Origin of the sequence: Streptomyces sp. NPDC046860 (assembly GCF_040645115.1) — a bacterium.
Classification (GTDB): domain Bacteria; phylum Actinomycetota; class Actinomycetes; order Streptomycetales; family Streptomycetaceae; genus Streptomyces.
In genome coordinates, this window is sequence record NZ_JBEYXQ010000008.1 from 230,687 (window position 1) to 288,357 (window position 57,671).

General features: G+C 69.4%; 40 protein-coding genes (2 of these 40 running past the window's edge). 27 read left to right on the top strand and 13 right to left on the bottom strand.

What is annotated here, in order from left to right; genetic code table 11:
* On the top strand, window positions 1-26 hold the final stretch of the coding sequence (locus tag ABZ898_RS14765; protein WP_361657583.1) for a hypothetical protein. It extends 1,429 nt beyond the left edge of the window; 26 of the gene's 1,455 nt are visible here — the last part of the coding sequence; the start codon falls outside the window, past its left edge; its stop codon occupies window positions 24-26.
* 204 nt (window positions 27-230) lie between these two features.
* The gene (locus ABZ898_RS14770; RefSeq protein WP_361657585.1) at window positions 231-605 is read left to right on the top strand and encodes a hypothetical protein; all 375 of its coding nucleotides are present in this window, start codon (window positions 231-233) and stop codon (window positions 603-605) included.
* Between the two features lie 214 nt (window positions 606-819).
* Here the strand turns inward: ABZ898_RS14770 and ABZ898_RS14775 are convergent, their stop codons facing one another.
* The 4 genes from ABZ898_RS14775 to ABZ898_RS14790 are packed head-to-tail and all read right to left on the bottom strand — an operon-like array spanning window position 820 to window position 10,129.
* A complete protein-coding gene (locus tag ABZ898_RS14775; protein ID WP_361657588.1) occupies window positions 820-3,684 on the bottom strand; it encodes a DUF3962 domain-containing protein in 2,865 nt (954 codons plus the stop codon).
* Window positions 3,685-3,730: 46 nt separating this feature from the next.
* Window positions 3,731-7,303 carry a signal recognition particle gene (locus ABZ898_RS14780; protein WP_361657590.1) on the bottom strand — a complete coding sequence of 1,191 codons (3,573 nt, stop codon included), beginning with the start codon at window positions 7,301-7,303 and terminating at the stop codon, window positions 3,731-3,733.
* Complete coding sequence (locus ABZ898_RS14785) at window positions 7,296-8,459, bottom strand: hypothetical protein (RefSeq protein ID WP_361657593.1); 1,164 nt, start codon at window positions 8,457-8,459, stop codon at window positions 7,296-7,298. Before ABZ898_RS14785 ends, ABZ898_RS14780 begins: the two co-directional genes overlap by 8 nt.
* A gap of 11 nt (window positions 8,460-8,470) precedes the next feature.
* The gene (locus ABZ898_RS14790; protein WP_361657595.1) at window positions 8,471-10,129 is read right to left on the bottom strand and encodes a PD-(D/E)XK nuclease family protein; all 1,659 of its coding nucleotides are present in this window, start codon (window positions 10,127-10,129) and stop codon (window positions 8,471-8,473) included.
* A 108-nt stretch (window positions 10,130-10,237) separates the two neighbouring features.
* On the opposite strand from ABZ898_RS14790, the gene ABZ898_RS14795 reads away from it, so the two are divergent.
* The 5 genes from ABZ898_RS14795 (at window position 10,238) to ABZ898_RS14815 (ending at window position 17,144) form a co-directional block, all read left to right on the top strand.
* Entirely contained in the window at window positions 10,238-11,560 is a 1,323-nt protein-coding gene (locus ABZ898_RS14795) for a serine/threonine-protein kinase (protein ID WP_361657598.1), read from the top strand.
* 136 nt (window positions 11,561-11,696) lie between these two features.
* Window positions 11,697-13,802 (top strand): N-6 DNA methylase, encoded by a 2,106-nt coding sequence (locus tag ABZ898_RS14800; RefSeq protein WP_361657600.1) that lies wholly within the window; start codon window positions 11,697-11,699, stop codon window positions 13,800-13,802.
* 909 nt (window positions 13,803-14,711) lie between these two features.
* A complete protein-coding gene (locus tag ABZ898_RS14805; RefSeq protein ID WP_361657603.1) occupies window positions 14,712-15,416 on the top strand; it encodes a hypothetical protein in 705 nt (234 codons plus the stop codon).
* 124 nt (window positions 15,417-15,540) lie between these two features.
* Window positions 15,541-15,843 carry a helix-turn-helix domain-containing protein gene (locus tag ABZ898_RS14810; RefSeq protein ID WP_361657605.1) on the top strand — a complete coding sequence of 101 codons (303 nt, stop codon included), beginning with the start codon at window positions 15,541-15,543 and terminating at the stop codon, window positions 15,841-15,843.
* Between the two features lie 80 nt (window positions 15,844-15,923).
* A complete protein-coding gene (locus tag ABZ898_RS14815) occupies window positions 15,924-17,144 on the top strand; it encodes a tyrosine-type recombinase/integrase (protein ID WP_361657742.1) in 1,221 nt (406 codons plus the stop codon).
* Window positions 17,145-17,287: 143 nt separating this feature from the next.
* On the opposite strand, the gene ABZ898_RS14820 is transcribed toward ABZ898_RS14815, so the two are convergent.
* Entirely contained in the window at window positions 17,288-18,817 is a 1,530-nt protein-coding gene (locus ABZ898_RS14820) for a UDP-N-acetylglucosamine 1-carboxyvinyltransferase (RefSeq protein WP_361657608.1), read from the bottom strand.
* A 64-nt stretch (window positions 18,818-18,881) separates the two neighbouring features.
* Window positions 18,882-19,079 (bottom strand): DUF4236 domain-containing protein, encoded by a 198-nt coding sequence (locus tag ABZ898_RS14825; protein ID WP_361657611.1) that lies wholly within the window; start codon window positions 19,077-19,079, stop codon window positions 18,882-18,884.
* Window positions 19,080-19,305: 226 nt separating this feature from the next.
* Between ABZ898_RS14825 and ABZ898_RS14830 the strand changes: the two genes are divergently transcribed.
* The 6 genes from ABZ898_RS14830 (at window position 19,306) to ABZ898_RS14855 (ending at window position 27,047) form a co-directional block, all read left to right on the top strand.
* Window positions 19,306-19,719, top strand: coding sequence for a hypothetical protein (locus ABZ898_RS14830; RefSeq protein ID WP_361657745.1), 414 nt, complete (start codon window positions 19,306-19,308; stop codon window positions 19,717-19,719).
* The gene (locus ABZ898_RS14835; protein WP_361657614.1) at window positions 19,716-20,366 is read left to right on the top strand and encodes a hypothetical protein; all 651 of its coding nucleotides are present in this window, start codon (window positions 19,716-19,718) and stop codon (window positions 20,364-20,366) included. Before ABZ898_RS14830 ends, ABZ898_RS14835 begins: the two co-directional genes overlap by 4 nt.
* Entirely contained in the window at window positions 20,366-25,084 is a 4,719-nt protein-coding gene (locus tag ABZ898_RS14840; protein ID WP_361657616.1) for a putative T7SS-secreted protein, read from the top strand. The genes ABZ898_RS14835 and ABZ898_RS14840 overlap by 1 nt, the downstream gene beginning before the upstream one ends.
* A complete protein-coding gene (locus tag ABZ898_RS14845) occupies window positions 25,077-25,379 on the top strand; it encodes a hypothetical protein (RefSeq protein ID WP_361657619.1) in 303 nt (100 codons plus the stop codon). Before ABZ898_RS14840 ends, ABZ898_RS14845 begins: the two co-directional genes overlap by 8 nt.
* A gap of 253 nt (window positions 25,380-25,632) precedes the next feature.
* Window positions 25,633-26,247, top strand: coding sequence for a hypothetical protein (locus ABZ898_RS14850; RefSeq protein WP_361657621.1), 615 nt, complete (start codon window positions 25,633-25,635; stop codon window positions 26,245-26,247).
* A gap of 239 nt (window positions 26,248-26,486) precedes the next feature.
* A complete protein-coding gene (locus ABZ898_RS14855; RefSeq protein WP_361657624.1) occupies window positions 26,487-27,047 on the top strand; it encodes a hypothetical protein in 561 nt (186 codons plus the stop codon).
* 201 nt (window positions 27,048-27,248) lie between these two features.
* Here ABZ898_RS14855 and ABZ898_RS14860 read toward each other — a convergent pair whose 3' ends face one another.
* Window positions 27,249-27,533 carry a hypothetical protein gene (locus ABZ898_RS14860; RefSeq protein ID WP_361657627.1) on the bottom strand — a complete coding sequence of 95 codons (285 nt, stop codon included), beginning with the start codon at window positions 27,531-27,533 and terminating at the stop codon, window positions 27,249-27,251.
* Window positions 27,534-27,789: 256 nt separating this feature from the next.
* On the opposite strand from ABZ898_RS14860, the gene acnA reads away from it, so the two are divergent.
* The 3 genes from acnA (at window position 27,790) to ABZ898_RS14875 (ending at window position 34,682) form a co-directional block, all read left to right on the top strand.
* Window positions 27,790-30,507, top strand: coding sequence for an aconitate hydratase AcnA (gene acnA, locus ABZ898_RS14865; protein WP_361657630.1), 2,718 nt, complete (start codon window positions 27,790-27,792; stop codon window positions 30,505-30,507).
* A gap of 386 nt (window positions 30,508-30,893) precedes the next feature.
* Complete coding sequence (locus tag ABZ898_RS14870; protein WP_361657633.1) at window positions 30,894-34,166, top strand: GH92 family glycosyl hydrolase; 3,273 nt, start codon at window positions 30,894-30,896, stop codon at window positions 34,164-34,166.
* Between the two features lie 90 nt (window positions 34,167-34,256).
* Complete coding sequence (locus ABZ898_RS14875) at window positions 34,257-34,682, top strand: DUF6003 family protein (RefSeq protein WP_361657636.1); 426 nt, start codon at window positions 34,257-34,259, stop codon at window positions 34,680-34,682.
* Between the two features lie 6 nt (window positions 34,683-34,688).
* Here ABZ898_RS14875 and ABZ898_RS14880 read toward each other — a convergent pair whose 3' ends face one another.
* From ABZ898_RS14880 to ABZ898_RS14895, 4 genes are all read right to left on the bottom strand, one after another.
* Window positions 34,689-35,453 carry a phosphatase PAP2 family protein gene (locus ABZ898_RS14880; RefSeq protein WP_361657639.1) on the bottom strand — a complete coding sequence of 255 codons (765 nt, stop codon included), beginning with the start codon at window positions 35,451-35,453 and terminating at the stop codon, window positions 34,689-34,691.
* Window positions 35,453-36,406 (bottom strand): YihY/virulence factor BrkB family protein, encoded by a 954-nt coding sequence (locus ABZ898_RS14885; protein ID WP_361657642.1) that lies wholly within the window; start codon window positions 36,404-36,406, stop codon window positions 35,453-35,455. The genes ABZ898_RS14880 and ABZ898_RS14885 overlap by 1 nt, the downstream gene beginning before the upstream one ends.
* 1 nt (window position 36,407) lies before the next feature.
* Window positions 36,408-38,018, bottom strand: coding sequence for a diacylglycerol kinase family protein (locus ABZ898_RS14890; RefSeq protein WP_361657748.1), 1,611 nt, complete (start codon window positions 38,016-38,018; stop codon window positions 36,408-36,410).
* 223 nt (window positions 38,019-38,241) lie between these two features.
* Window positions 38,242-42,045 (bottom strand): GH92 family glycosyl hydrolase, encoded by a 3,804-nt coding sequence (locus ABZ898_RS14895; RefSeq protein ID WP_361657645.1) that lies wholly within the window; start codon window positions 42,043-42,045, stop codon window positions 38,242-38,244.
* Between the two features lie 341 nt (window positions 42,046-42,386).
* Between ABZ898_RS14895 and ngcE the strand changes: the two genes are divergently transcribed.
* From ngcE to ABZ898_RS14940, 9 genes are all read left to right on the top strand, one after another.
* Window positions 42,387-43,832: an N-acetylglucosamine/diacetylchitobiose ABC transporter substrate-binding protein gene (ngcE, locus tag ABZ898_RS14900; protein WP_361657648.1), complete on the top strand. Its 1,446-nt coding sequence runs from the start codon at window positions 42,387-42,389 to the stop codon at window positions 43,830-43,832.
* A gap of 70 nt (window positions 43,833-43,902) precedes the next feature.
* Complete coding sequence (locus ABZ898_RS14905; protein WP_361657651.1) at window positions 43,903-44,829, top strand: sugar ABC transporter permease; 927 nt, start codon at window positions 43,903-43,905, stop codon at window positions 44,827-44,829.
* Between the two features lie 5 nt (window positions 44,830-44,834).
* Window positions 44,835-45,758, top strand: a complete 924-nt coding sequence (locus tag ABZ898_RS14910) for a carbohydrate ABC transporter permease (RefSeq protein ID WP_361657654.1) — start codon at window positions 44,835-44,837, stop codon at window positions 45,756-45,758.
* 361 nt (window positions 45,759-46,119) lie between these two features.
* Window positions 46,120-47,331, top strand: a complete 1,212-nt coding sequence (locus ABZ898_RS14915; protein WP_361657657.1) for an ROK family transcriptional regulator — start codon at window positions 46,120-46,122, stop codon at window positions 47,329-47,331.
* Between the two features lie 133 nt (window positions 47,332-47,464).
* A complete protein-coding gene (locus ABZ898_RS14920) occupies window positions 47,465-48,568 on the top strand; it encodes a sugar ABC transporter substrate-binding protein (RefSeq protein WP_361657751.1) in 1,104 nt (367 codons plus the stop codon).
* 175 nt (window positions 48,569-48,743) lie between these two features.
* Complete coding sequence (locus tag ABZ898_RS14925; RefSeq protein WP_361657660.1) at window positions 48,744-49,535, top strand: ATP-binding cassette domain-containing protein; 792 nt, start codon at window positions 48,744-48,746, stop codon at window positions 49,533-49,535.
* On the top strand, window positions 49,532-50,848 hold the full coding sequence (locus tag ABZ898_RS14930) for a sugar ABC transporter permease (RefSeq protein ID WP_361657662.1): 1,317 nt from the start codon (window positions 49,532-49,534) through the stop codon (window positions 50,846-50,848). The genes ABZ898_RS14925 and ABZ898_RS14930 overlap by 4 nt, the downstream gene beginning before the upstream one ends.
* A 210-nt stretch (window positions 50,849-51,058) precedes the next feature.
* Complete coding sequence (dxs, locus tag ABZ898_RS14935) at window positions 51,059-52,987, top strand: 1-deoxy-D-xylulose-5-phosphate synthase (protein WP_361657665.1); 1,929 nt, start codon at window positions 51,059-51,061, stop codon at window positions 52,985-52,987.
* 148 nt (window positions 52,988-53,135) lie between these two features.
* Window positions 53,136-54,644 (top strand): amino acid permease, encoded by a 1,509-nt coding sequence (locus ABZ898_RS14940; RefSeq protein ID WP_361657668.1) that lies wholly within the window; start codon window positions 53,136-53,138, stop codon window positions 54,642-54,644.
* A gap of 27 nt (window positions 54,645-54,671) precedes the next feature.
* Here the strand turns inward: ABZ898_RS14940 and ABZ898_RS14945 are convergent, their stop codons facing one another.
* Window positions 54,672-55,064, bottom strand: coding sequence for an NTP pyrophosphohydrolase (locus ABZ898_RS14945; RefSeq protein WP_361657671.1), 393 nt, complete (start codon window positions 55,062-55,064; stop codon window positions 54,672-54,674).
* A 72-nt stretch (window positions 55,065-55,136) separates the two neighbouring features.
* On the opposite strand from ABZ898_RS14945, the gene ABZ898_RS14950 reads away from it, so the two are divergent.
* Window positions 55,137-56,018 (top strand): hypothetical protein, encoded by an 882-nt coding sequence (locus ABZ898_RS14950; protein WP_361657674.1) that lies wholly within the window; start codon window positions 55,137-55,139, stop codon window positions 56,016-56,018.
* A 30-nt stretch (window positions 56,019-56,048) separates the two neighbouring features.
* On the opposite strand, the gene ABZ898_RS14955 is transcribed toward ABZ898_RS14950, so the two are convergent.
* Window positions 56,049-57,119, bottom strand: a complete 1,071-nt coding sequence (locus ABZ898_RS14955) for an LCP family protein (RefSeq protein ID WP_361657677.1) — start codon at window positions 57,117-57,119, stop codon at window positions 56,049-56,051.
* A gap of 469 nt (window positions 57,120-57,588) precedes the next feature.
* Here ABZ898_RS14955 and ABZ898_RS14960 point away from each other — a divergent pair, with 469 nt between their 5' ends.
* Window positions 57,589-57,671 carry the 5' portion of a stealth family protein gene (locus ABZ898_RS14960; protein WP_361657754.1) on the top strand. The gene runs 1,615 nt beyond the window's last position, so only the first 83 of its 1,698 coding nucleotides appear in the window; it begins with the start codon at window positions 57,589-57,591; the stop codon falls past the right edge of the window.

The window sequence follows — 57,671 nt, forward strand, 5'->3', positions numbered from 1 at the left end:
CGGGGACAGAGTCACCCGCCGACTGACACGCGGCGGGCCACAGTGGGCATACCGATGCGCCCGACCCCTCGCCCACCGTCCGACAGGAGGACCGACATTCGACCTTCGGCGAAATGCGGTGCGGTCCACCCGCGCTGCCGGGCCGTACTGCGTCCTTACCGGGCGACATGCCAAGCAATTAATTCCGCCGAGCTGTCCGCACGGCGCTAAGATCGCGCCCGTCCCGGAACATGGAGGACCGTGGTTCTGCTGAGGAACTCTTCGCCCTGCTTGCCACCTCCGAGTTCCCCGTGCACCCCACGAGTGAGTCAGTCGGCGAAGCGGAGCCGCGGTGGACGCTCGTGCGAGATCCGTTCGGCCAGTGCCTAGCCGCTCGTGCCATCGCATTCGACTCTGGCGCGGATACCGCCTTCACCACCCAGGTGCTGAAGGCGGTGCGGGCCACCGGATTCGTCGAGGGCGCCGCCTACGTGGCCGCGCTGCTGAAAAACAGACGCCCAGACGCTTCGCGAGAATTGGCCACGGCAGTGCGCACTGCACTCGGCAAGGAGAAGGAACCCCCGGTCAGGCAATGTATGGAGCAGATCCTTCGTGCCCTGGGCTGACGTCCGCCCTGGCCAGCCCTACCGCCGCCCCACACTCGCATCGCTGCTGGAGGTCCTGCGACCCGCGCCCATCGGTATGTCGGCGGACGGTGTGCCGATCCGACCGTGGGGCGGCAGGCAAGATCAAGACCTCAGCCGCCGGGCGGCCGGAGTCGAGTTCCGCGAGGTGACGACGCCGGACTGCCACGCATGCCCTGCGGGATGAGCCTGCAAGTCACTGACTCGGTGGAGAACCTTCCTCTCCGGAGGACTCGTCGGAGTCGCCGTCGTGTGGCAGGACGTATTGTGCGGTCTTTGCCGCCATGTGGAGCGGGAGTGGAAGCCCTAGGGTCACGTTGTAGTCAGGCGCGCGGCGCAACTGGTGGGTGATGGCGGCCCAAAGCCCCGGCGCGCTGGATTTCTCTGGCACGGCGACAACCGCGATCTCCAGTGCTGACGGGTTCCATGCGTTGGTGCCCGTGTCGATGACAGGCTCCGGCTCTTTGTCTTCTTCATCCTCCGAGCGCTTCTTCCTCAGCGGGATCCGGGTGGCAATCTTCGAGGCGGTCTTCACCGCGTGCTTGGCTGTGTGGGGCTTTTCGCCGGTGCTGTAGTACACGCGGTGGTCGTCGTCAACGCCCGGGTGGGCCCACAGGCCGCTCGCGAAGCCGTGATCGGCGGTGTCGTCGTCCGGGGCGAACCACTGAGGGGTTTCGTCGGATGCATGGTCGCGTACCCGAACATGGCACAGATTCTCGCCGTACAGGGTGATGTGCTGGGCCGGGTTGGGGCCGAACTGGAGGGCGTCGGGACGCAGCCGGCCGTTGGTCAGCCATGGCCAGTGCAGACGGGAGTTCTGTGCGTGCGAGAGCAGCAGGACGTGGCGGTCGCGCAGGCTATAGAGCATCGCCCGGATGAACTGGGCCGTCTCGGCCCGTTGATCGTCCAGATCGGGAACCCAGGTCGTGGTGCGCTTCGTCTCCCCATCCTCGGCCTCCGGCCTCGGCGCGTCCTCCTGCCCGGTCGCTCCTGTGACTTCGCCGTCCTCACCATCTTGGTCTTCCTCGTCGAACTCATACTCGCCCGGGATCTCGGCGTGGCGGGCAAGAGAGAGCAGGAGTTCCGGGTACGGAATCCAGTCCCCACGGTCGGTGTCCCACCCCGTCACCGAGCTGTCGGCTGCGCTCATTCTTACGGCGACAGGTGCGGTGCGGCGTTTGCGGGTGGGCCCGTCGGCGCGGCGCTTGACCATCCACAGTGCGACGTACTCCAGGGCCGTGGGCAGTTCGTCCACACTGTGCTCCGGTGCCGTGCAGACGCCCAGTTGCCGAAGGACGTCGTTCCAAGCCTGTAGGGCTCGGTGGGCGATGCTCTTCTTGGTGGCGGTGTTCCAGCGCGAGCTCGGCAAGGTGATGAACTTTGTCAACCGTCCTGCATCGGCATACCCGAGGCGTACGGCGAACTTTGGGTCCACGATGTCAGGCCGGAAGGACTTCGGGTGGCCGATCTCGACCACGACGGCCTGGACTTCGGGCCGTTCGTCGCGCTCGCACAGTTCGGCGACCTCTCGTCGGCGGGCACTGATCGCTGTGGTGAGTGTCTTCCGTTTCGGCTGGCCGTCGGGGAAATCGAGTCGGGCGGCGACGACACCGGCGTCTTCCAGGTACAGGCGTACCGTCAGCTCTGGTGTCGTCCAGGTACGTACGGCCTTGTCCGTTCCGCCCGACCCGTCCAGGCCCAACAAGACTGCCAGTTGCTCGATCAGGGCGTCACGGGTGTGGTCGTTCTGCCAGCGAGCTTCGACGAGCAGGGGCCGACCGTCGAGTACTCGTGCCAGGGCGGCGCGTCGTTCGTTGCGGCCTTCCCGCTCCAACTCCGCTTTCTGGAAGGCGCGTTCCTCCTTCGTCTTGGCTGTCGGAGACTTGGGCAGATTGCGTGGGAGGACTGGATAGCGGCTGCGGGTGAAGTCGCCGAGCTGGGTGAGGTGAGGCAGCAACGCCTCGGCTGCCCATTCGGTCAGGGGGGAGCGGTCGCGCGGCATGAGACCGGTGCCGACGCCATGGCCGCCCATCGACGTGGCATGCACGACGCCGATCTGAATGCCGTCCTTCCCGGGGATCCAGGCGTCGGGGTTCTCCTGCACTGCCGCCGCGTTTGGGAGTTCGCGAGAGAACCCGAGGCTGCTGAGCATGCCTTGGGGGCCTCCGCGCGTCCACTGGGGCAGGGACGTGTTGCGGTCGATGTCCAATCGGCACACCGAGAGCCGTCCGGTTCCTGTCGACTGCCCTAGCCAGGGCGTTTGCGCGAGCAGGTACGCCGACACCGTCCGCCGATAGGGCACGGGCACGGGCCCACCGGTGCGCCAGCGGCGAACCCCGGTGCGGATATGGAGACGGAAGTCGCCGGCGAAGGGCACGGTCTGAACGGTGAGCGTGATGATGAACGAGAACTTCCACCGCATTCCATCGTCGTCCTGGTGGTCACGCGGCGGCCAGGAGACGAGCTCGGCGCCGCGTTCGGCGGCGGCGATTTTGAACGTCATCTCGACGCCCTCGAAGCGGTAGGGATCCAGCTTCGCGATGCTCTGTGCGAGGGCGTCGGGCAGGAGCTGGTGGATCAGCGGGTCCGGCTCGAAGGTGCCGCCGGGCGAGGTTGTGCCCGCGAAGAGGTCGACGGTGTGTGGCTGCCAGGTCAGCCCGGCCATGTCCAGTGAGGCGCTGAGCTTGATGGCCCGTTCGGTGATGTCCGGGTACTCCTTACGGGTGCGCGGGGAGTGCAGGTCACGGATCCAGGCGTGGATGAGTTGCCGCATGACGGGGAGCGGAAGCGGCGTTTCTGCGTACAGCCATGGGGCGTTGTCGTCGAGTGTGGCGCCGCGCGCGACACACAGCAGGTCGGGTGCCACGGCGCGGATGACCTCGTTGAGCCTGCGGATAGGTACCTGGTTGATCCTTTTCGGTTCGCGTTTGCCGATCCGGTAGAAGTCCAGTACCTCGGCCCGCCATGAGGCGGGGAAGGCGAGTCCGTGGGTCTGGCGGATGAACTCCGTGCCGCGGGCGGGTTCGAACGCGGTGAATCTGACGGTGGGGTAGGAGGGCATGTGTGGGGTCCCTTCGTGTACAGGGGTGAGGGAACGGCTGTGCGGTTCAGTCGGACGGGTCCGGGGCGGAGGGGACGATGCCGGCGAGCGCGGTGTGCAGGGGTTCGTACAGGGCTTTGACGAGGGCCCGGTCCAGAGCAGTGATCGGTACAGTGCCGGGGGTCGTCTCGTCGGCCGGGGGCGGAGCGAGGTAGGGGTCCAGGACGTGCCGCATGGCGAGCAGGAGACTCGTCCGCCAGGTGTCTGGCACCGCCTTGCCTGAGGCGGCCCGGGTGGCGAATGGAGCGTCGACGAAGACGACGCGTGCGGGGACGCCTCCGCGCACGAGACGGCCGATGACCTGCCAGATGACTACCAATTGATCCCAGGTGAAGGAGATCTTCTCGTCCTCGTTCAGCCGGCTCCAGGCCAGAGGGTGGTTGAGGAGGTGTCGCCACCGTGCGCGGGCGAGGGTGCGGAACTGGGCGCCGGCCTTGTCCAGGCTCGGTTGTGCGCGGACGAACTCATCGAAACTGCCGTCGCGTTGCATGCGTGCCGCCCAGTCGTTGACGGCCTGTACGGCGAGGCCGATGTCGTCGGGGCGGGGGTGTGGGCGGGCCAGGAAGAACACCGAGCCGATCGCGGCGACTCCCCGGTCGAGGATGTTGTGGCCCCGTTCGACGGCGAGCAGGGGAGCCACCAGGATCTCCATGCCGGTCGAGGCGAAATTGGCTACGTCGCCGCGGCGCAGGGCTACGACCGTGCCGCCGTCGGGGCCCATGGCCGGACTGGAGTAGAACGGGGGCTCCTCGTCCGCGTCGTCGGCGACCAGGCGGCACACCTTTCCGGCCCACCGGGGGATGCGGTTGAGGATGTCCGCCGCGCGACGTGCCTCGTCGTAGGAGCCCGTCAGTACGAGGAGCCGTTCGCGCCTTTCGTCGTTCACGGCGGAGAGTTCCTGTTCGAACACGCTGGGTTTGCCGTCGGTGCCGCGACGGGCCAGCCGGTCCAGCATGTGTTCGAGGACGAGAGGGCGCAGGTGGGGTTTGGTGCCGGACAGCTTGAGGGGACGGCCGTCGGTACCGGTCAGGAAGTGGGTGGTGAATACGGTCTCGTTGATGGCCGCGCGTTCGGCCAGCGGGGGCTTGAGGAGGGCTCCGACCTCGGTGAGCACGTGGTAGCGGGTGGAGCGGCCGGCCCAGCTGGTGCCCGACATGAGCAGCACGTTCGGTCCGGGAAGACCGTCCGCGATGGTCAACTCCGGCAGTTGGAGGAGGAGTTCGCGGCCATTTCCGGCGCAGCGAAAGAAGCGCAGTTCGCCGCTGCGTAGCTGTCCCAGGCTTGCGTCCTCGGACAGGAACTGGAAGCCGAGGATGTTGCCCATGGGTGATTCGGGGACCAACGGCCGGTAGTCCTCGGGCGGGCGGCGGGACAGCACGTTGCTCGATGCCCCGAAGTTCAAGGCGGCCTCGACCCCTGGCCACAGCTCCGTCAGCAGGTCGAGCCGGGTGTGCAGGGCGGACAGCAGGAGGGTGAATTCGAAGCGCAGCACTTGCTCTTTCACGCTGTCGGGGCTTTCCAGCACGGCGTCCCCTGCAAGCGAGAGCAGTTCTCGCTCGACCAGGCGGCGGGCGTTGCGGGGGCGGATGGCGTGCAGAAGCTGACGGGTAAGTCGCACCAGCGAGTCGACCTGAGGGTCGCGTTGTTCGCGGTCGCCGAGCGGGTCGTCGCGGAACGTGTCAAGGATCGCCACGACGGCGTCGCGTCGCGCGTCGCCTGAGGAGTGTGGTGTGACCGGCTGACGGGTTTCGGGAGGTTGCGTCTCCTCGTCTCCGTCGGCGGCCTGCCCGATGTCCTCGTCCCATTCGGGGGCGGGCCGGTCGGGGGTGTCGGCCGGATCGGTGTCGGCGTCGGAGGGCTTGCCGAACCAGTCCGAGATGAGTTTGAACTGGAGGGTCCATGAGCTGAAGTAGTCGGCCTCGACCCAGTCGCGCAGGCTCCGGTGGCCCAGCAGCATGTGGTAGATGCGGTCGGCGGCGACTGTGACGGTGTGCAGGGCCGCCGTCCATTCCATGACGGTGGAGTTGGACAGTTGGATGCGTCCGCCGCGCGCCAGTTCGTCGATCTTGTGCTGGTGGATCTCGTCGAGCCAGGAGTTGGGTGTGCGCCCGGTGAGCACGGCGGCGGGGGCGAACATGGTGTCCAGCTGCATCTGCACGCGGTCGGCCTCGTCGATGACGACCAAGTCGCTTCGCTGGCAGGCAAGTTCGAGGAAGCGGATGCGCTCCTCGTTTTGGTGGGCGGGCACGGCGCTGTGGACCAGGGCGGCGGGGGTGGCGACCCAGATGTCCGCGGCGACGAGTTCGCGGGCACCGTGATGACGTGGGCATCGGTGCCATAGAGGGCAGCCGTGGCGTTTGCGCAGGTTCGGGGCTGGCGTGTCCTGCGATCCGTCAGTGGCCAGTGCGGTGAGCGGGCGTTGGGGTGGCCGCCGTTTGGGCGGGAAGAGCTGGGTGCAGGGAGCGGCCCGGTAGGCGAGTGGCTCCGCTGTCTCGACTCCGCGCAGGGCGTCGAGGGGGCAGGCTGTGCTGAGGTAGTCGAGGCTCAGCGCGTCGTGGGTGAGCAGGGAGGTGCCGCCGTCCTGTGCGGCGAGGCGGCGGTGGGTGCGCTGCAGATGCTGCTCGCGTGTGGTTACCCCAAGGACGGGGGCCGCCTTGAGGCCGAGCGCGGTGAACAGGGACACGAGGTGCAGGGCCTCGGCGACATCGCCCACCACCAAGGTGACGCGTTTGTCGTGGGTGGCCGCCCAGACTGCGAGGATGTCCCGCAGGGTGCTCTTTCCGGCACCGACCATTCCCAGCAGATGCAGCATCCGGTCGATTCGCAGCATCTTGTGCTCCGGTGCGAAGTCGCCCGACTCGGGCTTTCGAACGAACAGTTCGACCCTTTCCAGCCTGCGCCGCCAGTCGCCGCCGTCGGGGTCGTCGGGGCCGCGCAGCTGGTCCTCCATCCACGTGGCGGTTGCGAGGAGTTCCTCCCAGGGGGCCTCCAGTGGCTTGCCGTCCGGTGCGGCCGATGATCCGAGGGCGTGGGGCGTCGTTTCCTCGGCGGGCAGTTCTTTGGGTAGCTCCACCGAGGTCCAGGTGCGGCTTTCCAGAAAGCGCCATGCGCCGGGCTCGGCCAGTGGCAGCGACCGGGTCTGGTAAGGCGGGGCCTCGGCCAGGGCTTGGGTGTAGATGGCCCACCGGTGGTGGGCGATGGATACGCTCCGCCGCCGGGGGGCGTCGTCCTTGCCGGCGAGGTGGAAGCCGCGCAGCTCGGGTGGGAGCGTCAGATAGGTGTCGAGGGACTGAGTCCACACGCGGCGCCGGCGCAGCGGCCACAGCAGGTGGCGGCCGATGCGCAGCATGCGTTGCAGTGCGGGCGTTTGGGCGTGTCCGAGTGCGGCAGCGAAGGGGTATCCGCCGAAGAGGGTCCAGCCGGCCTGTGCGGGATGCCCGGGCAGCAGCTGTTCCACCAGGCAGAGTCCGAGCTCGACTTCGCACAACCGGGCTGCCGCGAGTTCCGGCTGCGGATCGTCGGCGAAGTACGGAAGAAGGCTCGCGATGAGATCGTCGCGCCACTGCTTTTGGTCACGCATCGGCGTCCTCCGCCTGGTCGTCGGCGAACGGCCCGCCTGGGCCGTCGGCCAGGGTGGTTCGGATCCGTGCCATGAACTGCCGGTGGCTGAGCACGGTCATCGACTTGCGTACATCGGCCCTCAGGTACTTGCGGACCACGGACACGTAGTTGCGGCGCATGGCGATCCGGTGGTCGGGGACGACGAGAAACGCCTCGTCGTAGGGCGGATCTTTGAGCAGCGGCTTGGCATTGCGGCCGAGCAGCGCGGGGTTGGCCCAGTCCTTGACATCGATGGCCCATACCCGGCCGTCAGGCAGCGGGATTCGCAGGTCGTATGCGTCGTAGTTCGGCCACAGCTCAGGGGTGAGGCGAAGACGCAACAAGCTCCGCTCCAGGCGCAGTTCGGCGACGCCGGGAGAGGTGACGAACAGGCGCAAAGGCCGGGTCAGTAGCAGCACGCCGCCGCCCTCGAGCTCGTCGTACGCGGGGCCCACGGGGGCGTCCCCCTGGTGCCGGCAGCGCGCGTTCTCGCACCACCAGCCGCCCTCCCGCATGGGGGCGAGCAGGGTGTGGCAGCGCCGGCACGAGGTGAACCGGCCCCCGCGGGCCCAGCCGATGGGGGCCTGCAGGTAGATCTGCTGGAGCAGTCCGTCGAGTGGAGTGAAGGCCGGCTCCAGCGCGATCTCGGTGGCCTTGTCCCTGGTGAGCACGGGATGTTCGATGAGCAGGCGCCGGAAGGCCACATAGCTGGCCGGTGCGTTGGCGCTGCGGCAGCGGTCCATCGCCAGGCCGATCAAGGCCCGGTCGATCTGCTCGGTCGCCGAGTCGGGCCGGTCAACGGCCCACTCGTAGCACAGGTCCGTGGGCACGTAGGCGCTCTCGTCGATGAGGCGGTCATCCGGGCCCGCCAGACCGTCGGGGAGGTCCAGCGGCCACTCGGTCACCGGCCGCTGGCGACACCACACGAGCAGGTCGCTGACGCTCAGGGGCGGGTCGGCGCCGCGCAGCAGGCAGGCCAGCACGGTGCGGTCCAGGGCGCGTTGCGCCTCGGCCGGGTAGGGGAGGGTGAAGGTACCGAGGTCGGACAGGGCATCCAGTTCGAGGACGGCGGAGGCCACGGTGCGCAGCAGAGTCAGACCCTGGTGCGGGACAAGCGCGGAGCTATCGGGGGGCACGGTGGTCCGTTTCACTGGAGGGACGACGAAACAGAGGAGGAGGGCGCGGCGGGGCACCAACGGGACACCTCGCAGCGGGCGCAATGGGTTCCCGGGTTCGGGGCGGATGTGCGGTCCGCATGCCACGGGGCGGCGAGGTCATGGAGCACCTGCCGAGCTGTGGCAACACGGTCGGCCTGACGGGGGGAGACAAGTTCCAGGTCCGGTCCGGTGGGCCGCAGGATCTCCACCTCGACGCGGGAGCGGCGCACGTCACCGCCGAGCGCACCGTCGGCCAGCAACACCAGGGCCAGGGCCGCCTGGGGATACAGCTCCAGGATGTCCTTGTCCCCACGCGGGGTGCGGTACTTGGTGCTCTTGACCTCACGCCACACCACCGAACCGCCACTGCGGTACAGGAGGTCCGGCTTGGCCACGAGCACGACATCGGCCTGCGTGTCGTGGAAGGTGAGGAGTCTTTCCGCGACCAGCGCCGCATCCGGATCGGCGTGGCGCAGCGGGCACACGGCGGCATGACGGGCGATCAGGCGGGCACCGAGTTCGGCATCGTCCCCCGTCAGGTGCCAGTCGCCGACCGCCCAGTCGGACCGGTCGGCGGGGGTGTCGTCCGGTGTGCAGGGGCGTTGTGGGGTTCGCGCGTGCAGATGCTGCAGCCAGGCGTGCACTGCGTGCCCGCGCACCACGTGATGGTCGTGCTCGATGTCCTTGTCGTAGGGCAGATGGATGCGCCGCAGATGTTCCTGCGCGGGGCAGTTCGCATAGCGGCGCAAATCGGTGACGGACAGGGTGCGGCGAGGCCGCGCCCCGTCCGCGATCTGCAAGATGCCCGGCGTGCGCACCAGGTCAGGGCAGGAAGCGGCGAGCTTGCATGTCGCGCATCCGGGGCCCGGGCGCCTGTCCACGGCATCGACCGTGGCGCGCAGGCGGGGCGCGGCGAGCTTGTGATAGGCGGCTTCAGCTTCCTGGGGTGTCCCGTCGAACAGCGGTGGACGGACCGAGCCGTCCAGGCAGCCGATCTCCACGACCCGTACCCGCTTCGGGGTGACGGCGCTGTGCACGTCGTGCGCGTCACTCCATCGGGTGGGTTCTGGTGCACGGCCGCCGTGGGCAGCGATGTATGCCGCCATTGCGACCTCCGCCGGATCCCGCTCAGCCGGCCCACGTCGCCCGGGCTGTACCGATCCGAACCGGAGCAGGCGCAGCTCGCACACCGCACGGTCACGGCTGGCGTAGCAGCGCCCCCAGACCTTCATCTCGTACACGGTGGGGGTGCCTTGACCCCTGGCTGCTGTCCTCGACTGCTTGACCCAGTACTGCGGATCGGGCAGCAGCTCCGCTCTTGGGTCTAGGGATTTGACCGCGTCCAGGTACTGGGCGGCGGCATGCTCGGCATAGCGCTCGAGCCCGGGGTGCGAGGGGCGCACTCGGGCCGGATCGTCCCGGGGGTGGCCGAACTCTACGGTGTCGAGCCGGCGCATTACGGCGGCGAGGGCGAACGATTCGTAGTCCGCCGGCTTGTAGGGGGTGCGGTGCGTGGGGCGAAGGCGTGGCCGGGCCTTGACGGCCCGCAGCGTGGGGCAGTCCTCGTCCCCCTCCTTCGTGCCTCCGGTGAACACTCTGATCAGGCCCGGGTCACCCGTGGTTCCTGCGGGCAGCGGCCACTCAGTCACGCGCACTCCTCACACCCGTCTCTGTGAACAACATTCACCGGAGGCTACATGCTGCTACGGTTCACGCACGGATGATCCGTCAAATTCATTGCAGAGAACGGACCTCAGGTGGGTTCACAGAATGAAATCATCGCCAGGCGGTACCGCCTCGTGCGTCGGCTTGGTGGCGGTGCGATGGGCGAGGTGAGCCTGGCGTACGATCTGAGCCTTGACCGGCAGGTCGCCGTCAAGCAACTCCACGCGCAGAACGTTGAACGAGAAGAGGGGCGTTACGCGGATCGCCTGGAGCGTGAGGCCAAGGCGACCACCGGGCTCAGCCGCTGCCGGCACTTCCCCCAGGTGTACGACTTCGGATACCACGCCGACGAGCCCTATCTCGTCATGGAGTACATCGAGGGGCCCACCCTGGCGGAGCTGGCGGCCAACCATCACCCCTTGTCCTTCTCTACGATCACGGCGATCCTGGCTCAACTCGCCACTGCACTGGCCTGTTTGCACGACGCCGAATTCGTCCACCGCGACCTCAAGCCGACCAACGTCATGATCGCGGCAGGCGGCGTCATCAAGGTGGTGGACCTCGGCATCGTCGCCGTCTCCGACCCCCACGCGACGAGACTGACGGCCACCGGCCAGGTGCCGGGCACCGCGGCGTACATGGCCCCAGAGCAGGCTGCCGACGGTCTCGCCGAGCCCCGCAGTGACCTCTACTCCACGGGCTGCCTCGTATTCGAACTCGTCACGGGAGAACTCCTCTTCAACGCACCGACCGCTCACGCGATGGCGCGCGCCCACATTGACCAGGCGCCCCGCAAGACCCGGGACGTGCGCCCCGAAACCCCGCTATGGCTGGCCCACATCATCGACCGATTGCTGCACAAGGACCCGGAACTGCGCTTCTCCGACGCGCGAACCCTGTATGGGGCTTGCTACCCGTACGTGGACGACCTCAGGGGAACGGGTAGCCCCCAGCTCGGCCGCTTCGATCCGGCCCTGCTTTGGCGTGCCCCGTGCTCACCACCGCCCTCGCCGCAACCGTCAACGCCGCCTCCGCGGCGCTCTCCCGGTACCCGGATGGATGCACTGGCCCGCAGCCGGACGCGGCGAACCGACCTGAGGCGGGACGACCTGACCCAGATCCGCGCCGATGCTGCCGCACAGGCGGCCAACGGCGATCTGAGAGGCGCCGTCCAGCTCATCGAGGAGTGCCTGGCGTCGGCCGTCGGCCACTTCGGTCGCATCGAGAAGGGTGTGGTCCGCTTGGGCATCGACCACGCCGGCCTGCTATGCGAGCAGGGGTTGTCGAAGCAGGCGCACGCTGCCTATGTCAGCGTGCGCCCTGACGCCGTCATCGCGTTCGGAGCAGAGAGTCCAGAAGTGCGCGAGATCGACGAAGGCATCGAGGGGTGCGAGGAGGAGGGAACGTGGGATTGATCCGTGCCTTGATGTACTGCACGCGGTTCCAAGCGCGGCGCCTTTATCGACGCGTGAAGAACATACACGCACGGTAGAACGAAGGTACGCTTCACGCTCTGTCTGCAGAGACAGGGTAGGACGCAGGGAGCAAGGCGTGACAGAGGAACCGACCACCGTGACGGCCACGGGCATCGCCAGGATCGCAGGTGTCGGCCGGGCCGCAGTGAGTAACTGGCGCCGACGCCACCAGGATTTCCCTCGGCCGATCGCCGGCACAGCCGCGAGTCCCGCCTTCGACCTGGACGAGGTCGAGCTATGGCTCGACCGGCAAGGCAAGCTCCGCACCATCGGCCCGCTCGACCGACTCCAGCAGCGTCTGGAAGCGCTCGGGACGGCCGGGCAGTCCGCTGAGGCCCTCGTCCTGGTCGGCCTGACACTCCTGACGGCGCCTGCCGCAGTGCCCACCCCTCGCCAACTTGCCGACGCCGTACGTCTGCTGACTTCACCCCGTCACGCCGACGTGCTCTTGACGGACCTCCCGGTCGTATGGTCACCAACGCACCGAGAGATCCTCGAGGTCTCGTGCTCGTTGAGCGACCAAGAGGACTGTGTCGGAATTCTGGAGCACCTTCACGCGCAATACGTGACAGCCCGAGGCGCGGCCGGCCTCACCGATACGCCCGTGCCCGTCGTCAGCCTGATGCTGGATCTCGTCGGCCCCGCCGCCTCCGTCCTCGACGTCGCCTGCGGCACCGGCACATTCTTGCGCACCGCCCTCGACAGGGTGAACGCGGCAGGTGGCGCGCCGCAGCTTCTGGGGCTGGACGCCCGCCCCGAACACGTGCGCATCGCGCTGCTGCGCCTGCTGGTCTTGCGGCAGCAGGCCAAGGCCGCTTCGGGCACCGGCGAAGAACTGTGCCTGCGCGTCGGCGATCCGCTCCTTGAGGGCGCCTTCTCCGTCGACCACGTTGATGCCGTAGTCGGCAGTCCTCCTCACAGTCCCCGCGACTGGGGCCACGACCGCCTCGCCTTCGACCCCCGGTGGGCCTATGGAGGTATGCCCCCGCGTACCGAACCCGAACTTGCCTGGGTACAACATGTGTTGGCTCAGCTGAAGCCCGGTGGGAGGGCCGCCTTGCTCCTGCCGCCCGCAGTGGCTGCGCGTCCCGCGGGACGCCGCATCCGCAGCGAATTGGTCCGGCGCGGCGCCCTGCAGGCAGTCGTCGGGCTCCCCCCGACGGCGACCGTCGGTAGCGGCAACGGCGTGCATGTCTGGCTTCTCCAAAGCCCCGACGAGGACAGCGCCCCACCTACAGGTGTGCTGTTCGTCAACGGCGACGACGTGCCCCTGGAGGCGAACGTGCGCCCGAAGGACCGTCTCGAGGCGCTGCGCCGCCACATCGCTCCGTTGTGGGACCGCTACCGTAAGGGACACGGGCCCTTGGCCACGGATGCAGACTTCGCCCGGGATGTGCCGCTGGCCGAACTGCTCGACGAGGACGTTGACTTCACTCCCCGGCATCACGTGCCGAACCCGGATTCCATTCCGTGCCCGCCCGACGAACTGCTCGAGATGCCAGCGGTCGTGAGGGCTCAACTCAATGCGCTCCGGGATACGTTGCCAGAATTTTCCCCCACCCAGGCGCCTACGTCGTCTGGCGTTCCCACTGCGACGCTGGGCGAACTCTCCCGGACCGGGGCGCTGAGCCTGCACCGCCATGCGGCCCGCGCCGCACACCGCGATGCCCCCGACCCTGATCGGCACGAACCAGCGCTGACGAGCCAGGACGTCATCGCCGGCCGACCCGCCAGCGGTTCAGTTCCCGTCGGCCCCGACGACGACCCGGCGGCCCGGGTACGGGCCCACGACATCCTCATCCCAGCAATCACCCAAACCTTGGTCGCCCGGGTCGCGACGGATGAGCAGATCGGAGCCCGGCTCGGGCCGGGCGTGCACGCCGTGCGCGTGGATCTGGACTACCTCGACCCGTGGTTCGCGGCTGGCGCCCTCACACGCTCCGAGAACGCCACGAAGGCAGCCCGAACGTCCACCGGAACAAGCGGAGCCCTCCGCATCGATGTGAAACGGCTGCGCCTGCCCGTGCTGGCAATCGAGGAACAACGACGCCGGAGCGAAGCCCTGCGTCGTCTTACCGAGTGGGATGCGGCCCTGTCGCGGCTTGCGGAGGCAGGACATGAAGCCGTTCGGGCCCTGACTAGCGCCCTGGTTGACGGGGCGCTCGACCCGTTGGACAAATGAATCGGACGCAGAAGCCGTGCAGAACGGATCCGGGAAGCCGTTCCTCGCCTCACCGGCGGGCACGTCCGCACGGCATCGGCCCTGATCCAGCCAGGGCTCGAGTCCGGCGTTCTTGATCCGGGGCACTGGCAGACCACGATGGCGAGCGAGGGATTCGAGCGCTGACAAGGGGCGGGGATCGGCAAAACGCCGACGATCTCCGCTCGTGCCGGCAGATGTACGCGCAGTTTGGCAGAGTGCCCCTCGCGGGTCTGCTTGTCGCCTTCGCTCCAGCGTGCATGCCTGTTCGATGTCGTTTCCTGGCATGTTCGATGCATCCACGGGGGCTAGGAGAGGCGGCGGGCCTGCCAGGTGGCTCCCTGCGCGAGGAGGCGCACCCCACTCTCGACTGCAGCGTCGAGAATTCGTTGGCGGGCGGCGAGTTTGATGGAACGAGTCGTGAGTCTTGCCGGCATTCAGCCGAGGAACGGCTGGGTAGTGGTACGAACGACGCGCTGGCGACCGCGTCGGCTGGCTTACGGATGATCGGCGAGTGTTGCAAGCGACTTGTGCCGGAAAATCCGAACTGGAAGCACCAGGTGCTTAGAAGGCGCCTGCTCTGTTCCGGTACTGCTGCTCGTCCAGATCGAGGGCTTGATGGCTGGGCGGGAGCGATATCGGGGTCAGCATGGTGATTCGCTCACGGCAGACGAATTGAGCCCGCGAGGGGCTGGAATTGCGTGGCGAAGCAAGTGAACCTGGAGCAGCTCACGGACGATCGTCTGCGTGGTCGGCGGAATGTAGCACGGGATCGCCGGTTACCGAAACCGGCGATTCTCCAGACTATTGGAGAGGTTCGGTCGCCGTGCGACTCACAAGCGGTGCGGACTGCCGTGCCTACCCCCACACCTCACCCCAAGGAGTTCACCCATGGCCGCAGTTGTTGGCGCCAAAACGTTTCTTCTGACCGATCGGCAGTGCTTTTCGATCCTGGACTGGGCCGCCGGACAGCCGCAGAACGGCCTCGTACTACGGGCCTTCCTGGCGTCCATCGCTCTCGCGGCGCTGCAGCCGAAGGAGGCCCTGGTGCTGCGCGTCCGAGACGTGGAACTCGCGGACGACGGCACCGGTTGGCTGCTGATCCACCCTCAGGGACAAGAGCGCCGCGAGACGGATTCGGAGCGTGCGGGCGCCGAACGGCGCGTTCCTGCTTGCCGGGAGTTGGTGGCACTCCTGAAGGCGGAGATCGCTCGGCGAGATCTCCGCCCCGATGACGCGATATTCGTTCTCGACGACGGACGACCGCTGACCGCCCCGGTCTACCAGAAGATCTGGAGGCAGGCGCGGGCGGCGGTTCTGGAAGCGTATGAGGCCGACTCGTTGCTCGGCAGGAACATCTCTGCTCTGCGTGACGCGTGCATCGCGGCGTGGCTGAAGAACGGTGACCAGACCGCGGCGCACATCCTCGCGGTGGCCGAGTGCGCCGGAATGAGCGCTCCTCGCCTCGCCGAACGCTTCGCCCACTGCCTTCGCAAGCCGACACGGGATGAAATTCCCTGGGACCGGCTCGAAGCCGTTCTCGCCCTTCCTGACCTGCTGAGTGAGCCGGCCCGGACAGCCGTGCACCGTCCGTAGCGCTGGCCCCGCGTTGCGGATTGTCCGCGATTCCCTCCCTGCCGCATGACACGGCAACGGGTGGGCGGAACTGGATTTCCGCCCATCCGGGCGCACCCCTCTCCAACCTCACAGAGAACCACCGATGCCTGCACGATCTTTGCTTCCTGCCCCCGCTTCCTCGGGCGCCGTATCCGCCGCCTTCCTGACCGTGAAGGATGCCGCCGACTATCTCGGCCTCTCACCGCACACGCTCTACGTCTGGCGCCACCGCCGCCAAGGACCCCCGAGCTTCCGCATGGGCTCCCGCGGCCGCGTCATGTACCGGCTCGAAGCGCTCGACGCCTGGGTCCGTGAACAGGAGCAGGCCGACTCCCGCTCCAACCCGGCCCTCAACCCGCTCAACACCCCTCCGCAGGAACGGTCCAGCCGCTACCTCAGCGCCTGAAGCCCCAAGCGCCGTAGAGCGCCGCCTTCATCCCCACCACCAAGGAGTTCCACCTGGCCGGCTACATAGAAGACCGATGGCTGAAGAAACGCCCCAACCCGAAGACCGGCAAACGTGACCGCACCGCAATGTACGGTAAGTGCACCCGCTACCGCGTCAAGGGCATCCCCGGTGTCAAGGACCGTTCCTTCGACGCCCTCCAGGACGCCAAGACCTGGCTCGCCCAGGCTCAGACCGACGCCCGCCGTGGCGAGTTCGTCGATCCGCGTGACGGGGCCATCTTTCTCAAGGACTACATCGCGACGCATTGGTGGCCCACCCAGAGCGGTGACCCGTCCACGATCGAGCGGATCGAGCAGAGGGTGCGCCGGCACATCGTTCCCCATCTGGGGGCTCAGCCGCTCAACGCCATCGGCACGGAAGTCCTGCGCCACTGGAAGAAGCGACTGGAGAAGGACCTCGGTCCGACCTCGATCCGCCTTGTCTGGGCGACGCTCTCCAGCATCCTCCAGGCCGCCGTCGAGGACCGTCGCCTCGGACGCAACCCGTGCCGCTCCAGCACGGTCGGCCCTCCGGCCGCCAACCCCGGCAGAGTCGAGGCGTGGCCGCCCGAACGGGTGCTGGCGGTACGGGAGGTCCTGCCCGACCGCTACCGGCTCCTCCTCGTGATCGGAGCAGGTCTCGGGCTCCGGCAAGGGGAGACGCTCGGGCTCTCAGTGGACGACATCGACTTCGAGAAGGAAGTCGTTCACGTCCGGCGGCAGGTCAAGATGGTGCGGGCGAAGCTCTGTTTCGCGCTCCCCAAGGGCCGCAAGGTCCGGGACGTGCCGCTGCCGTCCAGCGTGGCCAAGGCGATCCGGCAGCACACGGAGCAGTTCGCGCCGGTGCCGGTCACGCTGCCCTGGGACGACCCGCGCCCTGCCGAGACGCCGGTGGAGGCCAAGCACCGGCGGCCGAGGACCTACGACCTCCTGGTGACGGGACGCGAGCGGAAGGCGATCAACCGGAACTACTTCAACTCCTACGTGTGGAAGCCCGCGCTGGCCACGGCGGGCGTGATCGCTCCGCTGGAGGAGGGCAGCACAGACGGCGCTCGCGTGTGGGAGCCGTCCCGGGAGCACGGCTTCCACGCCCTGCGTCACTTCTTCGCCTCCGAGGAACTGGAGGCTGGCGAATCGGTCGTCTCCCTGGCACGCTGGCTGGGGCACTCCGATCCCGGGTTCACGCTGCGGAAGTACTCTCACTTCCTGCCCCGAGCGGGCGCACGAGGCAGTGCCGCCATCGACGCGATTTTCGCGTAGCCGTGGCCGGTCGGCAGGGCCCGTGGAGCGTGGCTCGTTGCCCACCGCGGGCCCAAAGTCCCAGAGAAGTCCCAGAGATGCCGCCGCACCCCTCCCTGACCCGCTAAGTCGCAGGTCAGACGGGGTGCGGCGGCATCCTCGTATCAAATGTCCCGGAAGATCTCGATCTGCGCCCCGATCGAGTTCAGCCGCTCGGCCAGGTCCTCGTACCCCCGGTTGATGACGTACACGTTGCGCAGCACCGACGTGCCCTCGGCGGCCATCATCGCCAGCAGGACGACCACCGCCGGGCGGAGGGCGGGCGGGCACATCATCTCGGCGGCGCGCCAGCGGGTGGGGCCCTCGACCAGGACGCGGTGCGGGTCGAGGAGCTGGAGGCGGCCGCCGAGGCGGTTGAGGTCGGTGAGGTAGATGGCCCGGTTGTCGTAGACCCAGTCGTGGATCAGGGTCTGGCCCTGGGCCACGGCGGCGATCGCCGCGAAGAACGGGACGTTGTCGATGTTCAGGCCGGGGAACGGCATGGGGTGGATCTTGTCGATCGGCGCCTCCAGCTTGGAGGGGCGGACCGTGAGGTCGACCAGGCGGGTACGGCCGTTGTCGGCGAAGTACTCGCGGCTGCGGTCGTGGTCGAGGCCCATCTCCTCCAGGACCGCCAGCTCGATCTCCAGGAACTCGATCGGCACCCGGCGCACCGTCAGCTCCGACTCCGTCACCACGGCCGCCGCGACCAGGCTCATCGCCTCGACCGGGTCCTCGGAGGGGGAGTAGTCGACATCGATGTCGATGTTCGGGACGCCGTGCACGGTGAGCGTGGTGGTGCCGATGCCCTCGACCCGTACGCCCAGGGCCTCCAGGAAGAAGCAGAGGTCCTGGACCATGTAGTTGGAGGAGGCGTTGCGGATGACCGTCACGCCGTCGTGGCGGGCCGCGGCCAGCAGCGCGTTCTCCGTCACGGTGTCGCCGCGCTCGGTCAGTACGATCGGGCGGTCCGGGTGGACGGTGCGGTCCACCACGGCGTGGTACTGGCCCTCGGTCGCCGCGATGTCCAGGCCGAACCGGCGCAGCGCGATCATGTGCGGCTCGATGGTGCGGGTGCCGAGGTCGCAGCCGCCCGCGTACGGCAGCATGAAGCGGTCCGTGCGGTGCAGCAGCGGGCCGAGGAACATGATGATCGAGCGGGTGCGGACGGCCGCCTCCGCGTCGATCGCGTCCATCTCCAGCTCGGCCGGCGGGACCAGCTCCAGGTCCACGCCGTCGTTGATCCAGCGGGTGCGCACGCCGATGGAGTTCAGGACCTCCAGCAGGCGGTACACCTCCTCGATCCGGGCGACCCGCCGCAGCACCGTACGGCCCTTGTTCAGCAGGGACGCGCACAGCAGGGCCACGCACGCGTTCTTGCTCGTCTTGACGTCGATGGCCCCCGACAGACGGCGGCCGCCGACGACCCGCAGGTGCATCGGACCCGCGTAGCCCAGCGACACGATCTCGCTGTCCAGGGCCTCACCGATCCGGGCGATCATCTCAAGGCTGATGTTCTGGTTGCCGCGCTCGATGCGGTTGACGGCGCTCTGGCTGGTGCCGAGCGCGTCCGCGAGCTGCGTCTGTGTCCAGCCACGGTGCTGCCGGGCGTCGCGGATGAGCTTGCCGATGCGTACGAGGTAGTCGTCTGACATGAGGTCGAGGTTATCTCAGATATGAGATGCCGCCTCTTGGGGGGTCCGTTCGGGTGACGGAGGGTCAGCCGCGCTTGGTCGTGGTCTTGCGCCAGCCGAACGGGCCGGGCAGGTCCATCGAGGTCGTACGGCGTCCGGTGCTGCTGTGGGTGTGGCGGGGTCCGTGCTTGCCGCCGCCGGTCGTGATGGACCACGAGTGGCGGTTGATGTTCAGCCGCACGCCGGGAAGGATGCGGAAGCTCTTGCGGAACGTCAGGCCCATGGCTGTCTCCTCCGATTGTTCGGCGCTCCTGAGTGGCGCTCAACCCGGATACCCCCATTCGGGGAACTGATGACCGGTTGCCCGCCCGGTGGCGTCCGCCGCCGGCGCCGGACGCGCCCGTCGTCACCTGTGGCAAGGATGTGACGGGTGCGAACTTGTTTTCGACCATTCCCGTCGTGATGATGGCTGGATGTCTGAGGACGGGGACCGGATATCGGACGCGGGCATGTCGCCCGCCGAGGCGGAGGCGGCGAGCCGGAGGAGAGAGTTCGCCAAGCTGCTCGGTGAGTTCCGCCGCACCCCGGTGCTCGTGCCGCTCGGCGAGGACCCGCAGGGTGGACAGGCCCTGCTGACCGCCGACTTGGGCGGCATCCGCTTCATCCTCGCCTTCTCCGACGAGCAGGCCCTCGCCCGGTACGCCGTCGCGCGCGGGGAGTCGGCACGGGAGTGGACGTACCGGACGATTCTGGGCGCCCGGCTGCTGGACGCCGCCGTGCCCGCGGCGGGCGTTCCCTGCGGGGTGGCACTGGACTGCGCGGACGGCTCGGACGGGATGGTGTTCCCGCCGGTGGCGGGGATCGTGCCGGACGGCGCGGCGGTGGACCTGGACGACGAGACGCGGCACGGGGGTGCGGTATGAGCGGCGGGGGCGGGATGGATCTCCAGGCGCAGGGCCTGGAGGAGATAGCCAAGGGCCTGACGGAGGCGCTGGGCGAGCTGGGCGAACTGGGCATGGTCGGCCAGGCCGGCGCCGGACGCGGTTTCTCCGGCATCGCCCTCTCGGGACTGGAGCTGGGCCACGAGGGTCTGACGGGCGAGCTGAAGACGTTCTGCGAGCGCTGGGAGTGGGGGGTGCGCGCCCTCGTCGCGGAGGGCAACGCGTTCGCCCAGAAGACGAACCTGTCGGCGGGCACGTACTACGAGACCGAGCAGTACCTCAAGGGCAGCGTGAAGGTCGTGGCGAACTCGGCCGTCGGCAACCCGTACGCGTCCGAGGAGGACGTGGAGAAGATGGGCTGGGGCGAGATAGTCGAGTCCGGCCGGACGGTGGACTACTCGCAGGAGTCCTTCGAGCAGGCGTGGGAGAACAGCAAGCAGGGCTGGAAGGACGCCGGCCGGGACGCGATGACCTCGAACATGGTCGGCGCGATCCCCGTCACCCCGGAGAACATGCGCCGCGCGGCGGGCGTGTCCGACGGGGAGTACGACCAGTTCCTGGACGACACCTTCGGCCCGTCCCCGGAAGCCCGCGCGAAGGCGGCCGGACAGCCGGGCGGTGAGGGCTGATGGGCCTGGGGGACCTCACCAACTCGCTGCTGGGCGGCGCCGAGGACCTCTACGACAAGGGCAAGAAGAAGGTCGGCGAACTCGTCGACGAGGGCACGGACAAGCTCGGTGGCGCGATGGACCGCGTCGGCCTGCACGACTGGGCCGACAACGTGGAGGACTGGGGCGACGACATCGCCTCCGACCTGGGCGCGACCCCGGGCGAACAGCAACTCGGCCAGACCGAGCAGGCCGACGAACTCGTCCACGGCAAGCCGGAGAAGATCCGCGAGAGCGCGAAGCACCTCAAGGACTTCCACGGTGCCTTCGACAAGGTCGGATCGGGCCTGAAGAAGATCGACTCGGCGGGCTGGAAGGGCGAGGGCGGCGACGCCTTCCGGGAGAAGTTCGGCGTCCACCCGGCCAAGTGGGCCCACGCGGCCGAGGCGTGCGGTGCGGCGGCCGGCGCGCTGGAGCGGTACGCCGACACGGTCACCTGGGCGCAGAAGCAGGCGGCGGAGGCCGTCGAGCTGTACAAGAAGGGCACGAAGGCGTTCGAGGACGCGGCCGGCGACTACCAGAAGAAGGCCGACGCCTACAACGCCAAGGCCCGCGCGGGCGAGGACCCCGGCGTCAGACCGGTGCAGGACATGGACGCGGGCAAGGGCGACGTCAAGGCCGCCGTGGCCAAGCTGAAGGAGGCCCGCAAGCAGCGCAACACCGCCGCCGCGGAGGCCCAGGGCAAGGTCAGGGCGGCCATGGCGCACGCCCCGGCCGAGCCCCCGCCGCTGGAGCGCCTCGGCCACGACTTCACCGACGGCTTCCAGGCCGCCAACACCGAGCTGACCCACGTCGTCGGCGGCGCCCTGAAGGGCACGGCCGGTCTGGTCAACTTCGCCCGCGGCCTCAACCCCACCGACCCGTACAACCTGACCCACCCCGCCGCCTACCTCCAGAACGTCAGCATGACGCTGTCGGGCCTGGTCTCCACGGCCACCCATCCCGAACGCACGGTGCAGGCCGTGGTGGACGGCCTGCAGAAGGACCCGTCCGAGTTCGTGGGGCGGCTGATCCCGGAGCTGGTCGGCACGAAGGGGGCGGGGCTGGCGCGCGGCGGGCTGCGGCTCGCCATGAAGGAGGGCGCGGAGGAGGCCGCGAGCCAGGGCATCCGCCGTACCGCCCGGAACGTGGTCGAGAAGGACGCCGACGACGTGGCCCGGCGGCCCGGGGAGAAGGTCTGCGAGAAGGACCCCGTCGACGTCGCCACCGGCCGCATGGTGCTGCCGCAGACCGACGTGGCCCTGCCGGGAGTCCTCCCGCTGCTGGTCAAGCGGCAGTTCGAGTCGTCGTACCGGCTCGGCGGCTGGTTCGGTCCGTCCTGGTCGTCCACGCTGGACCAGCGGCTGGAGATCGACACCCAGGGCGTGGTGTTCGTCGGCGAGGACGGCCTGGTGCTGGCCTACCCGCGCCCCGCGCCCGGCGTACCGACCCTGCCCTCGCACGGCCCGCGCTGGCCGCTGGACCGGGTGGAGGACGGCTACACCCTCACCGACCCCGAGTCGGGGCACACCCGCCACTTCGCCGACCGCTCCGACACCCTCGCCGTCCTCGAACAGCTCGACGACCGCAACGGCAACTGGATCACCTTCGAGTACGACGCCGACGGCGCGCCGGCCGCCCTCGCCCACAGCGGCGGCTACCACCTGGGCATCTCCACCGCCGAGGGCCGCGTCACCGCCCTCCGCCTCACCGGGGCCGGCCAGGAGCTGATCCGCTACGGCCACACCGACGGCCACCTCACCGAGGTCACCAACTCCTCCGGCCGCCCCACCCGCTTCACCTACGACGACTCGGCCCGCATCACCTCCTGGACCGACACCAACGACAGCCACTTCACCTACGGCTACGACGACCAGGACCGCTGCACCCACCAGTCCGGCGCGGCCGGCCACCTGCGCTCCACCTTCACCTACGGCGCCCCGGACCCGGCCACCGGCGACTCGGTCACCGCCATCACCGACTCCTTCGGCCACACCAGCCGCTACCGCGTCGACCGCCACTGCCAGGTCGTCGCCGAGACCGACCCGCTCGGCGCCACCACCCGCTACCGGCGCGACCGCCGCAACCGCCTGCTGTCGGTGACCGACCCCCTCGGCCACACCACGGAGTTCCACCGCGACGCCGACGGCAACCCGCTCACGGTGATCCGCCCCGACGGCCGCGAGGCCCGCGCGGAGTACGACGCGCTCGGCCTCCCGGTGAAGGTCACCCGCCCCGACGGCACCACCGTCCGCCAGACCTACGACGGCCGCGGCAACCTCACCTCGGTCACCGACGCGGCGGGCGAGACCACGCGGCTGACGTACGACGACGCCGGCCACCTGGTCTCCGTGACCGACCCGCTCGGCCACACCACCACCCTCGCCACCGACCGCGCCGGCCTCCCGCTGCGCGTCACCGACCCGCTGGGCGCGACCACCTCCTACGAACGCGACGCCTTCGGCCGCCCGATCCTGATCACCGACCCCACCGGCGCGGTGACCCGCCTCGAATGGACGGTGGAGGGCCACCTGGCCCGCCGTACGGCACCGGACGGCACGACCGAGTCGTGGACCTACGACGGCGAGGGCAACCGCACCACCCACACCGACGCCCTCGGCGCGGTCTCCCGCTTCGAGTACACCCACTTCGACCTCCTGTCGGCCCGCACCGGCCCGGACGGCGTACGTCACGCGTTCGGCTACGACACCGAACTGCGCCTGACCGAGGTCACCAACCCCCAGGGTCTGACGTGGAGTTACACGTACGACCCGGCGGGACGCCTCGCTGCGGAGACGGACTTCGACGACCGCACGCTGACCTACGCCTACGACCCCGCGAGCCGCCTCACCGCCCGTACCAACGCCCTCGGCGAGACCATCGCCTTCGAGCGGGACGAACTGGGCCGCACCGTCCGCAAGGACGCGGCGGGCGCGGTCACCACGTACGCCTTCGACCTCACGGACCAACTGGCCGAGGCGGTGGGCCCGGACGGCTCCACCCTCCAGATCCTGCGCGACCGCTACGGCCGCACCGTCTCGGAGACGGTCGACGGCCGCACGCTGACCTACACGCACGACACCCTCGGCCGCCGCACCGGCCGCACCACCCCCACCGGCGCCACCACCACCTGGTCCTACGACCCGGCGGGCCGCCGCACCGGCATGGTCGCCTCCGGCCGCGGCATCGACTTCACCTACGACGCGGCGGGCCGCGAAGTCGGCCGACACATAGGCGAGTCACTCTCCCTGGAGCACACCTTCGACGTGCTGGGCCGCCTGAAGGCCCAGTCGGTACGGACGCCGCGCGGCGGCCTCCTCCGTCACCGCGCCTACGAGTACCGGGCGGACGGCAACGTCACCCGCATCGACGACGACCTGTCCTCCCGCACCTTCGACCTGGACGCCACCGGCCGGGTCACGGCGGTCCACGCGGCCGGCTGGACGGAGCGGTACGCGTACGACGAGGCGGGCAACCAGACCGAGGCGAGCTGGCCCACGAGCCACCCGGGCGGCGAGGCGACCGGCCCGCGCGCCTACACCGGCACCCGCATCACCCGGGCGGGCGGCATCCGCTACGAGCACGACGCCCTCGGCCGTACGATCCTCCGCCAGAAGACCCGCCTCTCCCGGCGCCCGGACACCTGGCGCTACGAATGGGACGCGGAGGACCGCCTGACCGCGGTGACCACCCCGGACGGCACCCGCTGGCACTACACCTACGACCCGCTCGGCCGCCGCACGGCCAAGCTCCGCATGGCGGGCGGGACGGTGGTGGAGCGCGTCGACTTCACCTGGGACGGCACAACCCTCTGCGAACAGACCACGTCCGCCGCCGAGTTGCCCCACCCGGTGACCCTCACCTGGGACCACCAGGGCCTCCACCCGATCACCCAGACAGAACGCATCACCTCCGCCTCACCCGACACGGAAATCGACTCCCGCTTCTACGCCATCGTCACCGACCTGATCGGCACACCGACGGAACTGGTCGACGAACAGGGAGAAACGGCTTGGCGTACGCGCAGCACGCTGTGGGGAACGACGGCATGGGCGGCGGACAGCACCGCCTATACGCCGCTGCGGTTCCCGGGTCAGTACTTCGACCCTGAGACGGGGCTGCATTACAACTACTTCCGGCACTACGACCCGGAGACGGCGCGGTACATCACCGCTGACCCGCTCGGCCTCGCACCCGCTCCCAATCCGGCGACCTACGTCCTGAATCCGCACAGATGGGTCGATGTCCTGGGGTTGGCCCCTGCGGCCTGTACTGACGAGCACCTATTCCGGGGTACCACCAAGGGATACGAAGCCAGCTCGGGAACCCATGCTTCCGGGACCACTCCGACGTCCACTGATCCGGGTGTGGCGACAACCTTCGCGCGACACTCGGAGCAATTCGGCGAGGCAGTAGTTCAGGTTATACCTCGCAGCGCGCTCGAAGGAGTTGATCTCATTCCGGGGTTCATTCGCGCAGAGGCGGAAGTAGGGGTTAACCTCTCTGCGGGAGAACTTGCCAGCAGGGCCGCAGTAGAGCTTCCTGTGAGCACCGCGCAGAAGATTCTGGGCGATATGGGAATTGACATACCTAGAATAAAATCCTACGAGGGCATGAGCGATGCCCTCGCGTGGGATGTACCCAAGCTATCACCTGAACAGGTGCAACAATTTGTCCGGGAGGCGTACAAGCATGGATGAACTCGATGCGGCAAGACTGCAGATCTACTCTTGCGAGCCGGATGGCAGTGAAGCCGCCATCTGCATTGTTCGCTGCGTGGGAGGAATCGTGCGTGTTGGTCAGAACTTTTATTTCAGTGCAAGCACCCCCGGAGTTGACGTGCACTCGCCTATGAGGCTGAATGAGATCATCCGCTATGAGAAACCAGTGGATTTCATGGATCCGCCACACAGTGCGAAGGTTTATATTTCAGGAGCGGGTGTCGCAAGGCTTGAGCATGGCGTGATCATCACAGCTCGGCAAGCCGAGAAGTGACATCTTGAACTCATCTGACCTGGAGCCTCAAGGAATCTCTTGGATCTAGGAGAGTTCGCTTTTGCGTGGGAATTTCCTGTTCCCTGGTGGTGAAGAGTTTTTGGCATCGTCTGGGAATGGCCGGAGCTTCAATGTTACCGGTCAACGGTCATGGGATGTGCATGGGAAGGGCGACCGGTCGTCGGCTCTTGAGGGAAGTCTCGGAGACGTCTCCGCGTTCTGGATTCTGTGTGGCCCGGGCCCAAAAAGCGAGATGGACTGTCTACGACGGACTTTTGAGGTCTTCATCGATCATCGACTGTTCACGTGGTCGTCTCGCCTGTCTGCGGAGGCTGTCGCGCCTGCCGAAGCCGACGCCCACGTGTACCTCAGGCGTTCCGTCAAGCGGGCGGGGCTGAAGGCGTTCTCTCAGTTGCCTCTCCTGGATTCTTCCTTCAGTAACTACCTTGATTTCGGCAGTGAAGCCCAGGAAACGCTGGAGCCTTTTCTGCGCAGATCCTCAGGCTACGCGCTGACCGTCGGGTCGCCGGGCGCCGGACCGGAGCGGTGGGCGGGTGCGGCTCAACTGATGGAGGGCCACTTCTCCCTCGCATACGACTTCGAGAACACCCCAGAGCTCGAATCGCTGCGGCGGAAATCGGTGGCGCTCTACATTTCGGCCGCGATCGTCATGGGGTTCATGCTGATCGTCCCACTGAACCGACACCCGGTTTCGGGGCATGTGATCTTCTGCCCTGCGGAATCGTACGATCGGGTGGCAAGAGCGCTGGCAGTCGGTGAACATCGCTTCTCGGTGAGGGATGCCGAGTTGCGCGAGCGAGAGATCGACAGGTTCTTCGCCGACGGTGGCGACCTCGCCTACCTGTGAAGACTGAAGGGGGGCGTGTGCCGCACGAGACTGGGCGTCCAGGACACGAAGCGTCGGACCTCTCCGCGGTGCTCGATGCGGACGTGGGAGCCGTCCTTCCCGCTCGCGTCGCCCAGGTGACAGGCTCCCCGGAGTTCATAGCGATCTCGCTTGACGGGTTCCGCCTCTGTGCCGTATCGGTCGAGGATGACGACTACTGGGTGGTCGTGTCTCAGGGTCTTGTGTGAAATCGGGGGCGCATGCTGCACGGTCTTGAGGGTGTCGCGCGGGAGTTGGCGCGAATTTCCGAACGGCCTGGCATCGATCCGGGAACTCCCGTTCTCACCTGTGTCGCGGTGGCTCCGGAAGGAGGTGCTGTGGAGGATTATGCGCGCAGGTTGCGGGATGTTCTGAGTGAGGTTTTCTCTCTCGCCCTGGACGCGGACTTCGACGAGGAAGAACTTCCCGTGGACGGCATCGCGGACTGGTTCCTCAGTGCCTGCTCGGACGGTGGCGCGGTCGGTCCGACCGTCGGAGTGGCGCGGGCGCGGTACCGGGAAAGGACCGGTGCCGAGCCCTGGGGGATTCAGAACTGGCTTTTCCGCTTCGACCCGGAACTGGAGGCGCGCGGCTGGGAGTTCTGGGGTATCACCCGTGCGGCTGACGGCGGTGGGCGGCTGGACCTCTGGCTCGATACGTGGGGTGAGCCGATGTTCTCCTGGGAGGAGTTGCGCTGGCTCCTCTACGCCTGCGGGGCGCAGGCGGTGGCCGACCCGGTGGTGGTCGGGTCCGGCTCCTGGGCCGCGGAAGCAACCGTCTGAGCGCAGTGCCGGTCACCCCGCTCGCCTGCGCTCTTTCCGGCGCGGCGCCCGGCGCGCCTGACCGAGGCGCTGCGCCAGTCCGCCCACCTCGCACAGCTCGTGGCCCTCGCCGGCCCGGCACCACCAGACCGCCCGCCCGCCGTCCGACCGTGCCTCCGCGTGTACCCCGCTCCGGTGTTCGGTGCACACCGGCCACACCTGTCACAGCACCGCCTGGACCGTCTCCTGGGCCGCGTCGGCGATGTCGGCGGCGACGGGGTCCGTCACGCCGTCGTGCCGGCGGCCGTCGGGCAGGGCCGCGTGGTACTGGTCCGGGACGTCCTCGTCGTCCGACGGCGTGCACAGCAGCCGCATCGGTCCGGCCTCCGGGAGAGTCGCCGCCAGGTCGCGGTTGACCGCCTCCATGGCGGCCTCCAGATCCGGGCGTTCGGCGGGGCGGGCTGCCGGTGCGGAATCTCCGGCCGGCCGGGACGGGAAGTGGCTCATCCCGTGATCGTTCCAGCCGCCCGCCCCGGTCCGCCTCTCCGTTCCGGGCGTGACGGACCGGTCACACCCGTCGTCCAGGCATGACCATCCAGCCCCCATGTACTAGAGTTATCTCGACATCGAGATATCTGCCGAAGGCGCACCGCGGCAGCCACCCCGGTAAGGGTTACCTAACTTAGCCTTACCTTAGCGGATCGGCCGGACCGGCGTGGCGGCAGGATGCGGTGGAACGCGCACATCAAAGAAGGAGACTGTCGTGTCGGCGAACAGCTTCGACGCCCGCAGCACGCTGCAGGTGGGCGACGAGTCGTACGAGATCTTCCGGCTGGACAAGGTCGAGGGCTCGGCCCGCCTGCCGTACAGCCTGAAGGTCCTGCTGGAGAACCTGCTCCGCACGGAGGACGGCGCGAACATCACCGCCGACCACATCCGCGCCCTGGGCGGCTGGGACTCCCAGGCCCAGCCGAGCCAGGAGATCCAGTTCACGCCGGCCCGCGTGATCATGCAGGACTTCACCGGCGTCCCCTGTGTCGTGGACCTCGCCACGATGCGTGAGGCCGTCAAGGAGCTCGGCGGCGACCCGGCGAAGGTCAACCCGCTCTCCCCGGCCGAGCTGGTCATCGACCACTCGGTGATCGCCGACAAGTTCGGCACGAAGGACGCCTTCGGCCAGAACGTCGAGCTGGAGTACGGCCGCAACAAGGAGCGCTACCAGTTCCTGCGCTGGGGCCAGACCGCGTTCGACGACTTCAAGGTCGTCCCGCCGGGCACCGGCATCGTCCACCAGGTGAACATCGAGCACCTGGCCCGCACCGTCATGGTCCGGGGTGGCCAGGCGTACCCCGACACCCTCGTCGGCACCGACTCGCACACCACCATGGTCAACGGCCTCGGTGTGCTGGGCTGGGGCGTCGGCGGCATCGAGGCCGAGGCCGCGATGCTCGGCCAGCCGGTCTCCATGCTCATCCCGCGCGTCGTCGGCTTCAAGCTCACCGGTGAGCTGAAGCCCGGCACCACCGCCACCGACCTGGTGCTCACGATCACCGAGATGCTGCGCAAGCACGGTGTGGTCGGCAAGTTCGTCGAGTTCTACGGCGAGGGCGTGGCCGCCACCTCCCTGGCCAACCGCGCCACCATCGGCAACATGTCGCCGGAGTTCGGCTCCACCGCCGCGATCTTCCCGATCGACGGCGAGACGCTGAACTACCTGAAGCTGACGGGCCGTTCCGCGCAGCAGGTCGCGCTCGTCGAGGCGTACGCCAAGGAGCAGGGCCTCTGGCTCGACCCGGCCGCCGAGCCCGACTTCTCCGAGAAGCTCGAGCTGGACCTCTCCACCGTCGTCCCCTCGATCGCCGGCCCGAAGCGCCCGCAGGACCGCATCGTCCTCGCGAACGCCGCCGAGCAGTTCAAGACGGACGTCCTCAACTACGTCGACGTCGTGGACGAGGCGGGCAAGGAGTCCTTCCCGGCCTCCGACTCCCCGGCCGTCGCCCCCAACGGCGCCCCGTCGAACCCGGTCACCGTGACCGCCCCCGACGGTTCGACCTACGAGCTGGACCACGGTGCGGTGACGGTCGCGGCCATCACCTCCTGCACCAACACCTCCAACCCGTACGTCATGGTCGCCGCCGCGCTCGTCGCGAAGAAGGCCGTGGAGAAGGGCCTGACCCGCAAGCCGTGGGTCAAGACCACCCTCGCCCCGGGCTCGAAGGTCGTCACCGACTACTTCGACAAGGCGGGTCTGACCCCGTACCTCGACAAGGTCGGCTTCAACCTCGTCGGCTACGGCTGCACCACCTGCATCGGCAACTCCGGCCCGCTGCCGGAGGAGGTCTCCAAGGCGGTCAACGACCACGACCTCGCCGTCACCTCGGTCCTCTCCGGCAACCGGAACTTCGAGGGCCGCATCAACCCCGACGTCAAGATGAACTACCTGGCCTCCCCGCCGCTGGTCGTCGCGTACGCCCTCGCGGGTTCCATGAAGGTGGACATCACCAAGGACGCGCTCGGCACCGACCAGGACGGCAAGCCGGTCTTCCTGGCCGACATCTGGCCGACCGAGGCCGAGGTCAACGACGTCGTGGCGAACGCCATCGGCGAGGACATGTTCAACAAGTCCTACCAGGACGTCTTCGCGGGCGACGCCCAGTGGCAGGCGCTGCCGATCCCGACCGGCAACACCTTCGAGTGGGACGCGGAGTCCACCTACGTCCGCAAGCCCCCGTACTTCGAGGGCATGGGCATGGAGCCCGCCCCGGTCGCCGACATCTCCGGCGCCCGTGTGCTGGCCAAGCTGGGCGACTCGGTCACCACCGACCACATCTCCCCGGCCGGTGCCATCAAGGCCGACACCCCGGCCGGCAAGTACCTCACCGAGCACGGTGTGGAGCGTCGTGACTTCAACTCCTACGGCTCGCGCCGTGGCAACCACGAGGTCATGATCCGCGGCACCTTCGCCAACATCCGCCTGCGCAACCAGATCGCGCCGGGCACCGAGGGCGGCTACACCCGCGACTTCACCGTCGAGGGCGCGCCGGTCTCCTTCATCTACGACGCCTCGCGCAACTACATCGACCAGGGCATCCCGCTGGTCGTGCTCGCGGGCAAGGAGTACGGCTCCGGCTCGTCCCGCGACTGGGCCGCCAAGGGCACCGCGCTCCTGGGCGTCAAGGCCGTCATCGCCGAGTCCTACGAGCGCATCCACCGCTCGAACCTCATCGGCATGGGCGTCCTGCCGCTGCAGTTCCCGGAGGGGCAGACCGCGGCCTCCCTCGGCCTGACCGGCGAGGAGACCTTCTCCTTCACCGGCGTCGAGGAGCTGAACGACGGCACCACCCCGCGCACGGTCAAGGTCACCACCGACACGGGTGTGGAGTTCGACGCGGTCGTCCGCATCGACACCCCCGGCGAGGCCGACTACTACCGCAACGGCGGCATCATGCAGTACGTGCTGCGCAACCTGATCCGCGGCTAAGCGGTCCGGAAACGCGAGTGAGGGCCGCATCCCCGGTGACGGGGGTGCGGCCCTCCGCCGTGCTCGGGGGGGAGCGAGCGCGGGGGTGCTCCGGGCGGGGCCGGGGGGACGGGGTGCCCGCCCGGAGCGGACAGAGGTCGTGCGCGGTGCTCGGTGGCTTGTGACGGCGAGGCCGGGGCCTCGCCGGACGGTGGAGCGCGACAACGTTGTCTAGTGGGTCCGTTCATGACTCTACCGCCCCAACGGACAACGATGTCAAGCGAGTTGGGGCAATGGAGTGGGTCCGGCGCGGCCCTCTTCCGCGAGCCCGCCGGGGCGCGTTAGGGTCCCTGCGGCTTGTGCGACCAGTGGTGCGCGACCCGTCCGCAAGGAGGAAGGGCCGCGTGATGCGTTTCCGTCCCATGTCCCTGCTGCTGGCCGCCGCGCTCGCGGTGGGCGGCGGCGCCACCCCCGCCCTCGCGGCGGGCTCCGCACCACCCGGCCTCGTCGACGACCCGACCCCGTACGTCGATCCGCTGATCGGCAGCAGCAACGGCGGCGACACCTACCCCGGCGCCGTGGTGCCCTTCGGCATGCTCTCCTGGAGCCCGGAGACCACCAGAGGCGACGCCACCCGCACCACGGCGCCGGGCGGTTACCACCACGACGCCACCCGCGTCCGGGGCTTCAGCCTCACCCACATGTCCGGCACCGGCTGCGCCGGCGGCAGCGGCGACATCCCCTTCTTCCCGTACGCCGGTGACGTCGCCTCCTCTCCGGCGAGCGACACCAAGGACGCCGTCTACACCTCGGACTTCAAGCACACCGACGAGACCGCCGAGCCCGGCCACTACAAGGTCGGCCTCGCCTCCGGGGTCACCGCCGACCTGACCGCCACCGCCCGCACCGGCTCGGCCCGCTTCTCCTACCCCGCCGACAAACCCGCCTCGCTGCTGGTGCGCACCGCCAACTCCGAAGTGGGTTCGGAGGATTCGAAGGTCAGCATCGATCCCGAGACCCGTACCGTCTCCGGCTCCGTCACCTCCGGCAACTTCTGCGGCTACCTCGACCCCGAGGGGCAACGCTCCTACTACACCCTCTACTTCACCGCCCACTTCGACCGCGCCTTCAAGACCACCGGCACCTGGCAGGACGACAGGCTGAGCCCCGGCTCCACCAGCGCCTCCGGCGGCACCGGCGGCTTCTCCCACGGCGGCCGGCCCGTAGCGGGCAAGGGCGCCGGAGGGTACGTCGAGTTCGCGCCCGGCGAGGGCCCGGTGAACGTCAAGGTCGGCATCTCCTACGTCAGCCAGGACGCCGCCGAGGCCAACCTGCGCGCCGAGAACGGCCCGCGCCGCTCCTTCGACGCCGTACGGGACGCCGCCCGCGCCGCCTGGCGGGAGCGGCTCGGCGCCGTCCGGGTCGGCGGAGGCACCGACGCCGAGCGCACCACCTTCTACACCGCGCTCTACCACGCCCTGTTCCACCCCAACGTCATCAGCGACGCCGACGGCCGCTACCGGGGCAGCGACGGCAAGGTGCACCGGGTGGGAAGCGGCCACCGCGCCCAGTACGGCACCTTCTCCGGCTGGGACGTCTACCGGGGCCAGGTCCAGCTGCTCACCCTGCTCGACCCGCGCACCGGCTCCGACATCGCCCAGTCGCTGTACGAACTCAGCGAGCAGAACGGCGGGATCTGGGACCGCTGGCTGCACGGCGCGGGCGGCACCCATGTCATGAACGGCGACCCCTCGCCCAGCGCGCTCGCCGGGATCCACGCCTTCGGCGGCACCGGGTTCGACCTGAAGGGCGCCCTGAAGTCCCTGGTCAAGGCGGCCACCGTGCCCACGGAGCAGGACCTGTCGGCGGCGGGAAAGCCCGTGCTGTCCGTCGGCCAGCGCCCCTCGCTCGACAAGTACCTGAAGCTGCACTACATGCCCAGCGTCTCCAACGCCTGGGGCGGCGCCGCCGAGACGCTGGAGATGTCCACCGCCGACTTCTCCCTCTCCCAACTGGCCGCGGCGGCAGGGGAGAAGCGGATGGGGAAGCAGTTCGCCGAGCGCGCCCAGTGGTGGCAGAACAACTTCAACATCGCGGCGGACTCCACCGGCGGCTACATCGCCAACCGCAAGGCGGACGGCAGCTGGGTCACCGGCTTCACCCCGGACACGGGCAACGGCTTCGTGGAGGGCAGCGCCGCCCAGTACACCTGGATGGTCCAGCACAACCCCGCCGGGCTGTTCGCCGCCATGGGCGGCACCGGCAAGGCGCTGGCCCGGCTGGACTCCTTCTTCCACACCGCCGACGGCAAGTGGGCCTTCACGGGCCAGGGCGGCGCCAAGTCCGAGATGGACAACGAGCCCTCGGTCAACGTGCCGTACCTGTACGCCTACGCGGGCGCTCCCTACAAGACGCAGGAGACCGTGCGCGCGGCGATGCGGCAGCTCTGGTCCACCGCGCCCGGCGGCATCCCGGGCAACGACGACCTGGGCGCCATGTCGGCCTGGTACGTCTTCTCCGCCATGGGCATGTACCCGCAGGTGCCCTCACGCTCCGAACTGGTCCTCGCCTCCCCGCTGTTCGAGCGGGTGGAGATCAAGCGGCCGCAGGGCGACGACATCTCGATCCGTGCCGAGGGCGCCGCCGCCGACGCACCGTACGTCCAGTCCCTGAAGGTCGACGGCCGCTCCAGTGACCGGGCCTGGCTGCCCGCGTCCTTCGTGCGGGACGGCGGCCGGCTCGACTACCGCCTGGGCACCACCCCGAACCGGAACTGGGGCGCCCAGAACCCGCCGCCCTCCTTCCGCCAGGGCGAGCAGCCGTACCAGATCGGCGTCGGCCCCACCACGGCCACGCTCGCCCCCGGTGACAGCACCACCATCGACGTGCGCGCCCTGTCCCTGAGCGGCGGTACCGGACCCGAGGTCCGCTTCGAGGTGGAGACCCCCGCCGGAGTCACGGCCGGCCCCGCGCAGGGCACCGTCACCGGCGGCGCCCAGCGGATCACCCTCACCGCGGCGAAGGACGCCACCCAGGGCTTCTACACCGCCAAGGTGACGGTGACCTCGGGCGAGACCTCCTACCAGCAGCCCGTCTCCCTGACCGTCGCCGCCCCCGGCACCCTGCTGGCCGCCTACGACAACACCGGCGTCTCCGACGACACCGGCGACCACGACGAGGCGGACTACGACGGCGGCGGCTGGAGCTACTCCGAGCAGGCCCTCGCCGCGGCCGGGCTCACCCCGGGCAAGCGGGTCACCACCACCGGCGGCCTCGCCTTCACCTGGCCCGACTCTCCGGCCGGCCGTCCGGACAACGCCTCCGCACACGGCCAGACCATCGAACTGACCCAAGCGACGCGCACGTTGGCCTTCATCGGCAGCGCCGTCAACGGCAACCAGCCGGCCAAGGCGACCGTCACCTACACCGACGGCAGCACCGGCACGGCCGACCTCTCCCTCACCGACTGGACCGTCGGCGGCGGGGGCGGCACCGTCCAGTACGGCAACGAGGTCGTCGCCAAGGCCGCGTACCGCAACGTCGCGGGGGCCGACAAGGACCCGGTCGCCACCTACGTGTTCGCCACCGCGCCGTTCGGCGCGCCGGACGGGAAGGAGATCAGGAGCGTCAAGCTGCCGGACGACGGCGACCTGCACGTGTTCGCCCTGGCCACCGGCTGACCCGGCGCGGTTCCGCCTCTTCGGTGCGGTGCGGCGGCAGTAGCATCGTCCTCCGCACTCATACCGACACCGACAAGGCGGAACCGCCCGATGGCCGACGAGGCTTACCTGTTCCTGCTCCCCGACCGTCACCCGAGCCTCGGCGCGGCCATGGCCGCCGTCGCCCCGCTGGAATGCGACCAGACCCCGGCCGTGCGCGGCTGGATCTCCGCCCATGACGTGGCCGCGTCCTCCGAGCAGTTGAGGATTCTGCCCGCCTCCTCGGAGATCCTCATCCCCGAGGACGCCGAGCGGCTGCCGATCCCGCTCACCGCCGAGGAGGAGGTCCGGGTCCAGCAGGAGTGCGCGCCCCAGTCGGTCACCGACATGGAGCGGGAACTGCTGGACTTCCGGGACGCCACCCAGGGCTGGGAGACCCTGGTGCACCGGGCGCTGACCGCCGGCATCCCGGCGCCCCGCATCGCCCGGCTGACCGGGCTCGACCCGCAGGAGATCGGCCGGCTGACCGGCGTGTGACGCGGCTCAGCGGCGGGTGGTGTCCGGCTCGGGACTCGGACGGGTGAGTTCGGGCTCCAGCCCCTCGGCGACGTGCGAGGGCCGCCTGCCGGTGTCCGCCCGCCACGCCTCGAAGGCCCGGCCGGTCAGCACCACGACGGCCAGCCCGAGCAGCCACCCGCCGAGCACGTCGCTGAACCAGTGCACACCGAGCGCGACCCTGGTGAAGCCGACCCCGAGCACCGACAGCACCGCCACCGCCCAGCACACGACGCGGGCGCGGCGCGGCACCAGCGGCAGCAGGACCAGCAGGAACACCGCGAACGAGGTGGTGGCGGTCATCGCGTGCCCGGACGGGAAGGAATAGCCCGGCGCGTGCGCCACCGGGTCCTCCAGCGCGGGCCGCGCCCGCTCGACCACCGTCTTCACCCCGAGCCCGATCAGCCCGCCGGCCACCGCCGTGGCCGCCGCCCACGCGGCCAGCCGCCGGGCCCCGCGCCACAGCAGCCAGCCGGTCAGCAGGGCCACGGCCACCCGGAGGGTGAGCGGGTCCCAGACCCAGTCGGAGAGCAGGCGCAGGGTGGCCGTCCACGCCGGATGGCCGACGGCGATCCGGTGCAGGCCGTCCGCCGCGTCGCGGTCGAGGTCGCGCAGCGGCCGCCAGCGCCCCTCCACCAGGACCAGCAGCAGCGCGAACGGCACCGCGGCGGCCGCGGCGAGTCCGGCCGCCGCCAGCAGCCGCATACCGAACCGGCGGTCGGTGGCCCGCAGGGTCCTTCGTCTCATCGGCATCAGACCCCCGGGTCGGGTTGGATCGGTTCGGGCCGCCGCCCGCGCGCCGCCTCCAGCTGGGCCGCGAAGGAGAGGCCGAGGAACAGGGCGAGCGAGGTCAGATAGGCCCACAGCAGCAGGGACATGAAGGCGCTGAGCGGACCGTAGACGGTGTCGAAGGAGCCGCTCAGGTCGAGGTACAGGGTGAGTACCCAGGTCAGGGTCATCCAGAGCACCAGGTAGACGGCCGCGCCGAAGGCCAGCCAGGTGTAGCCGGGCTGCTTGCGGCGCGGTGAGCGACGGAAGATGGCGCTCGCGGAGATCAGGGCGAGCAGCAGCCCGAAGGGCCAGCGCACGATGTCCCACACCGCCTGCGCGTCCGGGCCGAGCCCGTAGACCGAGCCCGCCGCCGAGGCCAGGTCGTCCCCGGCGACCATCACGACGAAGCCGAGGCCGAGCGGGAACCCGGCGCACAGGGCCATGATCAGCCCGCGCGAGTACTTGAGGTGGAAGGGCCGGTCGCGTTCGTTGCCGTAGATGCGGTTGGCGCCGCGCTCTATCTGGCACATCGCCGTGGTGACGTTGACGATCGAGAAGAGCGCGCCGAACCAGAGCGCGACCTGGGCGCCGTCGCCCGCCTCCCGGCGGCTGCGGTCGAGCGCGTCGTCGACCACCTCCGCGCTGGGCCCCTCGGCGATCCGGTGGATCGTCAGTTCGGCCAGCTTGCCGATGTCCTCGGTGTGCAGGGTGCTGGAGAGGCCGACGAACGCCAGCGCCAGCGGGATCACCGACAGCACCGTCTGGAGGGCGAGCGCGCGGGAGTGGCTGAACCCGTCGGCGTAGCGGAAGCGGAGGAACGCGTCGCGCAGCAGGGGCCAGCCGCCGTAGCGGCGCAGGGTCACCCACGCCTCGTCGGCGGAGAGTTCGTCCCCGCTCATGTCCCGGGTCTCCGGGACCTTGGTGGCGCTGCCCATCTCAGACCTCCCGGTCCGGGACCAGCACGGTCAGCGCGCCCGGCACGACCGCCACGGACAGCCGGCGTCCGGTGCCGATGGGGTCGCCGTCGATCTCGCGGGGCTGCGGGGCGTCGAAGGTGAACTCGGCCTGCCGGAAGGTACGGAACTCCGGTCCGTTCTCCCCCCGCTTGCCGCGCAGCAGCGCGCTCGTGGTGCGCAGCCAGCCGCCGGGGCCCCGCGGGTCGAGGATCAGCAGGTTCAGCACACCGTCGTCGGGACGGGCGTCCGGGATCAGCCGCAGGCCGCCCTGGAGGGAGCCGGTGTTGCCGACGAGCACCATGCGGGCCGTACGGCGCAGCGGCTGTCCGCCGTCGAGGCGGACGCTCAGCCGCATCCGGGGTCCGCGCATCGCCTTCGGGGCGGCCAGGACGTACGCGGGCCAGCCCAGCGTCGCCTTGGCCCGGTCGTGCTCCTCGGCGTACTTCATCATCGCCGCGTCCAGGCCGACGCCGGACATGACGGCGAAGTGGGTGGCGGGCAGATCGTCGCCCTCGACCCGCGCGAGGTCGAGGGAGCGGGGCGCGCCGCCGAGCGCGGCGTCGAGAGCCTCGGGCGCCGAGAGCGGCAGACCGAGATTGCGGGCGAGGAGGTTGCCGGTGCCGCAGGGCACGACGGCGAGCGGGACACCGGTGCCGGCCAGCCGGTCGGCGGCCGCGCGGACGGTGCCGTCGCCCCCGCAGACGACGACCAGGGCGGCGCCCTCGTCGAGCGCCCGCGCGGTCTGGCCGCCGCCGGGGTCGGCGGCCGTCGTCTCGATGAACACCGGCTCGTGGTGGCCGTGCTGGGCGAGGACCCGGCGCAGTTCGTCGCGGGTGTCCTCGTCGACGGTCGTGGGGTTCAGGATCACGGCGGCCCGGCCGGGCAGCCGCTCCGCGCGGGCGGCCCGCGGGGCCTCGGGCAGCGCGGCGGGCGCCGCGACGCGGCCGTCCCGGAGCAGGGCGTGTCCCACGACCAGCAGGGCCAGCGCGCCGTTGATCATGCCGCCTACGACGTCGGTGGGGTGGTGCATGCCCCGGTACAGGCGGCTGACGCCCACCACGACCGGCAGCAGGAGCAGCAGCGCGGCCACCACGCGCCGCCAGGGGCCGCGTACGCGGGACAGCACGAGGACGGCGAGACCGCCGTAGACGGCGGTGGCCGCGCCGGTGTGGCCGGAGGTGTAGCTGGAGGTCGGCAGCGAGCCGTCGAGCCGGTCGACGTCGGGGCGTTGGCGCTCCACCGCGATGGTGACGACCAGGAAGACCAGCGACTGCAGCGAGACGGCGAGCGCGAGGAACCACGCCTGGCGCCACAGCGGCAGCCGGGGTATCAGGATCAGCGCCAGGCAGGCCGCCAGCGTCACGCCGATCACGGTGCCCGTGTTGCCCAGTTCGGACCCGACGGAGGAGAGCGTGGTCAGGCCGGCGGTGCGTATTCGCTCCAGGCCCCGGTTGACGCCGTCCTCGGCCGTCACCGGCCACATGTGCCGGGCGGGGCCGGTGATCAGCAGGCCGAGGCCGATCATCAGGGCGGCCTGGCACACGGCCAGGGCGCCGATGTGCGCGGCCGCCCGCGCCAGTCCGCGCGGCATCCTCGCCCTGCGGGCCGGAGCCGCTGCCCCGACGGTGCCGCCGGGCAGTCCGGCGGATCTTTCCGGTACGGCGGTCGGCATGGCGGTCTCTCCTCGGCTCGGTCGGCGGTGACGGGCGCGGGAGGCCCGGCCCACCGCACTCATGCCCCCGCATCGGCCGGGCAGACGGCACGAAGAAGGGACGGTCCGCGAGGGACCGCCCCTTCACCGTCTGTGCGAGCCGTCAGGCCAGCAGTTCCACCTCCGCCAGCGTCGACTCCCCGTCAAGCACCAGCCGGTACTTGGTGTACGACCCCGGCGTGGTCACGCTGAACGCCCGGGTCTGGCGGTCCCAGGCGAAGGACTCGCCCGAGCGCTTGTCCAGCGTCCGCCAGGTGGTGCCGTCGGCGGAACCCTGGAGGGTCCAGCCGGTCGGCGCCTTCGCCCGGTCGGACGGCGAGGTCAGCGTGTACTGCACGGCCTCGGCCGCGGCACCGACCGGCAGGTCCACCGAGGTGAGCGCCGTGCTCGTCGCCGAGGTGTTGTCGAACAGCGCGCCCTCGCCCTCCAGCACGTCCGCGCGGGGCGTCGGCACCTTGTCGTCCTCGGTGACCGACACCGGGGCGGCGTTCTTGCCCGAGCCCCACGACGAGGGCTTCGAGCCCATCGAGAACTCCAGCACCCCGCCCTTGGACAGCAGGGAGTGGGGCAGCGAGGTGGAGTTCCAGGCGCGGCCGTCGAAGCGGACGCCCTGGACGTACACGTTGCGGTCGCTGTTCTTCGGGGCCTTGATCACCAGGTCCCGGCCGTTCTCCAGGTGCACGGTCGCCTTGGTGAACTGCGGCGAGCCGATGGCGTACTCCCCGCTGCCCATGACCAGCGGGTAGAAGCCGAGCGAGGAGAAGAGGTACCAGGCCGACTGCTCGCCGTTGTCCTCGTCGCCGTGGTAGCCCTGCCCGATCTCGCTGCCCGTGTACAGGCGGGACAGCGCCTCGCGCACGTTCTTCTGCGCCTTCCAGGGCTCACCGGCCGCGTCGTACATGTAGATCACGTGGTGGGCGACCTGGTTGGAGTGGCCGTACATGCCCATCCGGACGTCCCGTGCCTCGGTCATCTCGTGGATGACACCGCCGTAGGAGCCGACGTACTCGGGGGAGGCCGTCTCCGGGGTGGCGAAGTACTCGTCCAGCTTGTCCCCGAGCCCGCTCCGGCCGCCGTACAGGTTGGCCAGGCCCCGGCTGTCCTGCGGGGCGGTGAAGGCGTAGCCCCAGCCGTTGGTCTCCGTGTAGTCGTAACCCCACACGCGCGGGTCGTACTTGGCGGAGTCCACGCGCCAGGCGCCCTTGGCATCCTTGCCCTGGAAGAAGCCGGCCTTGGAGTCGAAGAGGTTGACGTAGTCGCGGGCCCGGTTGAGGAAGTACCGCGACTCCTCCTGGTACCGCTTCTCGCCCGTGTTCCTGTACAGCGCCTCGCCCATCTTGGCGATGCCGTAGTCGTTGACGTACCCCTCCATGGCCCAGGACAGGCCCTCGTGGGTGTCGCTCGCGGTGTACCCGAGGAAGGGCGAGGTGGTCATGCCCTTGCGGCCGACGCCCGAACTCGGCGGCACCACGGTCGCGTTCTTCACCGCCGCGTCGTACGCCGCCTTCGCGTCGAACTTCACGCCCTTGACGTACGCGTCCGCGAACGCCACGTCCGAGGAGGTGCCGGTCATCAGGTCGGCGTAGCCGGGGGAGGACCAGCGGGAGGTCCAGCCGCCGTCCTTGTACTGCTGCACGAACCCGTCGACCATCTCGCCGGCCTGCGAGGGCGTGAAGAAGGAGTAGGCGGGCCAGGTGGTGCGGTAGGTGTCCCAGAAGCCGTTGTTGACGTACACCTTGCCGTCGACGATCTTCGCGCCGGTGTGCGTCGGGGTGTCCGGGTTCGGCATCGGCGAGAACGGCGAGGCGTACTGGTCCTTGCCCCCGACCTTCTCGAAGCCCGAGTTCGGGTAGAGGTAGAGCCGGTACATGCTGGAGTACAGCGTGGTGAGCTGCTCCGGGGTGGCGCCCTCCACCTCGACCTTGCCCAGGATCTGGTCCCAGGCCCGCTGGGCGCGCGCCTTGACGGTGTCGAAGGAGGTGCCGTCGGGGACCTCCTGGCGGAGGTTGTCCTTCGCCTGGTCCAGGCTGATCAGCGAGGTGGCCAGGCGCAGGGTGACCGTGTGGTCGGCGCCCGCGGCGAACCGCAGGTAGCCCTTCACGCCGCTGGACGAGCCCTCGGTGACCGGCTTGTCGAAGGTGCCGTAGACGAACAGCCGGGTCGCACCCGTGGACAGCCCCGACTTCACGTCGGAGTACCCGGTGACGATCCCGTGCTCCTTGTCGAGGGTGAGCCCCGCCTGCTCGGTGACGTTGTCGAACAGCACGCTCGTGTCGTCGCCGGGGTAGCTGAAGCGCAGCACGGCCGCGTGGTCGGTCGGGGTCATCTCGGCCTTGAGGCCGTTCTCGAACTTCACCCCGTAGTAGTACGGCCGGGCCGTCTCGTTCTCGTGCCGGAAGGCCAGCTCACGGGCGTCGCGGCCGGTGTCCGGGGTGCCCTTCGCGGCCGACGGCATGAGCTGGAAGGTCTGCCGGTCGCCCATCCAGGGGCTGGGCTCGTGGCTGGCGCTGAACGCCTGCACGGTCGGCAGGTTGTCGTCGTTGTTGGCGCGCGCGTACTCGTACAGCCAGCTCAGCGAGGACGCGTTGGTCACCGGGGTCCAGAAGTTGAACCCGTGCGGCATCGCGGTGGCCGGGAAGTTGTTGCCGCGCGAGAAGCTGCCGCTGGAGTTGGTGCCGCGCGTGGTCAGCGCGTAGTCCGACAGGTGCGCCCTGGGCCGCTCGGGCGCCACCCGCTCCAGCGACACGTCGTCGATCCAGCCCCGGAACTTCGCCGGGCCCTTGGGGGAGTCGTACGCCACCAGGACACGGTCGACTGTCTTGCCCGCCGCCACCGAACCGATGGCGGAGGCCACGTCGTTCCACTGGTTGACGTACAGCCCCTTGGCCGCGCCCTGGCCCTGCGGGGTCAGCGGGAAGCCGCGGCTGTCGGTCGCGCCCAGCGAGCTGAGGTAGGTGCCGTCGGTGAAGGCCAGGTCCACGCTGACGTTGGTCGCGTCGTAGTCCCGGTCGCCGTCGGCCATCGACGGGAACAGGCGGTACGACAGCCGGGTGTCGCGGGCCACCTTCACGTCGACGTCGAAGACCTTGTTGTACGAGAAGCCCCGGCCCTGGGCGGTGTGCCGGCCGGCGTAGCGCAGCGCGTGGGTGCCGGTGAACCCGGCCCGCGCCTTGGCGGTGGGGGAGCCGCTGGGGCCCTTGTCGACCAGGGCCAGCATGTCCTGCGGCGCCGGTCCGTCACCGCCGCCGGTGGAGAACTGGACGTCGGCGAGCTGCAGCGCGTCCGAGGCGCCGTTGTTCCGGGTCACCTCCAGCCGGAGGTGCTGGTACTCGGCCGCCTCGGTGAGCTGGTACGACTTGGTTTCGAACCGGTCCGGGAAGGTCTCGCCGGTACGCGTGTCGAGGGTCTTCCAGTCCTTGCCGTCCGCCGAGCCCTGGAGCCGCCAGTCCTTCGGATCGCGCTCGGCGTGGTCGTTGGCCGAGGTGAGCGCGTAGGCGGCCAGTTTCACCGGGCGGTCAAGGTCGAACTCGACCCAGCCGGTGGGGGCGAACGTCAGCCATTTGCTACCGGGATCGACATCGGTGAGGTTCTCCTTCACCTCGCCCGCGCCCGTGTTCTCACCGCTGGCCCGCAGATCGGTGACGTGGTCGGTGACATTGCCCGGAATGCCGTTGCTGTAGCCGCCGTCCACGCCCGAGGAGCGCTTGGCGCCGCCCGGGTCGGTCTCGACGGTGTTCAGCCAGTCCGGCGCCGGATCGCCGGACTCGAACGAGGACGCGAACTCCGTGGCCGCGGCCGGAGCCCTGGCCGGCAGGGCGACCGCCGCTCCCTGAGTGCCGACGCCCATGACAAAGGCGGTCGTGAGGACGACCGCCGGAGTCCATCTGTGCCGAGATCTCCGCTGCATCTACGGATTCCCCTCCCGCGCTTACTGCGGACAACGTTGTCAACTTGCTGCGCAGGAACCAGTAGGTGGTCAAGTGGCCGGTGATGTCAAGGGTGTTGGCTGCGGCATTCAGGGGGCTATATCGGTAATTCATCCGGCAGGGTGTGCGGAGCCCGGCGATATTTCCACCAGGTCTCAACTCGGAAAAGACCGGCGGCCGACCTTGCATTCGATCTTGCCCCCTTGGCGGGAAGTGGACTATACCTGTCGGCGTTTCCTGCACGAGCCAGCACAACCCGACCGCGGTGCCGGGGGGAGATCCGGTTCACCGCCTGAGTCCTGGAGAAGGCGAGGACTTGAGCATGGGTTCCACCGGACAGCATGGCAGCGAGGGCGTCGGCCGTCGTGATCTGATCAAGCGCACCGCGGTACTCGGCCTGGTGGCCGCACCCGGAATGGGGCTGCTGTCGGCCTGCGCGAGCAGCGGCGGCGACGGACAGGACAAGGCGAAGGCGGGCAAGAAGACCGCGAAGAACCCGCTGGGCGTCAACGACACCGCGAAGCTGGACTTCGTCCTCTTCGACGGCGGCTTCGGCAAGGAGTACGCCGAGGACGCGGTGAAGCTGTACGAGAAGGACTTCCCCAAGGCCCAGGTGAAGTTCTCCGCCACCCAGAAGATCCAGTCCACCCTCCAGCCCCGCTTCAACCAGGGCAACCCGCCGGACCTCATCGACAACTCCGGCGCCGAGCAGATGGACATGGGCGTCCTGGTCGGCAAGAAGCAGCTCGCCGACCTCACCCCGCTGCTGGACGCGCCGTCCTACGACGACCCGTCCAAGAAGGTCCGCGACACCCTGCGCCCCGGCATCGTGGAGATGGGCCAGTTCGACGGCGACCCGGTGTGGATCCTGAACTACGCCTACACCGTGTACGGCGTCTGGTACTCGCAGAAGGCGCTGGACGGGCTGGACGAGAAGTACCCCGAGACCTGGGACGAGATGCTCAAGGTCTGCGCGAAGGCCAAGAAGAAGGGCATCGCGGGCTGGACCTACGCGGGCAAGTACCCGTACTACATCCCCTTCTCGCTCTACCCGATGATCGCCAAGGTCGGCGGCCGCGAGGTGCTGGACGCGATCGACAACCTGGAGCCGAACGCCTGGAAGCACCCGGCCGTCAAGGCGTGTTTCGAGGCGTACTACGAGCTGTTCAAGAAGGGCTACATCCTGCGCGGCACGCCCGGCCTGGACCACATCCAGTCGCAGACCGCGTGGGCCAAGGGCAAGGCGCTGTTCATCCCGAACGGCTCCTGGGTGGAGAACGAGTCGGCCAACGTCTTCCCGGCCGACTTCGACCTGGCGGTCTCCGCGCCGACCGGTCTCGACAGCTCCGACAAGATGCCGTTCGGCACCATCTGGGCCTCCGGCGGTGAGCCCTTCGTCGTCCCGGCCAAGGCGGCCAACCCCGAGGGCGGCATGGAGCAGCTGCGCGTCATGCTCTCCGAGGCGTCCTCCCGGAACTTCACCTCCAAGGTGAAGTCGCTCTCCGCGCTGAACGGCGGCATCGACGGCATCGAGCTGACCCCCGGTCTGAAGGCGGGTGTCGCGGCGCTGGACAAGGCCGGGGACAACGTGGTGAACCCGCGCATCCCGGACTGGTACGTGCAGTTGGAGAAGGAGAAGATCGGCGTCGGCGGCCTCGGCGAGATGATGGCCGGCCGGCTCACCCCCGCCGAGACGGTGAAGAAGATCCAGGGCTTCGCCGACGAGGCCGCCAAGGACTCCTCCATCAAGCACTACAAGCACCGCTAGGCCCCATCCGAGGGTCCGTCACCAGCGGCAGTACGTGTCCCAGGAACTCCAGGAACGGGGTCGTCCGGCAATGCAGCACGGCAAGTACGGATTCATCACGGGGTTCCTCGCGGCCCCGCTAGGGCTCTACGCGCTCTTCGTCATCTGGCCGTTCATCCAGTCCATCTACTTCTCCTTCACGGACTGGACCGGCCTGAGCCCGGAATTCAGCATGGTCGGGGCCGACAACTACACCCGGATGCTGCACGACGACATCTTCTGGAAGTCGTTGACGCACAGCCTGCTCTTCGCACTGCTGCTGCCGCTGGTGACGCTCGGCATGGCCCTGTTCTTCGCCTTCATGATCAATGTGGGCGGCGTGCACCGGAAGGGCGGCCCGGTGATCTCCGGAGTCCGCGGCTCCGGCTTCTACAAGATCGTCTATTTCTTTCCGCAGGTGCTCTCGATCGCCATCGTGGCCCTGCTGTTCGCCTTCGCCTACAACCCGGACAGCGGGGCGATCAACTCGTTCCTGCGGGGCATCGGGCTCGACAGCCTCCAGCCGCTGTGGCTGGGCGACCCGGACCTCGCGCTGTGGTGCGTGATGGCGGTGCTGGTCTGGTCCACGACCGGCTTCTTCGTGGTGCTGTTCTCCGCGGGCATGGCCTCGATCCCGGCCGAGCTGTACGAGGCGGCCCTGCTGGACGGGGCCGGCCGCGCCACCACCTTCTTCCGGGTCACCCTGCCGCTGCTGTGGGACACCGTGCAGTCCGGCTGGGTCTACATGGGCATCCTCGCGCTCGGCGCCGAATCGTTCGCGGTCGTACAGATCATGACGACCGGTCCGGGCGGCCCCGACTACTCGACCACGGTGATGGTCCTGTACGTCTACCAGAAGGCGTTCCGGGACGGTCAGGCCGCCTACGCCACCACCATCGGCGTCGCCCTGCTGGTCGTCACGCTCGCGTTCGCCGCGATCGTGATGCGGCTGGGCCGCCGCGAGCGGCTGGAGTACTGAGCCCGATGAAGACCACGAAGACCACCGACGCTCCCGTCCCGCCGCCCGCGCCCGTCGTGAAGACCGACGCGGCACCGGCCCGCCCCGGAGCCCGCCGCGGCTCCGAGGGCACCGTCCTCAACGTGTTCTCGCACGGGGTGCTGGTCATCTGGGCGGTCATGGTCGTCCTGCCGCTGCTGTGGGCGGTGATGACCTCCTTCAAGGACGACAGCTCCATCTTCGGCTCGCCCTGGTCGCTGCCGGACAAGCTCCACTTCGAGAACTTCTCCCGCGCCTGGACCCAGGCGAACATGAGCGACTACTTCCTCAACACCGTTCTGGTGGTGGGCGGTTCGCTGATCGGCACGCTGGTGCTCGGCTCGATGGCGGCCTATGTGCTGGCCCGCTTCGACTTCCCGGGCAACCGCTTCATCTACTACCTGTTCGTCGGCGGCATGAGCTTCCCGATCATGCTCGCGCTGGTCCCGTTGTTCTACGTCGTGAACAACATGGGGATGCTGAACACGATCCACGGACTGATCCTGGTCTACATCGCCTACTCGCTGCCGTTCACGGTCTTTTTCCTGACCGCCTTCTTCCGCACCCTGCCCACTTCGGTGGCGGAAGCGGCCTTCGTGGACGGCGCCTCGCACACCCGGACCTTCTTCCAGATCATGCTGCCCATGGCCAAGCCCGGCCTGATCAGCGTGGGCATCTTCAACTTCCTCGGTCAGTGGAACCAGTACATGCTGCCCACCGTGCTGAACACCGACCCGGACAAGAAGGTGCTCACCCAGGGGCTGGTCCAACTCGCCGTCAGCCAGGGCTACAAGGGCGACTGGTCCGGCCTCTTCGCCGGCCTGGTGATGGCGATGCTGCCGGTGCTGGCGGCCTACGTCGTCTTCCAGCGGCAGGTGGTGGCGGGGCTGACGGCGGGCGCGCTGAAGTAGTCCGGCGTCCCCCTCTCCGCCCCCTCCCGGACGACGCGACCGGCCCCGGTGTGACCCACCGGGGCCGGCGCGCGTCCGGACACCGGCGGTCACTTTGCGATCGTTATCGGTCACCCCGCGCGAACCCCGCCGTCAGCCGGTGAAGCCACTCCTGGTCACAGCCCCATCACGCGACGAAACCCCCTCCGGGAAGGAGCGGCGGTAGGCGGCGAGTCTCAGCGATTTCCGTCAAGGACTTGACTGCGGTTACCGCTTCAGCGGAGCTTGGAGTTCATAACTTGTAAGTGGCCCGGTTCCGCAGATGTGACCTGGGCCACGGGTGGCGATGGGGCCGCCCACGATGTCGGGAGTGGATGGGTCGATGGAGACTCCGGGGTCGCAGTCGTCGCTGCACCGAGCCAACCTGGAAAGAGTCGTACGGGCGGTGCGGCTGGCCGGGTCGCTCACTCAGGCGGAGATCGCCCGTACGACCGGCCTGTCCGCCGCGACGGTCTCCAACATCGTGCGGGAGCTGAAGGACGGCGGGACCGTCGAGGTCACCCCCACCTCGGCCGGCGGCCGCCGGGCCCGCAGCGTGTCCCTGAGCGGGGACGCCGGGATCGTCATCGGCATCGACTTCGGCCACACCCACCTGCGCGTGGCCATCGGCAACCTCGCCCACCAGGTGCTCGCCGAGGAGTCCGAGCCGCTGGACGTGGACGCCTCCTCGACGCAGGGGTTCGACCGCGCCGAGGAGCTGATCGACCGGCTCATCGCCGCGACCGGGGTGGACCGGGGCAAGGTGGCGGGCGTCGGGCTCGGCGTGCCGGGCCCCCTGGACGTCGAGTCGGGCACCCTGGGCTCCACCTCGATCCTGCCCGGCTGGGGCGGCACCCGGCCCGCCGAGGAGCTGCGCGAACGGCTCGGCGTGCCCGTGCACGTGGACAACGACGCCAACCTCGGCGCCCTCGGCGAGCTGGTCTGGGGCAGCGGCAAGGGCGTGCGCGACCTCGCCTACATCAAGGTGGCCAGCGGGGTCGGGGCGGGCCTGGTGATCAACGGGCAGATCTACCGCGGGCCCGGCGGCACGGCCGGCGAGATAGGGCACATCACCATCGACGAGGCGGGCCCGGTGTGCCGCTGCGGCAACCGCGGCTGCCTGGAGACCTTCACCGCCGCGCGCTACGTGCTGCCGCTGCTCCAGCCGAGCCACGGCACCTCCCTGACCATGGAGGGCGTCGTCCGGCTCGCCCGGGACGGGGACCCGGGCTGCCGCCGCGTCATCGCCGACGTGGGCCGGCACATCGGCAGCGGCGTGGCCAACCTCTGCAACCTGCTGAACCCCAGCCGGGTCGTCCTGGGCGGCGATCTCGCCGAGGCCGGGGAGCTGGTGCTGGCCCCCATCAGGGAGTCCGTGGGACGCTATGCGATCCCCAGCGCGGGACGTCAACTGTCCGTACTTCCAGGGGCACTTGGCGGTCGCGCCGAGGTGCTCGGAGCACTGGCGCTCGCGCTGAGCGAAATGGGTGATTCGACCCTGCTCGACGGGTCGGCCACGGCCTCGCTGCCCGTGGTCGCTCCTGCCTTCACTTAGATAACGGATGGCACCGTTGCCATCTCGTTAAGGATTTACTTCTTGACGCCGAACGCGTGGCCGAGTTGACTTCCAGCCACCTCGGCCGCAACGACGCGGCCTCGTCAGGGAGGTTTCTGAAGTGAACACGCGTATGCGTCGTGCGGCCTTCGCCGTTGCTGCTGGTGCCATGGCCGTCTCGCTCGCCGCCTGTGGCAGTGCCAAGGAGTCCGGCGGCGGTGCCGCCAAGTCCGCGGACAGCAAGAAGAAGGGCGACGCGATCACTGTCGGTCTGCTCCTGCCGGAGAACCAGACCGCGCGTTACGAGAAGTTCGACCGTCCGCTGATCGAGAAGAAGGTCTCGGAGCTGACGAACGGCAAGGGCAAGGTCGTCTACGCCAACGCCAAGCAGGACGCGACCCAGCAGAACCAGCAGGTCGACACCATGATCACCAACAAGGTGGACGTCCTGATCGTCGACGCGGTGGACGCCGCGGCGATCAAGAACTCGGTGCAGAAGGCCAAGGACGCCGGCATCCCGGTCGTCGCCTACGACCGCCTGGCGCAGGGCCCGATCGACGCCTACACCTCGTTCGACAACGTGACCGTCGGCAAGACGCAGGGCGAGGCCCTCCTGAAGGCCCTGGGCTCCAAGGCCAAGTCCGGCAAGATCGTCATGATGAACGGCTCCTCCACGGACCCGAACGCCGCGCAGTTCAAGAAGGGCGCCCACGACGTCCTCGACGGCAAGGTGAACGTCGGCAAGGAGTACGACACCAAGGAGTGGAAGCCGGAGAACGCCAACTCCAACATGGAGGGCGCCATCTCGGCCCTGGGCAAGAAGAACATCGTCGGCGTCTACTCCGCCAACGACGGCATGGCCGGCGGTATCATCACCGCCCTGAAGTCCGCGGGCATCGCCAACGTCCCGGTCACCGGCCAGGACGCCGAGCTCGCCGGTGTGCAGCGCATCGTCTCCGGTGCCCAGTACATGAGCGTCTACAAGCCCTACGCCCCCGAGGCCGACGCCGCCGCCGAGATGGCCGTCAACCTGGCCCAGGGCAAGTCGCTGGACTCCGTCGCCAAGGACAAGGTCGACAGCCCCACCACCAAGGGTGTCCCGTCGATCCTGGTCCCGGTCACCTCGCTGACCAAGGACAACATCAAGGACACCGTCCTCAAGGACGGCGTCTACACGGTGGCCGACATCTGCACCGCCCAGTACAAGGCCGCCTGCGACAAGGCCGGCCTGAAGTAACCGACGGCGCCCCTCACCCCGCCGGCCGGATTCCCGCCGGCGGGGCGGCAGGCCCCGCTCAAGGCTCCTCCGGCGCCCCGCGCATACACACAGCCCCGCAAGCTCGGCGCGGGGCGCCGGACGGAATTCCCCCAAACTTCTGCACAACCTCCCGCCGGGTCAGGCGGCGAAGGAGATGGTTCACGTGTCCGCTACGCCCGTGCTGGCGTTGCGCGGAGTCTCCAAGCGATTCGGTGCCGTCCAGGCGCTCACCGATGTCACGCTGGAGGTCCACGCCGGTGAGGTGGTCGCCCTGGTGGGCGACAACGGTGCCGGAAAGTCCACGCTGGTCAAGACGATCGCCGGCGTGCACCCCATCGATGAGGGTGTCATCGAATGGGACGGCAAGACCGTCCAGGTCAACAAGCCGCACGACGCCCAGAACCTGGGCATCGCGACCGTCTACCAGGACCTCGCGCTGTGCGACAACATCGACGTCGTCGGCAACCTCTACCTGGGCCGGGAGATCCGCCGCGCGGGCGTCCTGGACGAGGTCGAGATGGAGCGGCGCTCGCGTGAGCTGCTGGACCAGCTGTCGATCCGCATCCCCAGCGTCCGTATCCCGATCGCCTCGCTCTCCGGCGGTCAGCGCCAGGTCGTGGCCATCGCCCGGTCCATGCTCGGCGAGCCCAAGCTGGTCATCCTCGACGAGCCGACCGCCGCGCTCGGCGTCGAGCAGACCGCCCAGGTCCTCGACCTGGTCGAGCGGCTGCGGGAGCGCGGCCACGCCGTGATCCTCATCAGCCACAACATGGCCGACGTCAAGGCGGTCGCCGACAAGGTGGCCGTGCTGCGCCTGGGCCGCAACAACGGCGTCTTCGAGGTCAAGTCGACCTCGCAGGAAGAGATCATCTCCGCCATCACCGGCGCCTCGGACAATGCCGTCACCCGTCGTGCGGCGCGCAGCAATGGGGAGATCAAGAAGTGAGCATCGAGAAGACCTCCACGCCGCCCGGCGACGCGGCCCCCGAGCCCGCCGCCGAGGCCGCCGCGGTGAACCCGGAGGCCGCCCCCGGCGCCGGTGTCGCCGTCGACCCCCGCCTGCTCGTGCGCGAGCAGGGACTCGCGGGCTACGTGGGCGAGTTCAAGCGCAAGATGAAGGCCGGCGACCTGGGCTCCATGCCCGTCGTCGTCGGACTGATCGTCATCTGGATCATCTTCCAGAGCCTGAACTCCAACTTCCTCACCGCGGGCAACCTCTCCGACATCTCCGTCGCCATGGTCGGCACGGGCATGATCGCCGTCGGCATCGTGTTCGTCCTGCTGCTCGGCGAGATCGACCTGTCGGTGGGCTCCCTCTCCGGTGTCGCGGGCGCCACCTTCGCGGTGCTCAACATCACCAACGGCATGAACGAGGTGCTGGCCTTCGTGCTGGCGATCCTCACGGGCACCGTCGCCGGTGCCATCCAGGGCTTCTTCTTCGCCAAGATCGGTGTGCCGGCCTTCGCCGTCACCCTGGCGGGACTGCTGTTCTGGAACGGCCTCATGCTCAAGGTCCTGGGCGACAACGGCACGATCAACCTGAACAGCGACGGTCTGGTCGCCAACCTGACCAGCTACTACTTCTCCGACGTGGCCGCCGCCTACGGCCTGGCCGCCGTGGTGACGGTGCTGTTCTTCCTCAGCTCCTACTTCGGCAACAAGCGCCGTGACGCCGCCGGGGTGCCGTCGAAGCCGCTGAGCGAGATCGTCCTGCGCACGGTCCTGCTGGCCATCGTCTCCTTCGCGGTGGCGATCGTCTTCAACCAGTACAAGGGTCTGCCGCTGGCGGTCGTGATCTTCGTCGCGGTCCTCTTCGTCACCGACTTCGTGCTGCGCCGCACGGCCTACGGCCGCAAGGTGTTCGCGCTCGGCGGCAGCGTCGAGGCGTCCCGCCGCGCCGGTATCAACGTGGACCTGGTCCGCATCTCGGTGTTCGCCATCTCCGGCACCTTCGCGGCGCTGGGCGGCCTGTTCATCGCCTCCAAGATCGCCTCCGCCAACCAGGGCGCGGGCGGCGGTGACCTGCTGATGAACGCCATCGCGGCGGCCGTCATCGGCGGCACCTCCCTCTTCGGCGGCCGCGGCCGCACCTGGAACGCCCTCCTCGGCGTGCTGGTCATCGTCTCGATCCAGTACGGCCTGGCCCTCCAGGGCATCCCCTCGCCGGTGCAGTACATGATCACCGGTGGAGTCCTGCTGGCGACCGTCGTCATCGACGCGGTGACCCGCAAGACCCAGAAGTCGGCCGGCCGCGCGTAAGCTCGGCAGGCACTGGGAGGCCCGGCGCGACGGAGCGCCGGGCCTCCCGCATTTCCCCTGGCCACACCCCCGTCCACCGGGGGTGGGGCCGTTCGCGTCCCCCCTGGGGATTCCAGGGGGGACCGCCCGGCCACCGGCAGGCGGAGCGGAACATTAGACTCATCAAGCCCGGCAACAGCTCGATCAGCTCATACTTGCAAGGAGGCACGGGTGCCGCTGCTGACCCGCATCACGGGACCGCGCGATCTGGACCGGCTCAGCCTGGAGGAGCTGGACCAGCTTGCTGAGGAGATCCGGACCTTCCTCGTGGAGGCCGTTTCCAAGACCGGCGGTCACCTCGGCCCGAACCTCGGTGTGGTGGAGCTGACCATCGCCCTGCACCGGGTCTTCCACTCGCCCGCCGACAAGGTGCTGTGGGACACCGGCCACCAGTCCTACGTGCACAAGCTCCTCACCGGGCGCCAGGACTTCTCCCGCCTGAAGATGAAGGGCGGCCTCTCCGGCTACCCGGCGCAGAGCGAGTCCGAGCACGACGTCATCGAGAACAGCCACGCCTCCACGGTGCTGGGCTGGGCCGACGGCATCGCCAAGGCCAACGAGCTGAAGAAGTCGGACGACCGCGTGGTCGCCGTCATCGGTGACGGCGCGCTGACCGGCGGCATGGCCTGGGAGGCGCTGAACAACATCGCCGAGGCCAAGGACCGCCCGCTCGTCATCGTCGTCAACGACAACGAGCGCTCCTACGCGCCCACCATCGGCGGCATGGCCAACCACCTGGCCACCCTGCGCACCAGCGACGGCTACGAGCGTTTCCTCGCCCGCACCAAGGACCTGCTGGACCGCACCCCGGTCGTCGGCAAGCCGCTGTACGAGACCCTGCACGGCGCCAAGAAGGGCCTGAAGGACTTCATCGCCCCGCAGGGCATGTTCGAGGACCTCGGCCTGAAGTACGTCGGCCCGATCGACGGCCACGACATCGAGGCGCTGGAGTCGGCGCTGGTGCGCGCCAAGCGGTTCGGCGGCCCGGTCATCGTGCACTGCCTCACCGAGAAGGGCCGCGGCTACCAGCCCGCCCTCCAGGACGAGGCCGACCGCTTCCACGCCGTCGGCAAGATCCACCCCGACACCGGCCTGCCCATCGCCTCCTCCGGCGCCGACTGGACCTCCGTGTTCGGCGAGGAGATGGTGAAGCTCGGCGAGGAGCGCGAGGACATCGTCGCCATCACGGCGGCCATGCTCCAGCCGGTCGGCCTGGACAAGTTCGCCAAGCGCTTCCCGGAGCGGGTCTACGACGTCGGCATCGCCGAGCAGCACGGCGCCGTCTCCGCCGCCGGACTCGCCCACGGCGGGGTCCACCCCGTCTTCGCGGTGTACGCCACCTTCCTCAACCGCGCCTTCGACCAGGTCCTGATGGACGTCGCCCTGCACAAGTGCGGCGTGACCTTCGTCCTGGACCGGGCCGGCGTCACCGGCACCGACGGCGCCTCCCACAACGGCATGTGGGACATGTCGATCCTCCAGGTCGTCCCCGGTCTGCGCCTGGCCGCGCCGCGCGACGCCGACCAGGTCCGCGCCCAGCTCCGCGAGGCCGTCGCCGTCGAGGACGCGCCGACCGTGGTCCGCTTCTCCAAGGGCGCCGTCGGCCCCGCCGTACCGGCCGTGCGCCGGGTCGGCGGCATGGACGTGCTGCGCGAGCCGGGCACCGACCGCCCCGACGTGCTGCTGGTGTCTGTCGGCGCGCTCGCCCCGATGTGCCTGGAGATCGCCACGCTCCTCGACAAGCAGGGCATCTCCACCACCGTGGTCGACCCCCGCTGGGTCAAGCCGGTCGACGCGGCCATGGCCCCGCTCGCCGAGGGCCACCGGGTCGTCGTCACCGTCGAGGACAACAGCCGCGTCGGCGGTGTCGGCTCCGCGATCGCCCAGGCGCTGCGCGACGCGGGCGTGGACGTGCCGCTGCGCGACTTCGGCATCCCGCCCCGCTTCCTCGACCACGCCTCCCGCGCCGAGGTCATGGCCGAGATCGGGCTGACCGCGCCGGACATCGCCCGCCAGGTCACCGGTCTGGTCGCCAAGATCGACGGCCGCTTCGGCCAGAGCGCCGACGCCATGGACCCGGTGGAGTCCGCGCGCGACTGACCACCCGATCGCCGTAGCCTCCGGGCCGGTTCCGCCCGCCTTCTCAGGTGGCGGAACCGGCCCGCTTGCGTGAATCTGCCAATGCCGGGGCACACGCACCCCGTCCCTCTCGACCATGTCGAGGACGACAAGCGTGGGAGGTAGGCACGTGAGCACGCTCTTCCGTACGAAGAACGTCGAGCAGTCCATCCGGGACACCGAGGAACCGGAGCATTCGCTCAAGAAGTCCCTCTCCGCCCTCGACCTGACCGTGTTCGGTGTCGGTGTCATCATCGGCACCGGCATCTTCGTGCTGACCGGCCAGGTGGCCAAGAACAGCGCGGGACCCGCGGTGGCCATCTCCTTCGTCGTCGCCGGCGTGGTCTGCGGCCTGGCCGCGCTCTGCTACGCCGAGTTCGCCTCGACGGTCCCCGTGGCCGGGTCGGCGTACACCTTCTCGTACGCCTCGCTCGGGGAGCTGCCCGCCTGGACCATCGGATGGGACCTGGTGCTGGAGTTCGCGCTCGGCACGGCGGTGGTGGCCGTCGGCTGGTCGGGGTACATCCGCTCGCTGTTCGACAGCTGGGGCTGGCACCTGCCGGAGTACCTGTCCGGCCGGGACGGTGCCACCGGGTTCGGCTTCGACATCCTCGCCGCCGCGCTGGTGCTGCTGCTGACCTGCGTGCTGGTGGTCGGCATGAAGCTCTCCGCCCGGATCACGTCGGCCGTCGTCGCCATCAAGGTGATCGTCGTCCTCATCGTCATCGTGGCGGGCGCCTTCTTCGTGACGGGCTCCAACTACGACCCGTTCATCCCTCCGGCCCAGCCGCAGGAGGCGGGCGGAGACCTGGGCGCGCCGCTGATCCAGCTCATGTTCGGCTGGGCACCGGCCAACTTCGGGGTGATGGGCATCTTCACCGCCGCCTCGGTCGTGTTCTTCGCGTTCATCGGCTTCGACATCGTCGCCACCGCCGCCGAGGAGACCCGTAACCCGCAGCGGGACATGCCGCGCGGCATCCTCGGCTCGCTGCTCATCTGCACGGTGCTCTACGTGGCGGTCTCCCTGGTCGTCACCGGCATGCAGAAGTACACCAGGCTGTCGGTGGAGGCGCCGCTCGCGGACGCCTTCAAGTCACTCGGGCACCCCTGGTACGCGGGCATCATCAGCTTCGGCGCCGCCGTCGGTCTGACCACGGTGTGCATGATCCTGCTGCTGGGCCAGACGCGCGTGTTCTTCGCCATGAGCCGTGACGGACTGCTGCCCCGCTTCTTCTCCCGCGTGCACCCGCGCTTCCGCACCCCGCACCGGCCGACCATCCTGCTCGGCGTGATCATCGCCGTCATCGCGGGCTTCACGAGCCTGAGCGAGCTGGCCGAGCTGGTCAACATCGGCACCCTGTTCGCGTTCATCGTGGTCGCGATCAGCGTGATCATCCTGCGCCGCACCCGCCCCGACCTGCCCCGCGCCTTCCGCACCCCGTGGGTCCCGGCGCTGCCGATCGTGTCGGTGTGCGCCTCGCTGTGGCTGATGCTCAACCTGCCCGCCGAGACCTGGCTGCGGTTCGCCATCTGGATGGCGATCGGCTTCGTCGTCTACTTCCTCTACGGCCGCACGCACAGCCGGCTGGCCCTCGAGCAGAAGGCCGCCAAGGAGCCGGAGACCCCGAAGGCCCCCTGAGCCGGAGCCGGTCCGCGTGAGTGTCCCTCAGCCGAGGGCCGTACGCGGACCGGCGACGTCGGCGCCCAGCGCGCCGACCCGGCGGCGCAGTTCGCGGTCCGCGGTGACCACCAGCCGGTCCCGGTCGCCGGACCCGGCGACCAGCTCCACGATCCAGTCGTCGCCGCTGCCCGGCGCGGACTCCACCCGCACCCCGGGCACGGACTCCACCCCGCGCGCCGCGCCCTCCACCACGAGCACGATCTCCGCGGGGTCGGTCCGGCCGGGCAGGCCGTCGCTGGCCAGCCGGTCCCGCAGCCGCTCGGCCGCCCCCTTGCGGTCCTTCCACCAGCCGTCCGGACGCGAGCCCATCACATTGGCGCAGTCCACGATCGCCAGCAGGGGATCGTCCTGATCCGCAACACCGTGTACGTCGTCCATGGACCCAGGGTCCCACGGGAGCCGGGCGGAGGCGCGGTCCGTGGCCCTGACCAGGCAGATTATGGTGATCCGGTGAACGGCGACTGGCTCATACGCGGCCGCGACGACCGGCTCGGTGTCTACCGGCCCACGGACGACGGCGTCCTGGCCCGCGCGGAGCACCGGCCCGGCGGCTGGACCGCCCCGCGCAGGGTGGGCGGCGAACGGAGACTGAGCAGCCCCGGCCTCGGCGTGGGCCAGGGGGCGGACGGCTACGCCCACCTCGTCTCCTGGAGCCCGGCGGGCAAGGGCGAGGCGGTGCTGACGCACTCCACCCACTACCGCCCCGATCTCGCCGCGCTCGACTGGGCACCGATCGGCCACCCCGACACCAAGGGCCCCCGCACCTCGGCGCCCGCGGTCGCGGTGGACGCCCAGGGCCGGGCCCATGTCTTCGTGGTCAACGCCGGCCACGGCCTGAGCATGAGGGCCCAGCGGGAGAAGGGCGGCTGGGACTCCTGGCGCGACCTGCACGGCTCGCGGGTCCAGGACGGCCTCGCGGCGGTGACGGGGGAGTCCGGGCTGGTCGAGGTGTACGGGCTCGTGCCCGGCGGCATCCTGCACTGGTCCCAGGAGAAGCCCGGCGCGCAGCCGGCCGTCACCGGGTCGCTGGAGGTACGGGCGAGGCCCGGCACCCTGTCCGCGCTTCCCACCTCGGCGCACAGCACGACCGTGTTCTTCACCGACCCCGAGGGCATGCTCTGCGCCTGGCGCCCCCGCTCGGCGCCCCTCGCGCTGCTGCCGGCGGCCGGTCCGGGCCCGGTGCTGCCCGAGGACGCGCGGGTCTTCCTCACGGGCGGCGCGGACACCGGGCGGCTGAGCGCGGCCGCGCTCTCCCCGTCGACCGGCCGGCTCGTCCTCACGCACCGCAAGGGCGAGCCGGGTCTCGCGCTGGAGCCCTGGCGGGAGGTCTGACCCGCGCCGCCGGGCGCGAACGTGCCGCCGTTACGGCGTGGCGCCGCCGCGGGCGGGCGACTTCCTGGCGGAGTCGGGGACGACCCCGTCCGTGCGCAGGGCCTCCCAGAGCTGCTTGGCCTGGGGATCGGCGGCGACCACCCGGTTGGGGTCCTGGGTGTCGTACCGCACCGGGAGCATGATCGTCTCCATGGTGGAGGTGTCGACGCCGTTCATGCTGCGGCTGAACTCGGCGAGCTTGGTGAGGGAGGCGAGCCCGGAGTCGGTGGTCAGCGCGGTGGTCAGGTCGTCCGCCACGGCATAAGCCCTGGTGGGGCTGCCCATCAGGTCCTGCCGCTTGATCTCGGCGAGCAGGGACATCAGGAACTTCTGCTGCATCCCGATCCGGCCCAGGTCGCTGCCGTCCCCGACGCCGTGCCGGGTGCGGACGAACTGGAGCGCCTGGGTGCCGTCGAGCCGGTGGGTGCCGGCGGCCAGGTCCAGGCCGCTGGAGGAGTCGTGGATGTCCCGGTCCACGGTGACGGGCACACCGCCGATGGCGTCGACCAGGCCCTTGAACCCGGCGAAGTCGATCTCCACGAAGTGGTCGAGCCGGACGCCCGACATCTTCTCGACCGTCTTGACCACACAGGCCGGACCGGCGGCGGAGTAGACCGAGTTGAACATGACGCGGCCGGCGGACGGCAGCTTCGTCCCGTCGCCCTTGACGCACTCGGGACGGGTGACGAGGGTGTCGCGCGGGATGCTGACGGCGACGGCCTTCTGCCGTCCCTCGGGTATGTGGATCACCAGCGCGGTGTCCGAACGCGCCCCGGCGACATGCCCGGTGCCCGTGGCGGCGTTGGCGCCGGCACGCGAGTCGGAGCCGAGCACCAGGACGTTCTGCCCGGAGGTGGGCAGCTTCGGCGGGCGGTCGTCCCCGAGGGTCTTCTCGATGTCGACGCCCTTGATGTTGCCGTCGAGCCGGCTGTACATCCAGTACCCGGTGCCCGCGCCGGCCGCGACGACCACCGCCAGGGTGAGCATGACCCACCGTCCGGTGCGGCGCCGCCGGGGCGCCTTGACCGGGCGTGAGCTGTCGGGGGCCTTGGATGTCGTCATGACGTCGCTGTCCTCGTTCGCTGATCAGTGCAGAGAATGTGCATGTTATGTGATGGCTTGATATCCGCCTATCGGACCGGAGGCGAGGCGGGTGTGACGCCGACTCAGTGGAGGTCAACAGGTTGTACGGATGTGGGATGTGCGACAGGAGTCCCCGGAAACCCGCCCTCTTCTGGACAGTTCGCAGGTCAGATGTAAATATTCCGTGTGATCGGTGAGGCTCAGGTGAGCCGTAGTCACCACCTCGTGAACGAGGGGTGATCGACAGGTCGGTGACTGCGGCGACGAGGGCGACGGTCGCGGTGACGGGTGGGGGCGGCCACCGGTGCGTTCTGCGCCGGTACGAGTTGGATGGTGTGGAAGTCGGGTGAGCCTGAACAACCCCGAGGCGAGCGCGCTCGTGTCGACATATCGATCTGTCGTTCCGGCCGGCGCGCGGCGCTGGATCGTGCGACGGGTGCCCGGTTCGATGCGCACCTCGGTGAAACGCTCACTCGCCTCCGCCGACGCCGTGCGCTCCGCGGCCGTCGTCCGGGCCATGGAGGGCCGCCG

What these genes read in the sequence shown, in the direction of transcription:
- ABZ898_RS14770 (WP_361657585.1), top strand. Translation starts at nt 231, where the DNA reads ATGGAGGACCGTGGTTCTGCTGAGGAACTCTTCGCCCTGCTTGCCACC.
- ABZ898_RS14775 (WP_361657588.1), bottom strand. Translation starts at nt 3,684, where the DNA reads ATGCCCTCCTACCCCACCGTCAGATTCACCGCGTTCGAACCCGCCCGC.
- ABZ898_RS14780 (WP_361657590.1), bottom strand. Translation starts at nt 7,303, where the DNA reads ATGCGTGACCAAAAGCAGTGGCGCGACGATCTCATCGCGAGCCTTCTT.
- ABZ898_RS14805 (WP_361657603.1), top strand. Translation starts at nt 14,712, where the DNA reads ATGGCCGCAGTTGTTGGCGCCAAAACGTTTCTTCTGACCGATCGGCAG.
- ABZ898_RS14810 (WP_361657605.1), top strand. Translation starts at nt 15,541, where the DNA reads ATGCCTGCACGATCTTTGCTTCCTGCCCCCGCTTCCTCGGGCGCCGTA.
- ABZ898_RS14820 (WP_361657608.1), bottom strand. Translation starts at nt 18,817, where the DNA reads ATGTCAGACGACTACCTCGTACGCATCGGCAAGCTCATCCGCGACGCC.
- ABZ898_RS14825 (WP_361657611.1), bottom strand. Translation starts at nt 19,079, where the DNA reads ATGGGCCTGACGTTCCGCAAGAGCTTCCGCATCCTTCCCGGCGTGCGG.
- ABZ898_RS14830 (WP_361657745.1), top strand. Translation starts at nt 19,306, where the DNA reads ATGTCGCCCGCCGAGGCGGAGGCGGCGAGCCGGAGGAGAGAGTTCGCC.
- ABZ898_RS14835 (WP_361657614.1), top strand. Translation starts at nt 19,716, where the DNA reads ATGAGCGGCGGGGGCGGGATGGATCTCCAGGCGCAGGGCCTGGAGGAG.
- ABZ898_RS14840 (WP_361657616.1), top strand. Translation starts at nt 20,366, where the DNA reads ATGGGCCTGGGGGACCTCACCAACTCGCTGCTGGGCGGCGCCGAGGAC.
- ABZ898_RS14845 (WP_361657619.1), top strand. Translation starts at nt 25,077, where the DNA reads ATGGATGAACTCGATGCGGCAAGACTGCAGATCTACTCTTGCGAGCCG.
- ABZ898_RS14850 (WP_361657621.1), top strand. Translation starts at nt 25,633, where the DNA reads ATGGACTGTCTACGACGGACTTTTGAGGTCTTCATCGATCATCGACTG.
- ABZ898_RS14855 (WP_361657624.1), top strand. Translation starts at nt 26,487, where the DNA reads ATGCTGCACGGTCTTGAGGGTGTCGCGCGGGAGTTGGCGCGAATTTCC.
- ABZ898_RS14860 (WP_361657627.1), bottom strand. Translation starts at nt 27,533, where the DNA reads ATGAGCCACTTCCCGTCCCGGCCGGCCGGAGATTCCGCACCGGCAGCC.
- ABZ898_RS14870 (WP_361657633.1), top strand. Translation starts at nt 30,894, where the DNA reads ATGCGTTTCCGTCCCATGTCCCTGCTGCTGGCCGCCGCGCTCGCGGTG.
- ABZ898_RS14875 (WP_361657636.1), top strand. Translation starts at nt 34,257, where the DNA reads ATGGCCGACGAGGCTTACCTGTTCCTGCTCCCCGACCGTCACCCGAGC.
- ABZ898_RS14880 (WP_361657639.1), bottom strand. Translation starts at nt 35,453, where the DNA reads ATGCCGATGAGACGAAGGACCCTGCGGGCCACCGACCGCCGGTTCGGT.
- ABZ898_RS14885 (WP_361657642.1), bottom strand. Translation starts at nt 36,406, where the DNA reads ATGGGCAGCGCCACCAAGGTCCCGGAGACCCGGGACATGAGCGGGGAC.
- ABZ898_RS14890 (WP_361657748.1), bottom strand. Translation starts at nt 38,018, where the DNA reads ATGCCGCGCGGACTGGCGCGGGCGGCCGCGCACATCGGCGCCCTGGCC.
- ABZ898_RS14895 (WP_361657645.1), bottom strand. Translation starts at nt 42,045, where the DNA reads ATGCAGCGGAGATCTCGGCACAGATGGACTCCGGCGGTCGTCCTCACG.
- ngcE (WP_361657648.1), top strand. Translation starts at nt 42,387, where the DNA reads ATGGGTTCCACCGGACAGCATGGCAGCGAGGGCGTCGGCCGTCGTGAT.
- ABZ898_RS14905 (WP_361657651.1), top strand. Translation starts at nt 43,903, where the DNA reads ATGCAGCACGGCAAGTACGGATTCATCACGGGGTTCCTCGCGGCCCCG.
- ABZ898_RS14910 (WP_361657654.1), top strand. Translation starts at nt 44,835, where the DNA reads ATGAAGACCACGAAGACCACCGACGCTCCCGTCCCGCCGCCCGCGCCC.
- ABZ898_RS14915 (WP_361657657.1), top strand. Translation starts at nt 46,120, where the DNA reads ATGGAGACTCCGGGGTCGCAGTCGTCGCTGCACCGAGCCAACCTGGAA.
- ABZ898_RS14920 (WP_361657751.1), top strand. Translation starts at nt 47,465, where the DNA reads ATGCGTCGTGCGGCCTTCGCCGTTGCTGCTGGTGCCATGGCCGTCTCG.
- ABZ898_RS14925 (WP_361657660.1), top strand. Translation starts at nt 48,744, where the DNA reads ATGGTTCACGTGTCCGCTACGCCCGTGCTGGCGTTGCGCGGAGTCTCC.
- ABZ898_RS14945 (WP_361657671.1), bottom strand. Translation starts at nt 55,064, where the DNA reads ATGGACGACGTACACGGTGTTGCGGATCAGGACGATCCCCTGCTGGCG.
- ABZ898_RS14955 (WP_361657677.1), bottom strand. Translation starts at nt 57,119, where the DNA reads ATGACGACATCCAAGGCCCCCGACAGCTCACGCCCGGTCAAGGCGCCC.